The sequence below is a fragment of the Primorskyibacter flagellatus genome (genome assembly GCF_014638275.1).
Taxonomy (GTDB): domain Bacteria; phylum Pseudomonadota; class Alphaproteobacteria; order Rhodobacterales; family Rhodobacteraceae; genus Pseudooceanicola; species Pseudooceanicola flagellatus_A.
Map to the genome: position 1 here is coordinate 2,431,768 of NZ_BMFJ01000001.1, position 54,370 is coordinate 2,486,137.

A 54,370-nucleotide genomic window follows, 5' to 3' on the forward strand; every position below is an offset into this window, starting at 1 on the left:
AGCCGGATCTCCTGGTCGCCGATCTCCAGCACCACCGCCGGATGCCAGGGCGCGTCCAGCGTCACGTCGCGGGCGACGCGGACGTCGGCAAGCGCGGCGCGCCAGCTTTCCTCCGTCTTCAGCTTTGCCGGATCGATGGTCTTGCCGGTGCCGCGCCAGCGGCCCAGTCCGCGGTCATAGACCTCAAGCTGTTCCTGCAGGGCATGGGCCGCGCGGACCTGCATGTCCGGGTCGATGGTGGCGCGCACGGTGAACCCGCCCGAGAAGAATTCGTCGTCGCCGAAATCCCGGCTCAGCTGGCGACGGATCTCGTCGGTGAAATAGTCGCGCGGGGGGCGTTCGTCGCGGTAGCTCTCGAAATCGCCGTTCTGCACGGAGCGGAGCGGCTGCTGCACCTCCTGCTGATAGACCGCGCGGGTGATGTATCCGTTCTCCATCATCTCGCGCAGGACATAGTCGCGGCGCTGCGTGACCCGTTCCTTCGCGGTGACGGGGTGATAGCGGCCCGGCGCCTGAGGCATGGCCGCCAGCATCGCGGCCTCGTGCGGGGCCAGTTCGGACAGGGACTTGTTGAAATAGGTCTGGGCGGCGGCGGCTACGCCGTAGGAGTTCTGGCCGAGGAAAATCTCGTTCAGGTACAGCTCCAGGATCTTCTCCTTCGGCATCGATTCCTCGAGCCGCGCGGCAAGGATGATCTCCTTGATCTTGCGCTCGATCTGCCGGTCGCCGGACAGCAGGAAGTTCTTCATCACCTGCTGCGTGATGGTCGAGGCCCCGCGCACGGTCTTGCCCCGCGTCTGCACCGCCTCCACGATGGCGGCGGCGATGCCGCGGGTGTCATAGCCCTTGTGGGTATAGAAATTCTTGTCCTCCGCCGAGATGAAGGCCTCCTTGATGAGGTCCGGAATCTCGTCCGCCGGCGCGAACAGCCGCCGTTCCACCGCGAATTCGTCGATGATCCGCCCTTCGGAGGAATAGATCCGGCTGATCGTCTTGGGCTGGTAGGACGCGAGGCTCTCGTGACTCGGCAGGTCGCGGCCATAGACCCAGAAGACCGCGCCGATGGACAGCGCGACGACCATGGCCGACAGCGTCACGAAGCTGAAGATCGTGCCGAAGAAGGAAAGAATGAATCTGAGCATCGGGCCCCCTGCTGATGCCCGTCATATACGCCCGCCCGCCCGCGTGGTCAAAACACATCGGCGCCATGGCGCGGGCGCCCCTTTCAACTTGCCGCAAATATCCCGGGAGGTCCGGAGGGCAGCGCCCTCCGGTCCCGCAGTCGCCTACTGGCGGATCAGCGGGCGCAGCGCGGCATCCGCCCTGGTCCAGGCCAGCACGGCATCGCGGATCGCCTCCGCGACCTTGCCCGGAAAGGCGGGGTCGGCCAGGTTGCCGCGGTCGCGGTCCGAGGACAGGTATCCGACCTCGATCAGCACCGACGGAATGTCCGCCGCCTTGAGGACCGAGAAATTCGCCATGCGCTGCGGGCGGGAATTCAGCGGCACGCCCGACTCGCCGATCGCGGTCTGCAGCGCGTCGGAAAAGGCGCGGGTGCGCGGGGTCGTCTCCTGCCGGGCGAGGTCCAGAAGGACCCCGGCCACCACGTCATCCTTGCCGGTCAGGTCGACGCCCGAGAGCAGGTCGTCGCGGTCGTGACGCTCCGACAGCTTTTCCGAGGCCTCGTCGGAGGCGGTTTCGGACAGGGTGTAGATCGTCGCGCCATGAGCATTGCCGAAGGGCAGGATGTCGGCGTGCAGTGAGATGAACAGGTCCGCCCCGACCTCATGCGCGATGGAGACGCGCCGTTCCAGCGGCACGAAACTGTCGTCGTCGCGTGTCAGCACGACGCGGGTGTCACCCTCGCGCACCAGGGCCTCGCGCACGGCGCGGGCCAGCGCCAGCATGAGGGTCTTCTCCGTCATCCGGTCGTGGATCGCGCCGGGATCGATGCCGCCGTGGCCGGGGTCGATCACCACGGTCAGCGGCCGCTTTCCGCCAGGCTTGCGGGGCGGCAGGGCGGGTTTCGGCAGGTCCCAGGCGGGATCGGCGGGCGCGCCCGCGGCGGCGGCAAAGCCGACGGGATCGGGCGCGCCGAGCCGGGCGGTGACCGTGGCGCGGCCGGTGTCCGGGGCGATCCGCATCTGGGCGCGCCGGACCGGCATCGGGTCCGTCAGTGTCAGTACCAGCCGCGACCAGCCCGGACGGTAGCTGCCGAACCGCAGGTCGCTCACCCGGTCCGTGCCGATCAGCGCCGCGCCGTCCAGACCGGCCCAGTCGATTTCGCGGAAGTCGAAGACAAGGCGGGGCGGATCGGACAGGGTGAAGACCCGCCAGGGCACGCCCTGCGACAGGGACAGGCGCAGGGCGATGCCGTCGCCCTCTGCCTTCACCGCGCTGTCTGCGGCGTCGATCCGGGCAAGGCCGGTCAGCTCCTGCGCATGCGCGCGCGGCGCGCCCGTAAGCGAAGCCAGCGGGATCAGCGCCAGAAGCGCCGCGATTATCAGGTGTGCCGGTCTGCTCATCCCTGCCCCGGTCGTGGTTGGCGCCACTCTATGCGAGGCGGCGGGCATTGCAAATGCTCCCTGCCAGTCGACCGGTGAAGGATCGCCCGTGCAATCTGGTCCGCGCCGCCTGAGCCGGGTCTGACGGGCTGCCGGGAACGATCTCCTTCCATCTGCCCCGGCGCGTCTTTGGGAAATTGTTCGTGTCAGGTCAGTCCGAACCCAAAGGGAAGGGCCGCGCCCGACCCTGCGTGGGCGCATCGGAGCCTTTGGCCGACGTGTTCCCTCAGAAGCATGAAGGTCGTGCGGCATTTTCATGACCTCTCCACTGCGCCCTCCCGGGGGGAGGGTCGGGAACGGCGCGGGCTTGCAGCCCGCGCCATGGCTGGTGGTTTGCGTTAAGCGGAACGATGTCCCGAACACACCGACGGACTCGGCGTTTCTCGGCAGCCTGCTATAGCCCCGCCTCGAACCGGATCGGGGTTCCGTGCGGGGTGGCGCGGGCCGCGCGCTGCCATGTCTCGGCCAGATCGCGGATCAGCGCGGCCTCAGCCAGCCCCTTCGCGCGCAAAAGGTCCTCCAGCGCGGCGAGCCAGCTGAGGTAATAGTGCTCCGCATGGTCCCCGGGCGTGGCGCTGTCGGGCACGGGGGTTGCGGTGCCGATGCGCGCGCCCAGATGCTCTGCCCATTCGGTCCAGGCGAAATGCCCCGCCTCGCTCAGCGCCACGGTCAGGGCAAAGGCGCGGGCTTGCCAGGGGGCGAAGAAATGCGGCGTGGCATCCCGCGGGCCGGGAATGGCGGCGGCGGTCTCAGACGGCATCGAGATAGGGCTCCCAGAGGTCGACGGAGACGGTGTCGCCCTCCCCCGCCTGCTCTCCGAACAGGTCGCGCGCGGCGAAAGTGACGTTGTAGAGCCAGTGCGCGGTGTCGCGGTCCCCGGTCGCGCTGGTATCGGGAAAGACGTGATAGCCGTGCACGGCCGAAATCCAGCCGGTGCGCCCCCGGCAGTAGGACGGCATGCGGATATGGCCCGCGGGCTGCAGGTTGCGGGTCCGCACCATGGTGCCAAGCGCGTGGACGGGGCGAGAGTCACCGGGATCGCGGTCATAGGGCGTGCCCTTCGCCAGCACCTCCGGCACACGGTCGGCGGTCAGCGGCGCGATCCCGGCGGGCAACGGGGCAGAGACCTGACCGGAGGCCCGCTCTCCCGCGCTCACGAGCCCGCGTTCCTCCAGCAGCCGTTCCAGCCCCTTGATCCAGATCTCGAAATAGGTGGAGCCGTAATAATCCGCCGGTGTCCGGTTCTCCCGCGCAAAGCGGGATTCGTCGATGGTCCACTGCCCCAGCCCTCCGGCGGCGGTGACCAGCGCCAGGGCCCGGCGTTCCCAGGGTGCGTGAAAGACCGGGCCGTCGATGTCCGGCGCCACGGGTCCGAAGCCGTGCCGCCCGCCGACGTCCTGCGGCCCGTTCATGCCGGCACCCCGGCCAGCGCCGTGCCGATCATGGAGTCGCGGCTGACCAGCGGCTCCAGCTGCTCCGCCGTCCAGCCGTCGGTGCCCTCCGGGCGCTGCGGGATGACGATGTAGCGCATCTCGGCGGTGCTGTCCCAGACCCGCACGGCGGTGTCCTCCGGCAGGGTCAGACCGAATTCCGCAAGCACCGCCCGGGGTTCGCTGACCGCGCGGGCGCGGTAGGGCATCGACTTGTACCAGACCGGCGGCAGGCCCAGCACCGACCACGGGTAGCAGGAGCAGAGCGTGCAGACGACGAGGTTGTGCAGCCCCGGCTTGTTGAACACGGCGGTCAGGTGTTCGCCCTGCCGCCCGCCGAAGCCCATGGCGTGAATGGCGGTGGTGGCGTCGTGGGTCAGCGCCTCGGCAAAGGCGGGATCGGTCCAGGCGCGGGCGACCACCCGCGCGCCATTGCGCGGCCCGACCCTGGTTTCGTAGGTATCGAGAATGGCGTCCAGCGCAGCCGGATCGACCAGCCCCTTGTCCGTCATCAGCTTTTCCAGCGCCATGACGCGGGCGGTCATGTCGTCGAGTTGGCTGTGATCCTCGTGGTCGTGGTGATCGTGGGGCATGGCGTTCTCCTGCCTGCGGATAGGAGCACAGGCCGATGCGGGAGGCAACGGGCGGGGGCGCGCGGGCAAAGGCGGGGAACTGGCGATCCCTTGAGGACTCGAACCCCAAACCTGCTGATTAGAAGTCAGCTGCTCTATCCAGTTGAGCTAAGGGACCGCTGAGAGGGGTTTTCCGGCATCCCCGGCGGAAAGGCAAGCGTTCCGGGGATCGCAGGGCGGGACCGGGCGGCAGGGGGCCTTGCCCCCGCGCGTGCCGCGCTCCCCCAGGATACTTGGGGCAAGATGAAAGGGCGGGGCTAGTGGGTCCAGACCTGCTTGCGGTTGGTGGCGAAGTTGTCGCCGTAGCCGCCGGGGCGGACGTTGGGCTTGCGCAGGTGCGGTTCGATCACCACGGCGTCGATGCCGTTGTCCTTGGCGTAGTCCAGCGCGGCCTCTTTCGTGGCGAAACGGAGACGGACCTGGGCCTGGGTGTCCTCGTTGCTGGTCCAGCCCATGAGCGGGTCGACCTCGCGCGCGGTATCGGAGACGAATTCCAGCACCCAGTCGCGGGTCTTGGCCGTTCCGGACTGCATGGCGTTGCGGGCGGGGCGGTAGATGCGGGCGGTCATGGGCGTCTCCTTGCTCGGCCCGTTTATCCGGGATCCGGCGGGTCCGGGCAAGAGGGAAGCGACGGGAGCGTTGATGGGGTGCTTGAGGGGCGCGTGAGGGGCTCCTGCCAGTCTCCTGACACACCCTGTCAGGAGGCGGGGTTGAAAGGCCGGGCCGGGGGGCCAAAATCATGGGCAACCGGAGAATCGCCCACATGACAACATCCATGCCCGTCCTGCAGGACCAGATCCAGCCGCGCCCGAAGCTCGAGGGCGGCAAGCGTCTGGTGATGAAGACCGACTTCTCGCCCGCCGGGGACCAGCCGACCGCGATTGCCGAACTGTCGCGTGGGGTGCTGGACGGGGAACGCGACCAGGTGCTTCTGGGCGCCACCGGCACCGGCAAGACCTACACCATGGCGAAGATCATCGAGGAGACGCAGCGGCCGGCGATCATCCTTGCGCCCAACAAGACGCTGGCCGCGCAATTGTACGGTGAGTTCAAGGGCTTCTTCCCGGACAACGCGGTCGAATACTTCGTGTCCTTCTACGACTATTACCAGCCGGAGGCCTATGTCCCGCGCTCGGACACCTATATCGAGAAGGAATCCCAGATCAACGACCAGATCGACCGGATGCGCCACTCCGCCACCCGGGCGCTGCTTGAACGGGACGACGTGGTCATCGTCGCCTCGGTCTCGTGCATCTACGGCATCGGTTCGGTCGAGACCTACGGGGCGATGACCCAGGACCTGAAGGTCGGTGGCAGTTATGACCAACGGCAGGTCATGGCCGACCTCGTGGCGCAGCAGTACAAGCGCAACGATCAGGCGTTCCAGCGCGGGGCGTTCCGGGTGCGCGGCGACAGCCTCGAGATCTGGCCGGCGCACCTTGAGGACCGGGCCTGGAAATGTTCGTTCTTCGGGGAGGAGCTGGAGTCGATCACCGAATTCGATCCTCTGACCGGCCAGAAGACCGGCAGTTTCGAACAGATCCGCGTCTACGCGAATTCCCATTACGTGACGCCCAAGCCGACGATGCAGCAGGCGATCGTGAACATCCGGAAAGAACTGCGCGTGCGGCTCGACCAGCTCGTCTCCGAAGGCAAGCTGCTTGAGGCGCAGCGGCTGGAACAGCGCACCAACTTCGACCTTGAGATGCTGGAGGCCACCGGCGTCTGCAACGGGATCGAGAACTACTCGCGCTATCTCACGGGCCGCGCGCCGGGAGAGCCGCCGCCGACGCTGTTCGAATTCATCCCCGACAACGCCATTGTCTTCGCGGATGAATCCCACGTCTCCATCCCGCAGATCGGCGGCATGTACCGGGGCGACTACCGGCGCAAGTTCACGCTGGCCGAACACGGGTTCCGCCTGCCCTCCTGCATGGACAACCGCCCGCTGAAGTTCGAGGAATGGGACGCGATGCGCCCGCAATCGGTCTATGTCTCGGCCACCCCCGGGTCATGGGAAATGGAGCAGACCGGCGGCGTCTTCACCGAACAGGTGATCCGGCCCACGGGCCTGCTCGACCCGCAGGTGGAAATCCGGCCCGTGTCAATGCAGGTGGACGATCTTCTGGACGAGATCCGCAAGGTCTCCGCCAACGGGTTCCGCACGCTGGTGACGACGCTGACCAAGCGGATGGCGGAGGATCTGACGGAATATCTGCATGAACAGGGCATCAAGGTGCGCTACATGCATTCCGACATCGACACGCTGGAGCGCATTGAAATCCTGCGGGATCTGCGGCTTGGCGCGTTTGACGTGCTGATCGGGATCAACCTCCTGCGCGAGGGTCTGGATATCCCGGAATGCGGGCTGGTGGCGATCCTCGACGCGGACAAAGAGGGCTTCCTGCGGTCCGAGACCTCGCTCATCCAGACCATCGGCCGGGCGGCGCGGAACGCCGAGGGCCGGGTCATCATGTATGCGGACCGCATCACCGGCTCCATGGAGCGGGCGCTGGCCGAAACCGACCGGCGGCGGGAGAAGCAGGTCGCCTATAACGAGGAACACGGGATCACGCCGGCCACGGTGAAGAAGAACGTCGATGACATTCTCGCCGGGCTCTACAAGGGCGACACGGACATGTCGCGGGTCACGGCCAAGGTCGACAAGCCGATGCATGGCGGGAACCTGCAGGCGCATCTGGATGCGCTTCGGGCCGACATGCGCAAGGCGGCGGAAAACCTGGAGTTCGAGGAGGCCGCCCGTCTGCGCGACGAGGTCAAACGGCTGGAGGCGGTGGACCTTGCGGTCTCGGATGACCCGATGGCGCGGCAATATGCGGTCGAGGCGGCGTCGGAGGCGGCTGTCCGGGCCAAGGGGCGGTCAACGGCAGGGCGGCCGGGGCAGCACGGGGGGAATGTGAAGAGACGGGGGAGGGGGCGGTAGGTCAACTCGGCGAATTCGTTGTCAAACGCGGATTCAGATTGCAAAGCGCGCCGATACAATTCGCTTGCACAGAATCGCATCTCGCGCATTAACCTTTGTTAACACCCAATTTGCAACGAAGGCTAAAAATGAAAAATTCGCTTGTTACTGCCGCCATAGCACTCTGTATGGCAATGCCCGGCACCGTTATCGCGGCGGTGAATTTTTCCAAACACGTTCACACTTCAGAAGAACTCCAGCACGGTGGCGGATGCCGCAAGGACTCTCCGCAGGGACGGTGCTGCCACGCGGGGTCGCAACCTTATCACTGTCACTGACTAGGATTTCTGCCCGGAACAAGGCGCGCAGCGCCGCCGGGGTCGCCATTGGAGCGCCATTGGTCCGAGCGTCAATGGCGACGCCTGTCCGGACGGGGCTCCGCCCGTTCCGGGCTGAAACGGTCCACCGGACCGTTTCCAAGACGACCCTCACCCCCTCGGACAGGCGCTTCGTCACCACCAGCGCGACGATTGGACTGACGGCTGCCACGACACGATAAACCGCAGACCGCAATTGTCGCTGCTCCTACCCGGCGGACAGGCGCTGACCCTCTGTATTGCAAGCGCCTGTCTGTACGGGGCTCCGCCCGTTCGGGAGCCGCTTCCTGGACCCCCCTCCTCTCGCGCCTCGTCATCCTCGGGCTTGACCCGAGGATCTTCTGGCAACACGTTCGCACGCGACCGGAGATCCTCGGGTCAAGCCCGAGGATGACGCCCTGCGGCGAGGGCTCTTTGGCGTGGCCCGCGTGCGACGAGCCGGCAACGGGACTCTCTTGCGACAGGACCCCTCCAGCGCATCGCCCCCCTACACGTTACCGCCCGTAGGGTGCGCTTCCAGCCCACCACTCCCCCACCCCCACTCCACCCCGAAACCCGCCGACGCCCCTCCGCCCACACCCAGTTGATTTGCCCCCTCTCCGCGCCCGCGTTATCCCGGCGGCAGACCCAACCGGAGCCCATGTTGCGCCTTCTCCTCGCCCTCCTCCTCTGCCTGCCGCTGCCCGTCTTCGCCAAGAGCGACGGGCTCACCGCCTGCACCACCTCCGTCAACGGAGAGCCCATCACGCTGAACTACAATCCCGACGACGAGACGGTGAAGGACAACCAGTCCTTCCGGGAATGGCTGAGGGGAGAGCACAAGGGTCTCGACTGTCCCGCCTTCGTCACCCTGCGCTACCTGACGCCGGAGCTGGACGACACGCAGCGCGGGCCGTTCTGCCTGGCCTGGGACAAGGAGACCCGGACCTATTCCGGCTTTGCCGAGGGGGAGCGCGACCGTTACCTCGCCTGCGAAAAGCCGACCCGCAGCTTCTGCGAACGGGTCAGCGACACGGCGGATTCGGCGGCGCTGATCTCGGGGCTGCGCAAGCCGAAGGACGCGGAGGAGGAGGATTACCTCAAACATTCCTCCGGCGCGGTGATCCTGCGCGGCGGCGACACGATCGTTACCCGGTCGCTGTCGGATGCTCTTCGGGCCTCGCTGATAGCAGCGCTTGGTACGGCGGTCACGGCGGTCGGCGCTCCTGCTGCGGCGACGACGCTGGTGGCGGTCGGCGGGGCGGTCTACGTCTGCCGCGAGAAGTAGGGCGGCAAGGTCCGGTATTCCGGACTTCCGGCTGCTTCGTGACGCAGGGTAACGTCCTCACATTCTTCCCCGCTCCGCCCCTCTGGAGACGGGTCACGGGATATTTCGAGGATTTCAGAATGTTCAATACATTGACCGGGCTCGCCCTGACCCTGCTCACGTCGCTCATCATCATCCTGGCCGACTGGTCGATCAAGCTGGCGGCGGACGGGGACGCGACGCTCACCTCGCGACCGATGCTGGCGGGATACCTGCTGTACGGGCTGTCGGCGGTGCTGTGGTTCTTCACCATGCGCCATGTTCCGCTCGGGCAGGCGGCGGTGTGCTACTCCATGTTCTCGTTGATCGGGCTGTTCGTGACGGGGGTGGTGATATTCGGCGAAAGCGCGGACTGGCGGGATTACTCCGGGCTCGGACTGGCGCTCGGGGCGATGGTGCTCATGGTGCGCTGACAGGGCCGGCGTGCCGGCCGCGGCCCGGGGCGCGCGTTAACCAAGCCACCGGAAAATCGGGAAAATACTTCTTTCGGGGAGGTCACCCCGCGCCCTTCCTGCGGTATGCAGGGACCACCGGCGGCCCTGCCCGCCCGACTCTGAAAGCAAAGACAGACGGTGTGGGCCGGACGCCCCGCCGGGTCGCTCCTCCCTCCCCGTTACCCAAGAGGAGGACCCGATGCGCATTCTGATCACGGACACCACCTGGACCATGGCCGCCCTGGCCCATGATCTGCATGAGGCGGGGTTCCTCGTCACCCTGGCCGCCGACGGGGCGGAGCTTCTCGAATACCTGCGGACCGGCCAGCAGGATGCCGTGCTGATCGACCCGGACCTGCCGGACATGGCGGCGCGGGACCTGCTCCGCCAGGTGCGCGAGACCGATGCGCGCGTTCCGCTCTGCCTGGTGCAGGCGGGGGCGACCCCGCCGGACCGGCAGCAAGCGATGACAGAGGGCGCGGACGACGTGATCGACTGGCCCCGGCAGGCGGGCGGCGACCTGATGGCGCAGCTGAGGGCCTATGTCCGCCGCGCGCGCGGCTTCGCCCGGCCGGAGATCGGGCTTGGCGGGCTGACGCTGGACCTCGACCTGCGGCAGCTGCGGGCCGGAGGGACCCTGGTGCCCCTGACCCGGCTGGAATACGAGATCGTCGAAAGCCTCGCCCTGCGGCGGGGCGCGGTGATGACGCGGGAGGAGATCATGCTGCAGCTCTACGCCTGGCAGGATGAGCCGGACGCAAAGATCCTCGACGTCTACCTCTGCCGGATAAGGTCCAAGCTGGCGCTGGCGGGGGCGGCGGACAGCCTGATCGCGACAAGCTATTCGCATGGGTACCGGCTGGCTGCCTCCCCGGAGGGGCTGGCGCTGGCGGCCTGATGAGGGACGAGGTGTCTGTCGACTGGTGCGCGGCATGGGCCCCGCGTGTTGCAGCGGGCCGAATGTTCCCGCAGGGCAAGACATATGGTCTGTCTCTTTGACGACATCCGAACTCCGGTATTTTTCCCGATTATCTGCGTTGGTCGCAAGTGACCCGAAATGACCGGCGCCACCCTCCGACGACGCCCGCGGGTCTCTCTCCCCGCGGGCGTCAGCCTCTTGATCCTATTCCCGCATTGGCATCCCCGGACGGGCCGCTATCCTGCGCCGCATGACCAACCCGATCCGCCCGACCGATGACGACGCCCGCGCTCTCGCCCGCACCCTGCTGGACGAAGCCACCCATGCCGCGCTTGGCGTCATCGACCCCGGAACCGGCGCGCCCATGGTGTCGCGCATCGCGCTGGCCTGCGACGCGGAGGGGGTACCGGTGAGCCTGGTTTCCTCCCTCTCCGCGCATACCCGCGCGCTGGAAACCGGCCCGGCCTGTTCGCTACTGGTCGGGGAGCCGGGCGACCGGGGCGATCCGCTGACCCATCCCCGACTGACCGTGCAGGCCGTGGCGGGGCTGGTGGCGCGGGACGATCCGGGGCATGCGGCGTTGCGCGCGCATTACCTGACGCTCCGCCTGAAGGCGAAGCTCTACGTTGATTTCGGCGATTTCCGGTTTCTGCGGTTCACGGTCACGCGGGCCTTTCTGAACGGCGGGTTCGGCAAGGCCTTCGACCTCACGCCGCGCGATCTGGGCCTGCCGGGCTAGGCGCGCTCAGATCGGGTTGTCCATGCGCACCCGCATCAGCACCGTGCCCTTCACGTCGGCCCCCCATCTCAGGTCCACCTGATCCTTGTTCGGCCCCTGCTCTACCGTGACATAGGGCATGTCGAACCGCTTCACGTTGGACGCCGTGGTGATCGCATTTTTGGCAACCAGCGATTCCACGGTGCGGGCGCGGCCTCCGAAGGGCAGCTTGGGGGCGCAGTCGACGGTCCAGACGAGAGAGGGGCTGTTCTCCGAATGCTCCAGCACCAGGGGGTTGGAGGTGGTGACGGAGACCTGGTTGTAGCTGTTGTCGGCGAAGGTGATGTTCTTCATCCGGCCGTAGTCGAGATCGGCAAAGCTGGTGTCCACCGTCTCCACCCGGTCGGTGCTGCCATTGAGGATGCGGAACAGGTTGCCGGTCATCGCCATGCCGTTGATGAAATGCCCCGCGCCATGCGGACGCACCCGGAAGAAGGTGAACCAGGGCGCGACGTGGCTGGCGAGGAAGATGTTGTCCGAAATCGTCATGGCCGAAAAGCTGAGTTCGGATGCGAATTCCGGCGCGTGATCGTGTTCGTTGGCCCATTCGATATGGCAGTTGTCAACGTAGTTGCCGGTGAAGGTCATACGCGCAGAGGGCTCTGTGATCACAAGCCCGGCGGTGCGGATCGCATTGGATGTGTCGTCTCCCTGGAAGAAATGGTTGCCCATGAACATGGAGTTCGCCCCGCCGACGATCGCGAAATGGCGCAGGTGCATGGCGCGGTTGTCGCGGATCTTCAGGTCGTTGGCGTTGGAATTGAAACCGATCGACACGCGGTTCTGCCCCGGAATGGCGCTTTCGTCGGACAGGAACTGGCAGCGGTCGATCATCATCCCCTGGCAGCCGGTCCCGTGAGAGGAGATGCCGCGATCCCTGGGCCGGGTGATGAAGCAGTCGCGCATGTGGAACACGACCCCGGTCGGGGCCAGCAGGATACCGGAACATTCGCCCCAGCACTGGAATTCGATATCCGCCATCTCGAACTTGTCGAGCCGGGAGAAGCCGCTGAAATCAAGCAGATACTGGAACCGGCGAAAGGTGTAGGTCTGGGTCCCCGCCGCGTCGTAGAGCGGCTGGGACAGCGTGATCTCTCCGGCGCCGATGTTGCGATCGCGGACATAGACCTCGCGCCCGACACCGCTGGCGGTGATGTGCGAGCCGACGGCGATGTTGGCGACATTGGCGACATTGGTCAGCTTGAGCGGGTCGCCGGTCGAATAGGTCGCCTGGGAGGTCACGGTCACGGTGTCCCAGTTCGGGCCCGGAATACATTCCAGTTGGCCGTTGTGAACCAGCCGGCGGGTGGCATAGCTGCCCTTGTTCGGCACCGCCGCCTGCATGTCGATCGGCCCCGTCACACCGACGCGCCGCCCGCCGAGGTCAAGACTGGCGTGGTCCGCATTATTCAGAAGTGCCTGAAATGCCTTTCGGAAGGCGAGTTCCTCGTTGCCGAACGCCTCGATGTAGCTGGGCAGGTCGAAGTCCTTGGTGAGCGAGAGGATCCTGTCCACCGGCATGGTGACCGTGCCTTCGAACCGTACGCGGCTTTGCAGCGCAAGGCTGTCGGCGAGGTAGTAGACCCCCGCCGGAACCATCACCATCCGCCCGTTGGCCACCGCGTCGGCCGCCTGGAAGGCTGCGAGGTCGTTGGTCACCCCGTCGCCCTTCGCGCCATAGTCGCGCACGTCCACCCAGGCCATCATGTCGCGCAGGAAGACGCTGGTGATGTCCTCGATCACGATGTCGTCGATGCGCACGGTTCCGCCGTTCGGGCCCAGCAGATCAAGGCCGAAGTAGCCGTACTCGGGCTCCTGCCCCCAGACCATGTCGACGCCCGGACGATTGCCGGAACCGATGATCGCCATGACCTCGACCACCTCGCCATAGGCGGTGAGGCTGACCTGCGGCGCGGCCTCGACCAGACCGCCGACATGGGCGTCGTTGTTCCGGCCGGCCCATCCTGCGATGCGGACGGAAGGCAGCGCACCGCTCACCGCCTTGATGCGCGCGCGAACCCTCAGGTAGCAGCCCGGCAGGATCGGCGTACGGCCCATGTAGCGCAGTTTCTGTGTTGACGAGGATTTCAGAACCTCCAGACATCCACCGAAATCCTGATCCCCGGGAACGAAGGCTGCGTCCCCCGTATTGTCATAGGTATCCGATCCGGCGGTGCCGTCGCCGCTGGACCAGACATCCAGCCCCTCTTCGAAAGCCGTCGGCATGAACTGGATGCCTGCGGTGATCGCCTTGTTCATTTCGTTCCCCTTTTCCCTGGCTCACACGGGTTCAGGCAAAGGGGTACTAAGAAATGGTTAACCAGACCTTCGGGCACCGTGACGGTGCCCTGCGCGCGAAGCGGACGGCAGGGTCAGGCGGCCATGGGCGGCGATTCGATGAAGCGCACGCCGTTGATTTTCCAGCCGTTCTCCGTCTCGATCATCTCGTAGTCGAACAGGTGGATCATGCCCTTGCCGTCCGTCACCTCGACCCGCTGCAGGGTCTTTCCGCCCTCCTCCCGCAGGTCCAGCATGCGGACGGGGCCGGGATCGCGGACCATGGGATAGCCGCGTTCGACCATCAGGCCGAAATTCTGCGGCGTGCCGTACATGCCCCGGATCATCGGGCTGGCGAAGGAAAAGGCCCGGTCGAGGTCATCCGCGCGGAAGGCGTCGAACTGACGCGCGATGACATCCGCAGGGCCGCCGGTCTGTGCCTGGGCGGCGGGCGCGAGCATCAGGACAATCAGGGCGAGGGCATATCGCATGGCGTCTCCTTCCGGTGATCCTGTCACCAGATACGCAGGCATCCGCCCTCCGGTTTCATCTTGCCGGAAATATCCCCGCCGGAGGCCACGGCCCGCAAGGGCCGTCAGCCCAGGTCGCCTGCCAGCCCCGCGTCGATCAGCGCCACGGTGTTCTCCACCCCGTAGAGCGCAATGAACCCGCCGAAACGCGGACCCTGCGAGGCGCCGAGCAGCACCTCGTAGAGCGCCTTGAACCAGTCGCGCATCGGGTCGAACCGGTCGCGGCCCACGTCGAAGACCACCTGCTGCAGCGCGTCCCCGTCGACCGGCCCGTCATAGGCGGCCAGCGCGCCGCGCAGGGCCTCCAGCGCCTCCCGCTCCTTGTCGGTCGGGGCGCGGAAGACTTTCTCGGGCTTCACGAAGTCATTGTAGTAGCGCACGGCGAATCCGGCGGCGGCGTCGAGGTCTGCGTGGGTCTCCGGCGTCGCCTCGGGGGCGTAGCGGCGGATGAAGCCCCAGAGCGTCTCCTTGTCCTCGGCCCCGGCGACGGAGGCGAGGTTCAGCAGCATGGTGAAGGGGACGACCATCCGCGACTCGGGCACGTCGCCGCCGTGGATGTGCCAGACCGGGTTGTTCGCCTGCTGGTCGGGCGTCTGGTCGGGATAGGCGCGCAGCTGCTGGTGGTATTCGTCGACGGCCTTGGGGATCACGTCGAAATGCATCCGCTTGGCGGTCTTGGGCTTGCCGTACATGAAGTAGGCGAGGCTTTCGGTGCTGGCATAGGTCAGCCATTCGTCGATCGACAGGCCGTTGCCCTTTGACTTGGAGATCTTCTGACCTTCGGCGTCGAGGAAGAGTTCATAGGTGAAATGCTCGGGCTTGCGGCCGCCGAGGATCTCGCAGATGCGGTCGTAGATCGGCGTGTTGGTGGAGTGGTCCTTGCCATACATCTCGAAATCGACGTCGAGCGCGGCCCAACGGGCACCGAAGTCGGGCTTCCACTGGAGCTTCACGTTGCCGCCGGTGACCGGCAGGGTCATCTCCTGCCCGTCCTCGGTGTCGAAGGTGATGGTGCCCTCGGCGGCGTTGACCTCCTTGATCGGGACATAGAGCACCCGGCCGGTTTCGGGGTGGATCGGCAGGAAGCAGGAATAGGTCTGCTGGCGTTCCTCACGGAGGGATTTCAGCATGACCTCCATGATCCGGTCGTAACGTTCCGCGGCAAGGCGCAGGGTCGGGTCGAACTGGCCGGACCTGTAGAAGTCGGTCGCCGAGATGAACTCGTACTCGAACCCGAAGGTGTCGAGGAAGCGGCGCAGCATGGCGTTGTTGTGGTGGCCGAAGCTTTCGTACTGCCCGAAGGGATCGGGGACGGAGGTCAGCGGCTTCTGCAGGTGCTCGCGCAGCATGTCGGTGTTGGGGACGTTGTCCGGCACCTTGCGCATGCCGTCCATGTCGTCGGAGAAGCAGATCAGCCGCGTCGGGATGTCGGAGATCTCCTGGAAGGCGCGGCGGATCATCGTGGTGCGCGCAACCTCTCCGAAGGTTCCGATATGGGGCAGGCCGGAGGGGCCGTAGCCGGTTTCGAACAGGACGTAGCCCTTTTCGGGCGGCGCCTTTTCATACCGTTTGAGCAGCGCGCGCGCCTCTTCGAAAGGCCAGGCCTTCGACGTCATTCCGGCGTCACGCAGTGCGGTCATCGTCATCTCCATATCCACGCGCCGGGCTGGACCGGCGGAGGCCACCTCTGTATTGCCCCCTCACCAGAGCGTCAATATTCTGCGCTGCAACAGTGTCCGGAGCCAACATGACCGAAGCCGACTCTCCCCCGCTCAGCCCGCAGGACTGCCTGGTGCTGCTGATGATCGCCGTTTCGCTGTCGGACCAGACGGTGCGGACTTCGGAGCTCATCAAGATCGAGAACCAGGTGAACACCCTGCCGATCTTCGGCGATTTCGACATCGACCGGATCACGGTGCTGTCCAAGACGGTCTACGACCTGTTCGCCGAGGAGGACGGGCTGGACGCGCTGTTCGGGCTGGTGCGGGACAACATGCCCGAGAAGCTCAACGAGACGGCCTATGCGCTGGCCTGTGACGTGGCGGCGGCGGACGGGGCGATCCGGGACGGAGAGCTGCGGCTGCTGGAAGAAATCCGGGACGAGCTGAACATCGACCGCCTGCACGCGGGCGCGATCGAACGGGGCGCGCGGGCGCGGCATATGACGTTGTGAGGCGGTTCTTGGGGGTGCCGGGCTGAAGCCAGGCCTACGGATGCTGGCCGGGCTTCGGCCGGCACGGTCCGAGCATATCCCGTTCATTCCCGGCGGAAATGCGCCGCTCCGCACCCCCGGCGCGCGGATTTGCGCCACCCGTTCGCTGCTGACATCCGCGTGAATTGACCGTGCGCGACCTGCGCTGGCACGGTTCAACCAGAACAATCAAAAGCAGGTCAGGCCATGAAACATTCCGGCATTCTCATCATCGGGCTCGCGTTGCTCTGCGCGATGCCGATTCTCGGGACACTCATGGAATCGGAGCAGACCCAGACCGTGCGACTGTCCCAGCCTGCGCCGGTGACGGTGCGGCATTACTGAGGGTATGCTGTCCCCCTCACCCCGGCCCTCTCCCCCGCAGGGGAGAGGGAGGGTGCCCATAACGGACGCCTGCAAAATGTGATGCGTCATCCTCGGACTTGATCCGAGGATCCCCGCGTTCTGGCGTGGTGCTTTCGGTACGAGATCCTCGGGTCGAGCCCGAGGATGACGATGCCCTCTGACTGAGGGGTTCGGGACCGAACCGCCCCCTCCCCTGCGACTGAGGCGATACTTCCGAACGGAGCGCTTGCCCTCCCCCTGACAGGGGGAGGGGGTGGGAGGGGGTCATCTGCCGCCCCTACTCCGCGTGGATCACGGCCCACCTTTGCAACAGCGCCTGTTGCAGCAGCCTTGACCGGCGGGCCCAGGCGGAGCCGCCGGGCGGGTCCTCTCGCTGCACGCGGGTCAGGGCGTCGCGGCGGGGGATGTCTCCGGTCAGGATGGCGAAGGCCATGTCGGAGCCGTCGGGCAGCGCGGCGTAGCCCGCCAGCGTGCTGACGAAGTTCAGCGTGCCGGTCTTGGCGACGACCTTCAGCGGGTGGTTCGGGATGGTCTTGTAATTCCTGTCGCGCATCTCGATCGTCTTGAGCAGGGGGCGAAGCTGCGTGCGCGCCAGCGGCGAGGACAGGGCCCGCACCAGATCGCCGGTCGTCGTCTGCGAGCCGTCGCCGAGGCCGGAATGGTCGAGCATCGCCGTCGCCTTCAGATCCAGCTTTTCGCGCGCCCAGTCGGACATGGTCCTGGCAGAGTTCACCAGCGTCTCCCCCCGGCCAAGGCGGCGGGCGGTGGCGCTCATCCCCACCATCTCGGCGGTGAGGTTGGTGGAGTATTTCAGCATGTCCTTCAGCACCGTCGTCAGGGCGACGCTGGTGTGGCGTTCGATGACCTCGCCCTGGGGCAGGATGTCGGTTGTCTGCGGGGCCTTCAGGGTCACGCCCTGGGACCGCATCATGGCCTGGAAGACCTCACCGGCGTAGAGTTCGGGCTTCCTGACCGGCAGCCAGCGCGACCCGCCCTTGCCAAGCGCAGAGAGGGCGACGGTCCAGTTGTCGCGCCCCTCGGCGTCGGCATAGGTGAAGAGCGGGGTGGCGCGGTCGACGATACGCATGCGGGCCATCGCGACTTCGGGCCGGTAGCGGTCGGAACGGGCGTCCATCGTCACGCCCCACTGGCCGTTGGCGCGGCGCCATTCGAAATGCACCCGGTTGAAGTTGAGCGCGAGGCCCGAAATCGCCGGGTTGTAGCCGACATAGGCGGGCTGGAGCGTGTCGATCTGGTCGGCGTAGCTGAGTGCGCCGCCCCAGACCAGGAAGCGCCCCTCGACCGCAGTCAGCCCCGCCGCCTTCACCCGCGCCGCGAGGTCGGCGAGGTCATCGGTCTGAAGCGTAGGATCGCCGCCGCCGGCAAGGATCAGGTCGCCTTTCAGGATGCCGTTCTCGATCCGGCCCGCGGCGATGACACGGGTTTCGAACCGATGGTCGGCGCCAAGTACGTCAAGAGCGTAAAGCGCGGTCAGCGCCTTGGCGACGGAGGCGGGCGGCAGGCTCATCGTCGGATTGCGCGCCTCCAGCGGGCGGCCGGTGGTGAGGTCGAAGACGGTGAAGGCGGCCTCCCCGCTCAGCCCCGCGTCGGCGACCAGCTTTTCCGCGGTCACGGCGAGCGGCTTGGCCGATCCGGGACGCGACTGAGGGCGGAGCGACGTGGCGGGCGGGCTGGCCAGCAGGGCCGACGGCAGGGCCGTCCCTGCGAGCAGGGCGCCGAGGAATCCGCGCCGGTCGAAATGCTGTGTCATGGCGACAGGTTAATCAGGCCGGTGCGGCGGGCTCAAGGGGCTGGCGACGTCGGTTCACCGGTCCGTGTCCACGCGCCGTCCTTGCGGATTTGCGTGGAGGAGTGGGGCATCATCGGCATGTTCACAAAGCACCAGGCGGGCGCACCGGAGCGCCCCAGAAGGCGGGAGGCGTTGGCGGGCAGGCGGTAGCGGGCGTAGAGCCGCGCCGCCTTGGACGTACAGGCGGAGATCCGGTAGCCGGGACGGGCGAGCACGCCGACGGGAATGTTCTCCATGATCCAGTGCCAGTCCTGCCACTGGTCGAGCTGGGTCAGGTTGTCGGCCCCCATGAGCCAGACGAAACGGACCCCCGGGTAGAGCCGCGACAGGGCCGCCAGGGTTTCGGCGGTGTAGCGGGTGCCAAGCTGTTCCTCGATCCCCGTCACGGTCACGCGGGGATCGCGCATCTCGTCGCGGGCGCGGGCGATGCGGGCCTCCATCGTGGCGGGCTGGCGCGATTTCAGCGGATTGCCGGGAGAGACGAGCCACCAGACGTAGGTCAGTCCGAAGCGCTTGATCGCCTCGCGCGTCAGGTGGACATGCCCATCGTGGGCCGGGTCGAAGGAGCCGCCCAGCAATCCGATCACCTGGGAGGGCGTGGCCCTGGGCATGTCGTCGCGCATGGGACCGGTGGTAGCGGACGGGCGCTGGCTTTCCAAGGGGTTGTGCATGTTGCGGAGACGGAGGGGGCTGTCCGCCCCCACGGCTGCGCCGTTCCCCCGAGGATATTTAGCGCAAGGCGAAAGGGTCAGTCGGTTTCGACCGGGGGCGGGTCTTCGCCGCTCAGGAAGCGACCGATGAAGGCAAGGGCGGGGATGTGGTCGCAGAAGACCTTGAGCGTGACGAGGAAAGGCACCGCCATGAGCGCGCCGAAGATGCCCCAGAGCCAGGCCCAGAAGATCACCGCGATGAACACCGCCGCCGCGTTGAGGCTGAGGTGGCGGCCGACGAGAACCGGGGTCACCATCTGGCCTTCGACCGAGGTCAGGATGAAATAGGCGAGCGGCGGGAGAAGCGCCGCGCCGACGGTGTCGTAGGTAATGAGAGAGACCCCCGCCACCGCTGCGCAGCCGACCATCGCACCGAGATACGGCAGGTAGTTCAGCGCAAAGGCCGCCACGCCCCAGACATAGGCATAGGGCAGGCCGAGGGCGTGCATCGTCAGGCCGACGGCGAGTCCGAGCGCGGCGTTGATGACGGTGATTGCACCGAGGTAGCGGGACACCTGGCGTTCGATGTCGTGGCTGATCTTCAGCGCTGTTTTCTTGTCGCCGAAGCGATCGAAGCTCTGGATCAGCTTGCGCTGGAACATGTCCCCGGAAGCGAGGAGGAACATCGCGAGGATCATGGCGATGGCGAGCGCCGTGCCCGTCCCGGCGAGCGAGGCGATGGCCCCTTCGACGAGGCCCGGATCGTCGACGAGTATGGCTTCCTGATCGGATTCGGCCGCGCCCTTGGTGAGGTTCGTCATCTCCTGCTCCGCCTCCTGCATCTGGCGGATCTTGATCTGGAGGTCGTAGAGCTTGGTTTCGGCCGCCTGGCGGATGTCGGGCAGGGTTTCGACCAGGGCGGAGGCCGGGCCGGTAAGCATGTAGAGCCCGAAGGCGGAAGACAGGCCGAGGGTCAGGATCACGCCAACCGCCGCGATACCGGTCGGCAGACCGAGCCGGGCGAGAAAGCGGACGAGGGGCGACAGGGTCAGCGCAAAGAGGAAACCGAGCACGATCGGCAGGACGACGACCTTGGCGAGCGAGATCGACCAGAAGAAAAAGAGGATCAGCAGGCCGGCAAGCAGGTATTCGATGCGGCGGAGCACGGCGAGACGGTCCGCACCGGTCGTTACCGGCGGTTCGGGTGGAAAATGTTCACTGTCCGGCACGTTCTGTCCCCTCGCCCTCCGGCGGACAACGCGGGGGGCGGGGGCCGGTTCCATGGCTGTGTACATGCTGACAACCGGGTGCCGTGAGGGCGTGGTCCGCCCTCCGGATACCGCAGCGAACCGGATTGCCGCAGCGTCTTGCCTCAGCGCATTGTGCCCGCGCCCTGCCCCGCGTATCACTCCGCGCGAAACCGACGGAGGGATTCCATGGCCGCCTATCAGTATGTCTATCACATGTCCGGAGTGTCGAAGGCCTATCCGGGCGGCAAGAAGTGCTTCGAGAATATCAACCTGAACTTCCTTCCCGGCGTGAAGATCGGCGTCGTGGGCGTGAACGGGGCGGGTAAATCGACGCTGCTCAAGATCATGGCGGGCTGGGACAAGGACTTCCAGGGCGAGGCCTGGGCGGCGGAGGGCGCGAAGGTCGGCTACCTGCCGCAGGAGCCGGAGCTGGATCCGAAGCTGGACGTGCGCGGCAACGTGATGCTGGGCGTGGCGGGGAAGAAGGCGATCCTCGACAAGTACAACGAGCTTGCCATGAACTATTCGGAAGAGACCGCCGACGAGATGGCCAAGCTTCAGGACGAGATCGACGCGCAGAACCTCTGGGACCTGGATGCGCAGATCGACATCTCGCTCGAGGCGCTGCGCTGCCCGCCGGACGATGCGGACGTCACGACGCTGTCGGGCGGGGAGAAGCGGCGCGTGGCGCTGTGCAAGCTGCTGCTGGAACAGCCGGACATGCTGCTGCTGGACGAACCGACCAACCACCTGGACGCCGAGACGATCGCCTGGCTGCAGCAGCACCTGATCGATTACAAGGGCACGATCCTGATCGTCACCCACGACCGCTATTTCCTCGACGACATCACGGGGTGGATCCTCGAGCTCGACCGCGGGCGGGGCATTCCCTACGAGGGCAACTATTCGTCCTGGGTTGAGCAGAAGGCCAAGCGGCTGGAGCACGAGGCGAAGGAAGACAAGGCCAAGCAGAAGACGCTTCAGCGGGAGCTGGAGTGGATGCGGCAGGGGGCGAAGGCGCGCCAGGCGAAGTCGAAGGCGCGGATTCAGGCCTATGAGAAGATGGCCGATGAATCGATGCGCGAGAAGGTCGGCAAGGCTCAGATCATCATCCCGCCGGGGCCGCGCCTTGGCGGCAAGGTGATCGAGGTCGAGGGGCTGAAGAAGGCCATGGGGGACAAGCTGCTGATCGAGAACCTCAGCTTCTCCATCCCGCCCGGCGGCATCGTGGGCGTGATCGGGCCGAACGGCGCGGGCAAGTCGACGCTGTTCAAGATGCTGACGGGGCAGGAAAAGCCGGACGCGGGTACCGTCGAGATCGGGGATACGGTGCAGCTGTCCTACGTGGACCAGTCGCGCGACGACCTGAAGGCCGATGACAACGTGTGGGAGGCGATCTCGGGCGGGGCGGAGATCATCCAGCTTGGCGACGCACAGGTGAATTCCCGCGCCTATTGCGGGGCGTTCAACTTCAAGGGCGGGGACCAGCAGAAGAAGGTCTCCCTGCTGTCCGGGGGTGAGCGGAACCGGGTGCACATGGCGCGGCTGCTGAAGTCGGGCGGCAACGTGCTGCTGCTTGACGAACCGACCAACGACCTCGACGTGGAGACGCTGCGGGCGCTGGAGGATGCGTTGACCGACTTTGCCGGCTGCGCGGTGGTGATTTCGCACGACCGGTTCTTCCTGGACCGGATCTGCACGCATATCCTCGCCTTCGAGGGAGACTCGCATGTGGAGTTCTTCGAGGGCAACTTCGAGGATTACGAAGAGGATAAGAAGCGGCGGCTCGGACCCGATGCGGTGGAGCCTAAGCGGATGAAGCACAAGAAGTTCGTGCGGTGACGGTGTCGCTTGGGCGGGTGGGTTCGATCCCTATCGATCGCCGCGTGTGGCGGGGTGAAACCCCACCCTGCTCCCCGTAGGCGCCTTCGGGCATCGCCCCCGTCCATTCCGGGTCGACGAGGCCTTTGCTGATGTCGCGATGGATGGATGAATACGGCCAGTCCGCGGGATGACGCACGAGCCCGTGTTTTACCGGGTTGCCCCAGCAATACCGGACATGCGCCGCGAAATCCGGCTCGTCCCGGATGTGATGTTCGCAAAACCGGCGTTGCCATACCCCAGCCTCGCCTTTCCGGCGTTTCGAGGGCGTCGGTAGGGTGGGGTTCCACCCCACCTGGCGCAGGTTTCGTGTAAACCGCGCCTTGATCGCCGCGATGCGCACGGAATAGTCGCTGTCCCCCTCCGGCAGGGTCCAGACGAAATGCATGTGATCGGGCAGCACGATCCAGGCGTCCACCTGCAAGGGACGGGCGATCAGGGTGGCGACGACGGCCGAGCGAAGCAGGTCGACCTCGCGCACCAGCAGGTCGCCCCCCTTCTCCGCCAGGCAGAGCGTGGCGAAGATCCGGGCACCGGCGGCCCTGGGACGAAGATGGCACGACATGGCCGCAACACTCGCCCGTCAGTGGTTAACGATCCGTTCACGACGGCGGGAACCTTCGGTCGAGGCTGGCGTTCGATCCTCATCGCAGCCGCGGAAGGAGACGCGTCATGAAGGGAATACTCGCCTGGCTGATCGGCATTCCGATCCCGATCATCATCCTGCTCTACCTGTTCGACGTGTTCTGATGTCTGCTGTCCCGGCGCACGGAACCGGGGCGGCAGGCTTTCGCCCGCAGGAAAACGCACGCTTTTCAAACGGGCCGAAACCTGTCACACAGACGGTGCTTTACGACCTCTACCGACTCTGCTGTTTCTCGATATCGGCTACAGTCCTCGTTAGACCGGGATAGCCAGGCCGCCGCAGTCCCGCGGGCGGCAACGAAACAGGAGACCACGGATATGGCCACCGGCACCGTGAAATGGTTCAACACCACCAAAGGCTTCGGCTTCATCGCCCCGGAAGGCGGCTCCAAGGACGTTTTCGTCCATATCTCTGCCGTCGAGCGTTCGGGCCTGACCGGTCTGAAGGACGGCGCGAAGGTCAGCTTCGACCTGGAAGCCGGCCGTGACGGCCGCGAAAGCGCTGTGAACCTGTCGCTGCTCTGATCGCGCGACCGAGACATTCCGGAACGCCCGCGCAGGTCGCGGGCGTTTTGCTTTCCGGGGTCTTTCCGGGTGCCGTTGCTGCCCCGAACCGCCCCGCATCCGTGTCCGCCTTGCAACAGAGCCGGTGCGGAAATGGAACAGCCGGGGTCATCGGCGCGTTACGAATCAGCCTGTCCATGGCAAAATCGGCAACAATTTCCTGACCTGAAGGCTGCCCCCCATGTCCACACGTCGTTCGTTTCTGACCACTGCCGCCGCAACGGCCGCCGCTGCGGCCCTTCCGATGCCGGCGCTGGCCTACACCCCGCCCAAGAACCTGATGCCGACCAAGGTGCGCATCGCCGCCGCCTATGAGCCGGGGCAGATCGTGATCCTGCCGCGCGCCTACTACCTGTACCTCGTCACCGGCCCGAAAGAGGCGATCCGCTACGGGATTGCCGTTGCGAAAGAGGGGCTTGGCTACACCGGCACCGCGACCATCAAGCGCAAGGTGGAATGGCCGACCTGGCGTCCAACGGACGAGATGATCGAACGTGACCCGGCGCATTACGGCCGGTTCAAGGGCAACGAAGAGCGGATGAAGGGTGGCCCTGGCAACCCGCTTGGCGCGCGGGCGATGTACCTGTTCGAAGGGAACAAGGACACCTATGTCCGCATCCACGGCACGGTGGAGCCGCAGTCGATCGGCCGCATGGCCTCCTCCGGTTGTTTCCGGATGATCAACGATCACGTGATCGACCTCTATAATCGTGTCCCGATCGGAACCAAGGTCACCGTCCTGCAGACCTGATCCCCGTCAGGGGGGCACGGTTCGGCCGGACGGGCCGGCATGGCCTCAGACCTCGCCCGCCCATGTGACGATTGCGCTGGCCGGGATCGCGCCGGACTGGCGCTTGCGCTCCTTCCCGCCCGCGAAGGCGACCAGGGTGGGAATGCTCCTGATACCGTAGTCGGTACCGGCGCGCGGGTTTGCCTCCGTGTTCAGCTTGACGAGCCGCGCGCGGCCTTCCAGCGCCTGCGCGGCCCTGGAGAATTCGGGCGCCATCGTCCGGCAGGGGCCGCACCAGGGGGCCCAGAAATCCACAACCAGCGGCACCTCGTCCGTCCGGGCGGCGCGGGCCAGGGTGGCCGGGTCGATCTCCACCGCCTTCGCGGGCATCAGGTCCGCGCCGCATGTGCCACATTTCGGATGATTGCCAAGCCGGTCCGCGGGGACGCGGTTGACCTGGGCGCAGGACAGGCAGGTGAGTTTGCGGGCGCTCATGGGCGGGCCTCCGGGCGGGTCTCGGATATATTCGATCGGGTATATATGTAGGTTGCCCGCCCGGCGGTAGGGGGCGGGCCTTCCGGGCTGGCGAATCCTGTCGCGCGGCCTATGGTCGGGGACGTTGCCCGACCCCGGACCCTCATGCGCCGATTTCTGATCCTGCTCCTGCTGCCGCTTGCCCTTGCCGACTGTTCCTTCCTTCCGCCGCCGCAGAAGGTGGATGCGACCCCGCTGGTGCATGACGGCAGGGCCGAACCGGGGGTGGAGAAGGCCGTGGTCCTTATCCCCGGCGCCATGGCGTCGATCGAGCTGTTCGCGCCGGTGCTGGACTGGGACGTGCCGGACGGCACCATCATGGCCTACCGCTTCCCGGGCGTGGACGGGCTTGAGATGGATCACCGCATCGACATCGTCGATTCCGGCACGCTGATCGCGGACCAGCTGAACGCCCTTGGCGTGAAGGAAGTCTACCTGATCGGCTATTCCACCGGCGGACCGATCGCGCTGGAGGCCGCGCGGCGGATCGAGGCGGAGCGGGTCGACGTGGCCCTCCTGTCCACCGCCAGCGACATGCCTGCTACGATCATCGCCTCGGTCAAGGGGGCGGTGGATGTCATCAAGGCGATGCTGCGGGCGCATCTTGGCGGCGTGGATGAGGCCCTGCTCGAGAACTACCGCACGCTCCTCTACGGGCGACGGCATTTTTCCGAGGCCGAACTGGCAGAGCAGTCGCGGCGTCTGGCCGCCCTGCAGAGGGGGCACGTGACGCGGCCGCCCCGGGGCATGACCATGGCCCACACGGCCGACCTGCTGACCTGGCATTTCGAACGGCCGGAGGAGTTGGCGGATGCGCGCATCGGATTCTTCCACGGCGCGGAGGATTCGATCTTTTCGGAGGCGCGGACCTGGCGGTACGCCAAGCGGTTGCATGCGGAGACCTTCCACAGCTATCAGGGTCAGGGCCATCTGCTCTTTGTGACGGACCGGCACCTGTTCGACGACATCCGGAACTTTTTCGGGCTTTAGCCGGGGCACTGATGGACCAATTCGACGTGATCGTGATCGGCGCGGGGCCGGCCGGGGGCGCGGCCGCGCATGTTGCGGCACGGGCCGGGCTGCGGGTGGCGCTGATCGACCGGCACGGTTTTCCGCGCGACAAGCTGTGCGGCGGCGGATTCACCGGGCGGAGCTACCGGTATTACGAGGAGATTTTCGGTGCACCGATCCCGGAGGAGATCATCCTCACCAAGCATTCGGTCGAATTCCACGCACATGGAGAGGAACTGGCGCGCATCGACGGGATTCCCCCCATCCACATGACGATGCGGCGCGACATGGATCATTCCATCGTGCGGCACGCGCTGGCCTCGGGGGCGGAGGATTTCACCGGCTGCGCGGTCGAGGCGCTGGAGTTTGATACCCGCAACGTGGTGCTGAAGGACGGGCGGCGGCTTGGCTATCGCGTGCTGATCGGGGCGGATGGGGCGAATTCACTGGTGGCGCGGGCACTGTACGGGCGGGCCTTCGATCATGACCGCATCGGCTTCGGGCTGGAGATCGAGGGGCCGGTGCCGGCGAAGGACGCGCCGGTGCGCATCGACTTCGGAGCGGCGGAATGGGGCTACGGCTGGAATTTTCCCAAGGCCGGGTCGGCGACCATCGGGATCGGCGGGGTGCACGCGAAGAACCCCGAGATGAAGGCGGCGATGGCGCGGTATCTGGAGATTTTCGGGGTCGAGGGCGCGCGGGTAAAGGGCGCCTTCCTGCCGTTCGGTGACGTGCGCTGGTCACCGGGGCGGCGCGAGGTGCTTCTGGCGGGGGACGCGGCCGGGCTCGTCGATCCGATCACCGGGGAGGGGATCGCCTATGCTATGAAGTCCGGCGCGCTCGCCGCGGAAGCGGCGGTCGAGGCGATCCGGGAGAACCATCCGCCCCGGGCACTGACGCTTTACCGAATGGGGCTCAGGGAGATCCACTCGGCCATGTTCCACGCGCGCTGGATCCGGCAGATCATCTTCGGGCGGGCTTTCCGGGGGGCGTTTGTCCGGGCGTTCAAGGGGTCGGGGACGGTGCGGTATCAGTACCTGCGACTGATGGCGGGGGAGATCGAGTATCCCGCGCTGGCCTGGGCGACGGCGAAGAAATTGCCGGGGTTTGTCGTGCGCAGCGTGTCGGGTCGGTAGGCCGGTCGTTTGTCGGGCCGCGGGTGGTGGTGTGGAACCCCACCCTACGGGTTGTCGTGGTGCGGGGGCGGTGCCCGGCACTGACTCATGTCATCCTCGGGCTTGCCTCGAGAATCTCAGGTCGTTGACGCAGGTGGCGGGAGATCCTCGGGTCGAGCCCGAGGATGACGCGAGACTGCTGGCGCTGAGGGGTGCCCCCCCTCGGTCGCGCTGCGTTCACCCGCCGGTCTTCTCCACCCGCGCGATCAGCTCCTCCACCCTCGGGCCGATCTGCTCGACGATGCGGGCGACACCCTCGGCGGTCGGGTGGATGCCGTCGGGCTGCATGTACTGCAGGGCCGCCGCCGGGTCTCCGCCCTCTCCGATCAGGCCGGTGAAGAAGTTCGGCTCGTAGAGCGTGCCGTAGGTCGCGGCCAGTTCGGGATGCACCTTCTCGAAGTCCTGCTTGTATTCCGTCCCGAAGTTGCCGGAGGCGGTGAGGCCGATCACCAGCATCTCGACCCCCTTTGCCTGCCCGGCCTTCAGAATACCGTCGAGGTTCGCGCGCGTCTCTGCCGGGTCCAGTCCGCGCAGGATGTCGTTGCCGCCAAGCGTCACGATCATCGCGTCAATCTCGGGCGTCAGGGACCAGTCGACACGCGACAGGCCGCCGCGCGTGGTGTCGCCGGAAACGCCGCCGTTCACCACATGCACGTCATGGCCGCGTGCAAGCAGCCAGGCCTGAAGCTGGGGGACAAGCCCTTGCTCGGCGGGGAGGCCGTAGCCCTGGGTCAGGCTGTCGCCGAACGCGAGGATTTCGGTCGTGTCGGCGAGGGCGGGCGTGGCCAGTCCCATGGCGAGAATTGTCGCAAGAACCTTGCCCCCTGCCCCGTGGTGCCCATATTCCCCCGGACGCCGCAATGCAGAGAGCCAGCCCATGAGTGACCCCGCGAGTGATCCCGTCCTTTCCCTGACCGACGCGAAGCTGACGCTCGATGGCAATGCCGGGCCGGTGGAGATCCTGCGGGGGATCTCTCTGGATGTCAGCCGGGGGGAGACTCTGGGGCTGATCGGGCCGTCTGGGTCGGGCAAGTCGTCACTCCTCATGCTCATGGGCGGGCTGGAACGCGCCACCGGGGGGCGGATCGCCGCACTGGGCCAGGACCTGACCGCGATGGACGAGGACGCGCTGGCACGCTTCCGCAGGCAACATATGGGGGTGGTGTTCCAATCCTTCCACCTCATTCCGACGATGACGGCGCTGGAAAACGTCGCGACGCCCCTGGAACTCGCGGGGCATGCGGATGCGTTCGAGCGCGCGGCGGAGGAACTGGCGACGGTCGGGCTGGCGGCGCGGGCGGATCATTACCCCGCCCAGTTGTCGGGCGGGGAACAGCAGCGGGTGGCGCTGGCGCGCGCCTCGGCCCCGCGACCGGCGATATTGCTGGCGGATGAACCTACCGGAAACCTCGACGGGCCGAACGGGCAGGCGATCATGGACCTGCTCTTCGGTCTGCGCGACCGGCACGGCGCGACGCTGGTGCTGGTGACCCATGCGCCGGAACTGGCCGACCGCTGCGACCGGGTGATCCGGCTGCGCGACGGTGTGCTCGACATGGCCGGGGCCGCGGCGTGAGCCTGCGGAGCGACGCCCGCCTCGCCGCCCGCTTTGCCGCTCGCGAATTGCGCGGCGGGCTGTCGGGGTTCCGCATCCTGCTGGCCTGTCTGGCGCTTGGCGTGGCCGCCATCGCCGGGGTCGGGTCGGTGCGATCCGCCATCGAAGCGGGGCTGGCGGAGGAAGGCGCCGCGCTGCTTGGCGGGGATGCGGAGGTGTCCTTCACCTACCGTTTCGCCACCGAGGAGGAGCGCGCGTGGATGGACCGGACGGCGGTCGAGGTCTCTGAAATCGCCGATTTCCGCTCCATGGCCGTGGTGGACCGGGGCGGAGAAGCCGAGCGTGCGCTGGTGCAGATCAAGGCGGTGGACGATGCCTATCCGCTGGTCGGATCCGTGGGGCTTTCGGGCGGGCAGTCACTTGCTGAGGCGTTCGAGTGCGCGCCCGGCCCCTGTCTGGTGGCCGAGGGGCTGCTGGTCGACCGGCTCGGGCTGGCGGTCGGGGACCGGCTGAAGCTCGGATCGACGGAATTCACGCTTGCCGCCGTGCTTGAGCGGGAGCCGGACAGCGCAACCGCGGGCTTCGGCTTTGGCCCGCGGGTGATCGTCAGGCGCGCGGATCTGGCGACGTCGGGCCTGCTGGAGCCGGGGACGCTGTTCGACAGCCACTATCGCATGGTGCTGCCGGAGGGCCTGCTGCTTGACACCGCGAAGGGGGAGGCGCGGCAGCAGTTCGGCAATTCGGGCCTGCGCTGGCGGGATGCGCGGAACGGGGCGCCGGGGGTGCAGAGCTTTGTCGAGCGGCTGGCGTCGTTCCTCGTGCTGGTCGGGCTGTCGGGGCTGGCGGTCGGCGGTGTGGGCGTGTCGGCGGCGGTGCGGGCCTATCTGGCGCGCAAGACCTCCGTGATCGCAACTTTGCGGACCCTTGGCGCGACGCGGCGGGTGATCTTCCTGACCTATTTCCTCCAGATCGGGGCGCTGGCGGCGCTTGGCATCGTGATCGGGCTGGTGCTGGGCGCGGTGGTACCGCTGGCATTGGCGCCGGTGATCGCGGACCAGCTGCCGGTGCCCGCACGCTTCGGCATCTTTCCGGGCACGCTGGCGGAGGCGGCGCTCTACGGTGTGCTCAGCGCGCTGATCTTCACGCTCTGGCCGCTGGCGCGCACCAGCGAGATCCGCGCGGCGACGCTGTTCCGGGATGCGTTGTCGGCGGGACGGACGTTGCCGGGGTGGCGGTATCTGGGCGTGATCCTTGGGCTGGCCGTCGTGCTGGTCGCGGTGGCGGCGGCGTTTTCGGGGACATGGGTGCTGACGCTGTGGACGACCGGGGGCATTGTGTTTGCGCTTGCCCTGCTGACGCTGGCCGGGTTCGGGGTACAGCGGCTGGCACGGCGGGCGCATCACTGGGCGCGGGGCCGCGCGGCGCTGAGATGGGCGCTGGCCGCCATCGGCGGACCGAGAAGCGAGGCGCTGCCGGTCGTCCTGTCGCTTGGCCTCGGCCTGTCGGTGCTGGCGGCGGTCGGGCAGATCGACGGCAACCTGCGGTCGGCCATCGTGCGTGACCTGCCGGAGCGCGCGCCGTCGTATTTCTTCGTCGACATCCAGCAGGACCAGATCGACGGCTTCCTTGACCGGGTCGAAGGCGACGAGGCCGTCAGCCGGGTCGAGAACGCACCGATGCTGCGGGGGATCATCACGCAGATCAACGGCAAGCCCGCGCGCGAGGTCGCCGGGGATCACTGGGTGCTGCGCGGCGACCGGGGGCTGACCTATTCGGGCGCTCTGCCCGACACGACGCGGGTGACCGAGGGGACGTGGTGGGGTGAGGGGTACGACGGCGCGCCGCAGATCTCCTTCGCCGCCGAGGAGGCGGAGGAGATGGGCCTGACCATCGGCGACGAGATGACGGTGAACATCCTTGGCCGGGACATCACTGCGACGGTGACATCCTTCCGGGAAGTGGATTTCTCGACCGCCGGCATGGGATTCATCATGGCGATGAACCCCGCCGCGCTGGCCGGTGCGCCGCATTCCTTCATCGCGACGGTCTATGCGGAGCCCGAGGCGGAGGCGGCGATCCTGCGCGACGTCGGCAACGCCTATCCGAACGTCACCGCCATCCGCGTGCGCGACGCCATCGACCGGGTGTCGCTGCTGCTGGAGGGCATCGCCTCCGCCACCGCATGGGGTGCGGGGGCGACGCTGCTCACCGGGTTCCTGGTGCTGATTGGCGCGGCGCTGTCGGGTGAGCGGGAGCGGATATACGAGGCGGCGGTGCTGAAGACGCTTGGGGCGACACGGGGGAGGATCCTCGGGTCGCTGGCGCTGAGGTCGGCGCTGCTTGGCGCGGGGGCCGGGGTGGTGGCACTGGCGGCGGGGATCGCGGGGGGCTGGGCGGTCTGTTATTTCGTGATGGAGACCGGGTTTACGGTGATCTGGGGCAATGCGTTTGCCGTGGTGATCGGCGGTTTGCTGGCAAACCTCGCCGCGGGGCTGATCTTTGCCTGGCGGCCACTGGCGGCGCGTCCTGCGCGGGTTCTGAGGGCGGCGGACTGACCGAGCGCTGCGGCGGGCGGAGACCCCCTCCCTGGCCCTCCACTGACGAGAGGGGGAGCGCGTCTGGCAGGTGGCGGGACGACGGTTGGGGGTGGGTGGCTTCGCTGGCGGATGCCCCCTCACCCTGACCCTCTCCCCCGAGGGGAGAGGGAACCGCTTCCGGCCGGTGGCGGGACAAAGGTCGGCGTGGGGCGTCCGGGCTGGCGTGTGGGGCTTCATCCTGACCCTTTCCACAAGGGGAGAGGGGAGCGCGTCCGGCCGGTGGCAATCGCGGATGCCCGTCGTCTTTGCGACGGGTCCCCTCCCCCTGCCAGGGGGAGGGTCAGGGAGGGGGTTACGGTGAGGGTAAGGGAGGGGGTTACTCCGCCGCTTCCGCGTAGTCGCTCATCGGCGGGCAGGTGCAGGTCAGGTTGCGATCGCCCCAGACGTTGTCCACGCGATTGACCGGCGGCCAGTACTTGTCGACCCGGAACGCCCCCGGCGGGAAGCAGCCCTGTTCGCGGGAATAGGCGCGGTCCCAGTTGCCGACGAGGTCCTCCACCGTATGCGGGGCGTGGGCCAGCGGAGAGGCGTCGTGCGCGATCTTGCCGGATTCCACATCCGCGATCTCCTCCCGGATGGCGAGCATGGCGTCGCAGAAGCGGTCAAGCTCCGCCTTGGTTTCGGACTCCGTCGGTTCCACCATCAGCGTCCCCGCAATCGGCCAGCTCATCGTGGGGGCGTGGAAGCCGCAGTCGACCAGCCGCTTGGCGATGTCGTCGACGGTCACGCCGACCTCGGCGAAGGGGCGGGTGTCGAGGATGCATTCATGCGCCACGCGCCCCTGCGGGCCCTTGTAGAGGATCGGGAAGGCGTCCTTCAGGCGTGCCGCGATATAGTTGGCGTTCAGGATCGCGACCCGGGTGGCCTGGGTCAGCCCCTCGCCGCCCATCATAAGACAGTAGGCCCAGGAGATCGGCAGGATCGACGGCGACCCGTAGGGCGCAGCGGATACCGCATTCGTCCCGCCCTGCGTGATGTGTCCGGGCAGATGCGGCACCAGATGCGCCTTGACGCCGATCGGGCCCATGCCGGGACCGCCGCCGCCATGGGGGATACAGAAGGTCTTGTGCAGGTTGAGATGGCTGACGTCGCCGCCAAGGTCGCCGGGGCGGGACAAGCCGACCATGGCGTTCATGTTGGCGCCGTCGATATAGACCTGCCCGCCGTGGTCGTGGACGATCTTGCAGACCTCGGTCACCGTCTCCTCGAACACCCCGTGGGTGGAGGGATAGGTGATCATCGCCGCGGCCAGCCGGTCCTTGTACTCATGCGCCTTGGAGAGGAAGTCCTGCAGGTCCACGTCGCCGTTCGCCGCCGACTTGATCGGCACGACCTTCCAGCCGACCATCTGGGCCGAGGCCGGGTTGGTCCCATGCGCCGACATCGGGATCAGGCAGACGTCACGGTCCCCTTCCCCGTTGGCGACGTGGTAGTTGCGGATCGTCAGCAGCCCCGCGTATTCCCCCTGCGCGCCGGAATTGGGCTGCATGGAGAAGGCCGCATAGCCGGTGACGGCGCAGAGCCTTGCCGACAGGTCGGTGATGATCTCCGCATAGCCTTCGGCCTGGTCGGGAGGGCAGAAGGGATGCAGGGCGGCGATTTCGTCCCATGAGACCGGGATCATCTCGGCCGCCGCGTTCAGCTTCATGGTGCACGACCCGAGCGGGATCATCGCGCGGTCCAGCGCCAGATCGCGGTCGGCGAGACGGCGCATGTAGCGCATCATCTCCGTCTCCGCCCGGTTCATGTGAAAGATGTCATGCGTCAGGTAGGGGGTGTCGCGGACAAGCGAGTCGGGCAGGTCATAACGGGTGTCGTCGGGCACCGGCGTGGTGATGCCGAAGGCCTTCCAGACGGCGGCGATGGTCGCCTTGGTCGACACTTCGTCCAGAGCGATACCGATCTTGGTGTCGCCGACCTTCCGCAGGTTGATCCCCTCGTCCACGGCGGATTTCAGGATCGCACCCTGGAAGGGGCCGACCTCGACCGTGACGGTATCGAAGCATTTCTTCGGGAAGACGTCGAAGCCCGCCGCGCGAAGCCCTTCGGCCATGGTGACGGTCTTGGCATGGATCCCCTGCGCGATGGCCTTCAGCCCCGCCGGCCCGTGGAAGACCGCGTACATGGAGGCCATGACCGCCAGCAGCGCCTGCGCGGTGCAGACGTTGGAGGTCGCCTTTTCCCGCCGGATATGCTGTTCGCGCGTTTGCAGCGACAGGCGGTAGGCCCGATTGCCGCGCGCGTCGATGGAGACGCCGACGATCCGGCCCGGCATGTTGCGCTTCAACTCGTCCCGACAGGCCATGTAGGCGGCGTGCGGGCCACCGTAACCAAGCGGCACGCCGAAGCGCTGCGTCGATCCGACCGCGATGTCGGCGCCCATCTTCCCCGGCTCCTTCAGCAGGCAGAGCGCCATGGGATCGGCAATCACGATGCCAAGCGCCTTCGCCGCATGCAGCGCCTCCATCTGGGGCGTGAAGTCGCGCAGCACGCCGTTGGTACCGGGGTACTGGAAGATCGCGCCGAAGACCTCCTCTGCCACCAGATCCGACGGGCGGCCAAGCACGACCTCGATCCCGAGCGGTTCGGCGCGGGTGCGGATCACGTCGATGTTCTGGGGATGGCAGGCCTCGTCCACGAAGAACTTGCGCGCCTTGGACTTCGCACCGCGCTCCGCCATGGTCATCGCCTCTGCGGCGGCGGTGGATTCGTCGAGAAGGGAGGCGTTGGCGATGTCGAGCCCGGTCAGGTCGCAGATCATCGTCTGGTAGTTCAGCAGCGCCTCGAGCCGGCCCTGGCTGATCTCGGGCTGGTAGGGTGTGTAGGCGGTGTACCAGGCGGGGTTTTCGAAGATGTTCCGCTTGATCGCGGGCGGTGTGATCGTGTTGTGGTAGCCCTGCCCGATGAGCGAGGTCAGGACCTTGTTCTTCTTCGACACCTTGCGCATGTGGGCCAGCAGTTCGGACTCCGACAGCGGCGCGCCGAAATCCAGCGGCTCTGCCTGCCGGATCGCCTTCGGCACCGTCTGGTCGATCAGCGCGTCGAGCGAGGGCGCGCCGATCACCGCCAGCATCTCCTTCATCTCTGATGGAGAGGGGCCGATGTGGCGGCGGTTGGCAAAGTCGTAGGGCTGGTAGTCGGTCGGGGTGAAGGTCATCTCGGGCCTTTCAGGTCGGGCAATTTCAAGTCGGGCAAGTTCAGGTCAGGCAAACAGGTCCCGAAGCTGGGCCAGGGATCCGGCCAGCGCGGTTTCATGCACGGATTTTTCGATGCCGGGCGGCACGTGGTGGCAGGCAACGGAAACATGACTACCGCCGGGCACCGGGGCGAAGGTCCATTCCATCAGCATCGTGCCGCCGAATTCGGGCCGGTCGGAGGGGAAGTCGATGGCGAGCGTCAGCGCGCCGGGCGGATCGCAGTGGGAGAAGAGGCCGACGATGTCGTCCCGCCCCTCGCCGGTCTTGCCGGGTCCGGCGTCGAAATGCAGGGTCATGCGCAGCACGCCGCCGGGTCGTGGATCAAGCTGATGCACTTCGAGCCGTGCACCTTTCGGCGGCAGCCACCGCTTCAGAAGATCGGGGTCTGTCCAGGCCGCGTAAACCTTTTCGGGCGGGGCGGGAATCTGCGCGTCGGCGCGGTCGATGCGGGTCATGCGGCGGCCTCGTGGGTCAGGACATTGAGGAGGTGACCGGCGGGGTCGCGCAGGAAGAGGCGGCGTACGCCCCAGTCCTCGGTCACCGGGCCGTATTCGATCGGGATGTCGCGCAGTTTCGCGCGGGCGATGACGGGGTCCAGCGTGTCGACCTCGATCGAGATCGCGGGCAGCGGCGTACCGGCGCCCCCTTCGGAGGCGAGGGACAGCTGCGGGCTCTGCCAAGCCGCGCCCGGCTCCATCGTCACGATGAAGCCCATGTCCATCGCCACGTCGATATCGAAGAGATAGCGGTAGAATCCCGCTACCGCCTGCGGATCGTCGGCCAGGAGGTTGGGGGTGATGCGCAGGACGGTCATCGAGCGGCCCCTCCGAGCGATCCGTGGGCAGGCGCGCCGGTGCCCGCAGGCCGGCTGCCGTCCTCGGGTCTGACCCGAGGATCTCCGACCACCCCGCGCGACCCTGGGCCAGGGAACCTCGGGGCAAGCCCGAGGATGACGTGGGGCCAGGTGGGGCGCGCGGAGCTTATGACCGGGGAAAGGCTCAGGAAATCATGTCCTTATACTCAGCCTCTGTCATGTAGTCGTCCATCTGGGACGGCTCCGACGGCTTGATCTTGAAGAACCAGGCGTCGCCCATGGGGTCCTCGTTGATCTTGCCGGGGTCCTCCACCAGCATCTCGTTGACCTCGGTGATCTCTCCGTCCAGGGGCGCGAGGATATCCGACGCCGCCTTGACAGACTCAATCACCACGCATTCGTCGTCCTTGGACACTTCGGTCCCGACCTCGGGCAGTTCGACGAATACGATGTCGCCCAGCTGTTCGGCGGCGTGTTCGGTGATGCCGACGACGATCTCTCCGTCTTCCTCGCGCAGCCATTCGTGTTCTTCGGTAAACTTCATCGACGGGACTCCCTGGTCGTCAGCGTTTGAAATTGGCGGGGGTGAAGGGCAGCGGGGTGACCTCCACCGGGGCGCGTTTGCCGCGCAGCTCAGCCGAAATGATCGTGCCGGGCGCGGCCAAGTCAATGGGCAGGTAGCCCATGGAGACCGGCGTCTGCACCGTCGGCCCGAAAGCGCCAGAGGTGATGGCTCCGATCTGCGTCGTGTCGCCGTCGGAGGCGAAGAGCGGCACGCCCTCGCGCATCGGGGCGCGGCCCTGGGGGCGCAGGCCGACGCGGCCGCGCGCCGGGCCCTCGGCCAGTTCCTTCAGGATCCGGTCGGCGCCGGGAAAGCCGCCTGCACGGTCGCCGCCGGTGCGCCGGACCTTCTGGATGGCCCAGGCAAGGCCGGCTTCGACCGGGCTGGTGGTGGTGTCGATGTCATGGCCGTAGAGGCAGAGCCCGGCCTCGAGCCGCAGGCTGTCGCGCGCGCCGAGTCCGATCGGCAGGACATCGGGATGGGCGATCAGGGCGCGGGCGAGCTTTTCCGCATCCGCCTCCGCCACCGAGATCTCGAACCCGTCCTCGCCGGTATAGCCTGAGCGCGAGACCCAGCATTCCGCCCCCGCCAGCATCAGTGTGCGGACGTCCATGAAGCGCATCTGCACCACTTCGGGCGCAAGGGCGGAGAGCACCGATTCAGCCGCCGGCCCCTGCAGGGCGAGCAGGGCGCGGTCGGTGACCTCCTCGACCTGCACGGCGGGCATCATGGCGCGCATGTGGGCGATGTCGGCGGATTTGCAGGCGGCGTTGACGACGACGAACAGGTGGTCGCCACGGTTGGCGAACATCAGGTCGTCGAGGATCCCGCCTGTTTCGTCGGTAAGCAGGCCGTAGCGCTGGCGTCCCTCCGGCAGGCCCAGCACATCGACCGGCATCAGCGTTTCGAACGCCGCGGCGGCAGCGTCACCCCGCAGCAGGACCTGACCCATGTGCGAGACATCGAAAAGCCCGGCGCTCGCCCGCGTGGCGAGATGTTCCTTCATCACCCCGGCAGGATACTGAACCGGCATGGAATAGCCGGCGAAGGGCACCATCTTCGCACCCAGTTCCAGGTGCAGCGCCTCAAGCGGCAGGCTTTGCAGATCGTCCATCCGGTCGCTCTCCGGCCCGGAAAACGCCGGGCATCGCAGGGCGCGGTGATGCGCCACGATGCCCCCTCTGTCCCTTTCGCCTGAGATCGCTATCCCTTCGGCGGGCGCATTGCGCGCCACTCTCCAGAGTTGTCGTTACGGCAGGTCCTTGGGCCTGAGAGTTTCCGGGGCGGTTGCTCCTTCGGCACCGGCCTGCTCACTTGCGCGGGCGGCCGGTTCTCCCTGTCCGTGAACTCCGGTTAGCGCGGAAAACGACGCTTCGCAAGCGTCAAGCGACAGCGCCGCGCCGGTCGCAGGACAGCGGCATCGACAGCAGCGCAGAGAGCCCATCATTTTCGCAGATCAGCTCGTCCAGCGTGACCTTGTCCATGACCGCGTAGAAGGCTTCGGTCGCGCGGGCGATGACGCCGCGAAGCCGGCAGGCGTCGATCAGCGGGCAGGTGTTCTCTTCCGGATCAAAGCATTCGGTGATCGGTACGCTGGCCTCGGTCGCGCGAATTACCTCGCCCACGGTGATCTCCTCCATCGGGCGGGACAGGCGGAGACCGCCGTTGCGGCCGCGCTGCGTGCGCAGGTAGCCCAGCTGGCCGAGGCGATTGATGACCTGCGCGAGATGGTTCTCGGATGTGTTGCAGGCCTTGGCGATGTCCGACTTGGTGACGAGCTGCCCGTCATTCACCCCGCAGAACATGAGAATCCGCATGGCGATATTGGATCTTTTGGTCAGGCGCATGTATGTCTCCCTTCGTCGGCCCTTCGTCTCTCCTCCCGGGCTTTCGATTTTCGCAATTCCGCTTTTGTTTCATCATGTATACACGATGAGAGGGATAGCGAAAGGTGAATATGACCCAAATCAACTGCGGAGCATAAATGTCACAAGACCCGTTCTTCTTCGGCTACGGCAGCCTCGTGAACACGGCCACCCATATCTACGACCGCCACCACCGTGCGCGGCTTTCCGGCTGGCGCCGGGTCTGGCGACACACGCCGTTCCGCGACATGGCCTTCCTGACCGCAGAGCCCTGCGACGGCGTGGCTATCGACGGGCTGATCGCGGCGGTGCCGGGGGCGGACTGGGCGGCGCTGGATTTGCGCGAAACGGGGTATGACCGGATGCCGCTGACCGTCGGGCTGAGCCATGAGGCCACGGACGCCGGGGAGATCGCGGTCTACCACATCCCGGTGGACAAGCACGGGCCGGCGGACGGCGTGCGTCCGATCCTGCTGAGCTATCTCGACGTGGTGGTGCAGGGGTATCTGCAGGTCTTCGGGGCGGAGGGCGGCCGCCATTTCTTTGACACGACGGCGGGCTGGGACGGGCCCATCCTGAACGACCGCGCCGCCCCGCGCTACCCGCGCGCGCAACTGCTGACAGAGGCGGAGACGGCCGTGGTGGATGCGGAACTCGGCAAGCTCGGGGTCGAGGTGGTCGAGGGCTGAGGGCGCATCCGGCGGGGTGTTCTTTTCGTGGGTGGTGCGAGCCCCCTCCCTGACCCTCCCCCTGCAGGGGGAGGGAATTGCATTGGTCATGCGGGTCGCGGGTGCAGTCTCCGCAACGGACGGCCGGTTCGCCGTTCGGGTCGGAGTCGAGTAGGGCGGACGGTTTCTTGCTGACTGCCAGGGAAGCGCGAGACGGCGGTCGCCGTCAGTAGGTCCGCGCCCGGATCACCTGCAACAGGGGCAGCAGCGCGGCCATTTCCGGCCCCCTCTCCTGCCCGGTCACGGCCTTGCGCAGCGGCATGAACAGGCCCTTGCCCTTGCGGCCCGTCGCCTCTTTCACCGCCGTTGTCCATTCGCCCCAGGTGTCGGGGGTGACGGTTTCCGGCAGCAGCGGCATGGCCTGGCGGATGAAGTCGGCGTCTTCCGGATCGACCAGCGGATCGGCCCCGTCGCGCATCAGGGTCCACCATGCATCGACGTCATCGAGCACGGTGATGTTGTCGCGGACGACAGACCAGAAGGCCTCTGCCTTGTCGTCGGGCACACCGGCGGCGGCGATGCGGTCGCGCACCCTATCCAGCGGCGTGGACTGGAGCACGTGGGCGGTCAGCGGGAAGAGATCCTGTTCATCGAACTTGGTCGGGGCGGTGCCGAAGGTGGCGAGGTCGAAGCCTTCGATCAGTTCGTCGACGGAGCTGCGCAGTTCCACGGGCTGCGACGAGCCGAGCCGCGCCATCAGAGAGAGCAGCGCCATCGGGGCGATCCCCTGCGCACGCAGGTCGCGGATGGACAGCACGCCAAGCCGCTTGGACAGCGCCTCGCCCTGCGGGCCGGTCAGGAGGGAGTGGTGCGCGAAGGCGGGCGCGGTGCCGCCAAGCGCCTCGATCATCTGGATCTGGGTGGCGGTGTTGGTCACGTGGTCCGAGCCGCGCACGACATGGGTTACGCCCATGTCGGTGTCGTCCACGACCGAAGCCAGCGTATAAAGCACCTGCCCGTCCGCTCGGATCAGCACCGGGTCGGAGACGGAGGCCGCGTCGATGGAAATGTCCCCGAGGATGCCATCGGTCCATTCGATGCGCTGCTGATCCAGCTTGAAGCGCCAGACGCCTTCGCCCCGTTCGGCGCGGAGTTTCGCCTTCTCGTCTTCGGACAGGGCCAGCGCGGCGCGGTCATAGACCGGCGGCTTGCCCATGTTCAGCTGCTTCTTGCGCTTGAGGTCCAGTTCGGTCGGCGTCTCGAACGCCTCGTAGAAACGGCCCATTTCGCGGTACCGGTCCGCCGCCTCGGCGTAGCGGTCGAGCCGTTCGGACTGACGCTCCACCCGGTCCCAGTGCAGGCCGAGCCAGTCGAGGTCCTGCTTGATCGCGTCAACGTATTCCTGCTTCGACCGTTCGGGATCGGTGTCGTCGATGCGCAGGATGAAGGTGCCGCCCTGCTTGCGGGCGATCAGGAAGTTGAACAGCGCGGTGCGCAGGTTGCCGACATGGATGTAGCCGGTCGGCGAAGGGGCGAAACGGGTGGTGGTCATGGGCGGTGCTCCTGATGCCCCGGCGCTTTGTCACACCGGGGGGGAAATGTCCATCAGGGGGCGGCCCGGAGCGGTCAGTCGGGCTGCACCGGCCAGAGCTTTGCCAGGTCCGCCAGCCCGGCGCGGATCAGGTCCGACAGCGCATCCTGATCCACCGCGTCGAGCCGGGTAATGTAGAGGCAGGACTTCCCCAGCCTGTGCGGGCCCAGCCGGGCGAGGATCGGGGAATAGTCCTGATAGCCCGGCATGATGTAGATCGTCAGCGCCGCCTTGCGCGGGGAGAACCCGGTGGCGAACCAGCTGCCGGAATGGCCGCTGGCGTAGGTGTAGTCGTAGCGGCCGAAGCCGATGATCGCAGGACCCCACATCCGTGCTGTCCAGCCGGTGACCCGACCGAACAGGTCCAGAAGCGCGTGCCCCTCCGCAGCGCGGCGGGGCGGGGCGACCGAGGCGAGGTAGCTGACTGGCGATTGCCCGGTCGGTTCTGTCTTCTGGCTGGACATGGGGCCCTCCGACCCCCGGCATAGCAGAAAACGGACCGTGTGGCAGCACGGTCCGCTTCCTGCCGGGGTCCCTCAGTAGAGGCTGGCGAAGATGTCGGCCTCGGCCTCCACCTCGATCTCTCCTCCATGATCCGGGGTCTCGTCGGCGACCGGACCGCCGAAGAGCAGATGTGCGATGGCGCCGCTGAAATCGTCGTCGGAGGGGTCGTTGTCGCCGGTAAGAATGTGATCCACCGTGCCGCCGTCCCCGGCGAGTTCGTCCAGCGTGCCGCCTTCGTCCGCGAGGTGGTTGAGAAACCCGTCGGTCGCGGTCCCGTCCGGATCGTCGTCGCCGGTCAGCACCTCGTCGAGAATTCCGCCGTCGCCGGCGAGTTCGTCGACGATCCCGCCCTCTGCGAAGAGGTCGCTGCCAAGGTTTCCGGTTTCGGTGCCGTCGCCTTCGGTATCTCCGGTGAGCAGGCCATCGATGACGCCGCCGTCCCCTGCGATGTCGTCGATCAGGCCACCTTCGTCGGTGAGGCCGGGATGGGTGCCGTTGCCACCGCCAAGGCCGATCTTCACGCTGGCCTCCGCATGGATGGACAGGCCGAAGCCGCCGTCGCAGGCATCGGCGTCGCCCGTGTCATCGCCGTCGCCGGGGGTCTGTTCGGGGTTGTCGCGACCCGGCGGGGGACCGGAATTGCCGGGGTTGCCGGCGTCGTCCGTGTCATCGTCGGCGCAGTCCGCCGGGTCCCCGGCCAGCACGTCCCCGACCGTGCCAAGCAGTTCGTCGACGGTCCCGCCATCCCCGAGCAGGTCGTCGATGACGCCATTGGTCTCGCTGTCGTCGGGCGTGTCATCGCCGGTCAGCAGGTGATCCAGCGTGCCGCCGTCGCCCAGGATTTCGTCCAGCAGGCCGCCTTCGTCGGTCAGGTCGCCGACAAGGCCTTCGGTTTCGCTGTCGTCCGAGGTGTCGTCGCCGGTCAGCAGGTGGTCGAGCGTGCCCCCGTCGCCCAGAATTTCGTCGAGAAGACCGCCCTCGGCCGCCACGTCGCCAACCACACCGGAGGTTTCGGTGTCGTCGGGCGTGTCGTCGCCGGTCAGCACGTGGTCAACCGTGCCGCCCTTGCCTAGCAGCCCGTCGAGCAGGCCCTTGTCGGATGTGAGAGAGGTGAGATGCGGGGTGTCCTCAGCCCCGCGGAGGCCGATCGCTTTCGCCATCGGCTCGAACAGTTTTGCTTTGAACCCAAACACGGGAATACCCTTTCCGTTTCACTCGTACCGTTACGCCGGCCAACGGGCCGGTCCGGACATGGTCTCAGGCTGCCGGGCGGTCTGACGAGCTTTTCCGGCGCGACAGATCATTTCCGAGCCGGAAACGGAAAGCAGGTGGAGCCTGCCGTATGGAGCCCAAGGCGCTGCTAACGTTAACAAATGGCGATGCGCGCTGCAGGCCAGCGCTAGGGCGTTTTTCGGATCGGAAACAGAAACAATCGCCGTAGTTTCCGGGACTGTCCCAGCCCGCGCGACAATCGGCGCGAATCGCCGGGCGTCAGCGGCGGCGGAAGGTGAGGTAGTGAGGCGTCCGCCCTTCCCGCAGCGCCTTCTGTTCGTAGCGGGTGGACAGCCAGTCGTCCCAAGGCTCACGCCAGTCCTGGGGCCGCTCCGCCAGCCAGTCGAACCCGTGGCGCGGCACCTGCTCCAGCGTCTGCCGCACATAGTCCGGGATGTCCGTCGCCACGCGGAAAATCGCGCCGGGTTTCAGAACGCGGGCCAATGGAACCAGGTGTTCCGGGGTCACGAAGCGTCGGCGGTGGTGGCGCTTCTTCGGCCAGGGATCGGGATAGAGCAGGAAGGCGCGGGCGACGGAAGCCTCGGGCAGGACGTCGAACAGGTCGCGGGCGTCGCCGGGATGCACCCGCAGGTTGGACACGCAGGACCGGCGGATCTTGCCCAGGAGCATGGCGACCCCGTTGATGAACGGTTCCGCCCCGATGATGCCGACGTCGGGATTGCGTTCGGCCTGGTGCACGAGGTGTTCACCGCCGCCGAAACCGATTTCGAGCCACAGGTCGCGGTGTCCGAACAGCGCGGCGAGGTCGAGGTTGGTGCGATCCGGGTTCTCCTCCCACCCCACGGGGCCGGGAGAGAGTTCGGCGAGGTCCTCCTCAAGGTAGGTTTCCTGCGACGGGCGCAGGGTCTTGCCCTTGAAACGGCCGTAGAAGTTGCGCCAGGGGGCGCCGGAGGGGTGCTTGTCGCTCATCGCCGCTGCCATAGCGCCGGGGCGGGCGGGGATCAACCGGCTGCAGCCTAGTGGTTGTGGGTCCCGATCCGTTCGTGGACCGCTACCATGCCGCGTTCGACAAGGTCCGTCACCTCGTCCGCGTGTCTGTGCAGCGCCTGCACGACCTCCGGGTCAGCGGAGGTCTGGGTCACGGCGACGCCGCCCGCCACCGGTTCGACAACGCTGTCGATGCCGGACCCGCGCAGGAAGAGAATGTCGAGTGTCGGGCTCTGGATCGGGATCTTCGGATCCTCCCCGGTTGTCACGCGGCCGACCATTCCGGCGACATGGCTGACAAGGGCCGCCTCGACCTCCGGGTCTGTCGTCAGGGTTACCGTGCGGATGCCATCGGGTAGACGTTCGACGACCCGCGACAAGGTTTCGAAGCGGCGGAACATGATCTCGATCTCGGCGCTTTCGTCCTCGGTCGCCTGTTCGCTTACGAGGCCCGGCATGGTGACTGTGACATCGCCTCCGTGGGCGACCGGCGTCTGGGCCTGCGTGGAGAGCGGGATCAGAAGGGCGATCACGGAGAGACAGGCTTGCAGATTCATGGGAACGTCCGGCTGGGGTACTGGGCGCATGCTACTGCCGGTTGGCCGGCGGGTCGGATCACCTTTGCGCGACCCATTCCGCTGCGCGTCTGCGCACACATTCTGTCGGAATTCACCGAATAGCGCACCGGGCGCAGACCCGTCATCTTCGCCGTCATGCCCCGGAGCGGGGTTCCATGATAAAGGACGACACCAATGACCAACCTTCTTTCCTATGCCGCGCCCGTGGGCCGCGTGCTGCTTTCACTGATGTTCATCACCTCCGGCCTGCAGAAGATCACCGGCTACGCCGGCACGCAGGGCTACATGGAGATGATGGGCGTGCCGGGCGCCCTCCTTCCCCTCGTCATCCTGGTCGAGGTCGTGGGCGGCATCGCACTGCTCGCCGGTTGGCAGGCGCGCACCGCCGCCTTCCTGCTGGCGGGCTTCTCACTGGTGTCCGGCGTGCTGTTCCACCTTGTGCCGTCCTTCGGGATGGAGGGGATGGAGGCACAGGGCCAGATGATCTCCTTCATGAAGAATGTCACGATCGCGGGCGGCATGCTGATGGTCGTGGCCTTCGGTCCGGGCGCGGTTTCGGTCGCGCAGGGCAAGGCCGTTCCGGCGGAGTGACCTGCTGACGCGGCGGGCCGGGCTGCACCGGCCTGCCGTCATCCCCGCCTCTGCCGGGGCTGGCCGATTGGTCAGGCGTCGGCGGGGGCGTCGGGCGTTGCAGCGATGGCGGCGAGGGTTCGCTGTATGTCGGCTTCCGTCGTCGCCCAGGAGGAGACGGAGAAGCGCACCGCCTCCCTCCCCCGCCAGGTGGTCGGGCCGAACCAGGCCTCTCCGCTGCGTTGGACGGCCCCGGCAAGTGCCGCAGCCCAGCCCCGTGGCGCGGGGCGGGAGGCAACGACCTGGTTCAGCACGACATCGTTCAGGATCTCGAACCCCTGTGCGCGCAGCCCCTCGGCCAGCGTGCGGGCGTGGCGGCAGGTGGTGTCGATCAGGTCGCGCAGGCCTTCGCGACCGAGGGAATGCAGAGCCGCCCAGATCTCCACCCCACGGGCAGAACGTGAGAATTCGGGAACCATGTCCTTGGGCGCGGCGTCACCTCCGACCTTGAGGTAGGGCGCCTGCGTGGCCATGGCCGCGTGGATGGCTGCGGGGTGGCGGCAGATTGCCAGCCCGCAGTCGTAAGGGGTATTCAGCCATTTATGGCCGTCCGTGACCCAGCTGTCGGCGCCGTCGTAACCTGCCAGCTGGGACCGGGTGGCGGGGCTTGCCGCGGCCCAGAGCCCGAAGGCGCCGTCCACATGCACCCAAGCCCCGTTGGCCCGCGCAACGATGTCGGCAATCGGATCGCTGGCGCCCGAATTGACATTGCCGGCCTGGGCCAGAATGAGGGTTGCCGCATCCGCCTCCGGCATCCGACCGACATCGATCCGGCCCTGCGGGTCGCAGGGCACATATTCAATCACATCCGTGCCGATGCCGAGCATGGACAGCGCCTTGCGTACGGTCACATGCGCCTGCTCTCCGGCAATCACGCGCAGGCGGGGGGCGCCCCAAAGCCCCTTGGCCTGGACGTCCCAGCCCTGTCTCTCAAGCAGCGCATGCCGGGCTGCGGCGAGGCAGGTGAAATTTGCCATGGTCGCGCCGGTCACGTAGCCGACCGAGCAGTGCGCGGGCAGTCCGAGCAGGTCGAGCAGCCATCCTGTTGCAACCTGTTCGAGTTTGACACCGACCGGGCTGGTGGCATCGCTGAACACGACCTGATCCCAGGCGGAGGCCAGAACCCTTGCGCCGAGCGCCGCCGGAAGGGTGCCGCCGACGACCAGACCGAAGAACCGCCCCCCGGCCGTGGCGGTGGTGGCCGGAGAACCGAGTTGGTCGAGCAGGGCAAGCGTGTCGGCCGGATCGTTCGGTGCGGTTGGCATGGGCATGTCGAAGCCGCCCAGTCCTGCCAGCGCGTCGGGAGCGGCGGCGACGGAACGGTCGTGGACCGTAGCGAGGTACTTCGCCGCCCTGTCTGCGGCAATGGCAAGCGCGGTCGTGGATTGTGTGAGCGGATCGGGCACGGTAAACTCCATAGACAGGTAACTATATAGACGACTATCAATATGGATGATGCGCCGTCAACCGTCGACGTGCTCAGGGCGCTTGGGAACGAGAACCGGATGCAGATCCTCCGGTGGCTGCTCAGCCCGACCGATCACTTCCCGCCGCAGCGCGATGGCGATCTGGTGGAGGACGGAGTCTGCGTCGGGTTCATCACGGATAAGATCGGGCTGAGCCAGCCGACCGTGACCTCGCACATGAAGGTGCTGGCGGGGGCCGGGCTGGTGACCGGGCGGCAGATCAAGAACTGGGTGTTCTACAAACCGGACAGGGTCCGCATCGCCGACACGCTGGCGCGGCTGAAGGATGACCTGAAGGTCTGAGCGCTTTTCATCGCCGTCCGAACCTTCGGAAAGGTCTTCAAAAGCAGAAAGGCCGGGGTCTCCCCCGGCCTTCGATGGCGTCGCGACAGGCGGCGTCAGACCGCCTTTTTCAGCGCCTCGACCAGGTCGGTCTTTTCCCAGGAAAAACCGCCGTCCTCGTCCGGCTTCCGGCCGAAGTGACCGTAGGCGGCGGTGCGCTGGTAGATGGGCTTGTTCAGCTGCAGGTGCTCGCGGATGCCGCGCGGGGTCAGGTTCATGACCTGCGCGACGGCCTTCTCGATCTCGGCCTCGTGGACCTGGCCGGTGCCGTAGGTGTCGGCGTAGATCGACAGCGGCTTGGCAATGCCGATGGCGTAGGAGAGCTGGATCGTGCACTTTTCGGCCATGCCCGCGGCAACCACGTTCTTCGCGAGGTAGCGCGCGGCATATGCGGCAGAGCGGTCGACCTTGGTCGGATCCTTGCCCGAGAAGGCGCCGCCGCCATGCGGGGCCGCACCGCCATAGGTGTCCACGATGATCTTCCGGCCCGTGAGGCCCGCGTCGCCGTCCGGCCCGCCGATCACGAACTTGCCGGTCGGGTTGATCCACCATTCGGTGTTCGCGGTCAGCCATTCGCCGGGGATGACCTCGCGGATATAGGGTTCGACGATGGCGCGGATGTCGGCGGAGGTCTGGGTTTCGTCGTGGTGCTGTGTCGACAGGACAAGCTGCGTGACCTCGACCGGCTTGCCGTCCTCATAGCGCAGGGAGACCTGGGATTTCGCGTCGGGGCCGAGCGTCGGCTCGGTACCGTCCTTGCGGACCTCGGCCAGGCGGCGCAGGATCTTGTGTGCGAACTGAATCGGCGCCGGCATCAGGTCGTCGGTTTCCGTCGTGGCGTAGCCGAACATGATGCCCTGGTCGCCCGCGCCCTCGTCCTTGTCGCCGCTGGCGTTCACGCCCTGCGCGATATGGGCGGACTGTTCGTGCAGGAGGTTGGTGACCTCGCAGGTGGCGTGGTGGAACTTGTCCTGTTCGTAGCCGATGTCCTTGATGCAGGCGCGGGCGATATCCTCGATCCGGCCCATGTAGTCCTTCAGCTTGTCCTGATCGGACAGGCCGACCTCGCCGCCGATGACGACGCGGTTGGTGGTGGCAAAGGTTTCGCAGGCGACACGGGCCTGGGGCTCCTCAGTCAGGAAGGCGTCGAGGACGGCATCGGAAATGCGGTCGCAGACCTTATCCGGGTGACCCTCGGAAACGGATTCCGAGGTGAAGATGTAGTTCTTGCGGGACATGAGAAGCGCTCCATTCAGATAATTCCGCCCCGTCAGGAAGCCGTTGGGGCGGCGTGCGGTCTGGCCTAGACGCGCCCGGAGGGGGCGTCAACGCCTAAAACGCCTGCCGGTGCGTCGCGTGAGGAGAATAAGCGCCCCCTGTGCCGCCAGCAGCAGCAGGGTCAGCGGCGTGTCCCCGATCCGGGCATAGGGCGTCGCGGATCTGGCTGGCGGCAAAGGGACGTCCCGCACGCCGGTTTCGCCCAGGTCGATCCGCTCTATCAGCCGCCCCGAGGCGTCGATCATTGCGGAGACGCCGGTATTGGCGACGCGTACCATGGGCAGCCCCTGCTCCACCGCGCGCAGCCGGGCCTGGGCAAGATGCTGATAGGGGCCGGAGACGGTGCCGAACCACGCATCGTTGGTGATGAGCAGCAGCAGAGCGGGGCGGCCGGGTGCGGCGGCGATGTCGCGCGGGAAGACGCCTTCGTAGCAGATCAGCGGCAGGGCGGGGCCGAGACCGGGGAGGTCGATCAGCCGCGCGCCCGGACCGGGGGAAAAGCCGTGGCCGTCGCGCTGCGCGAGGCCCTGAATGCCGATGCGGCCAAGCAGGTCGCCCGCCGGGGTGTATTCGCCGAAGGGGACGAGATGGTGCTTGTCGTAGACCTCGGTGATCTCTCCGCCCCGGCCAAGCAGGACGAGGGAGTTGTAGATCCGCCCGCCTCCGGACCGGTTGATGCCGAAGACCAGCGGCGTGTCGCGGGCGGCTTCGGAGAGGTCCGGGGTGAGGTAAGTCACATCCTCAAGCCAGGCGGGCAGCGCGGTTTCGGGCCAGACGATCAGGTCGGGCTCTCCGGGCGTGGCGGTGAGGTCGAGCAGGCGCTGGTAGTGGAGCGGCGCGAGCGCCGGGTTCCACTTGTCGCGCTGCGGCACGTTCGGCTGGACAAGACGGACGACGGGGCGACCCGTGGTGTCGGCAGGCGACGGTGTCAGCAGGTGACCGACGGCGAAGGGCACGGCGGCGGCGATGAGCCATAGCGGCAGGCGGCGCGGGCGGCTCAGGGCCAGCGTGAGGGTGGTTGCGAGGCCGATGACGATCAGGCCGAGGCCGATCGCCCCGCCCCCCTGCGCCAGTTGCATCGCCGGTGTTCCGATCAGGACGTGAGCGGGCAGCGCCCAGGGAAAGCCGGTGAAGATCACCCCACGGAGCACGCCCGCCAGCACCAGCATCAGCGTGACCGAGGCGGCGAAGTCCAGCCCCCCTCCCCCGGTCAATCGGCGCGCGAGACCGCCCGCAAGGCCCCAGAACAGCGCCATGCCGGTGGCCATGAGGACCATGGCAAAGGGCGCCATCCAGCCGTCGCGGGCGATGTCGACGAGGAAGGGTTCGACGATCCAGCTGAGTGCGAGGGCGAAATACCCGGTCCCGGCGGCCCACCAGATCGCGGCGGTACGGGCCGGTCTGGGTTCGGCGAGGGTCAGGGAATGCACGGCGGCGAGTGCGAGGATCGTGAGCGGCCAGAGCCCCCAGGGTGCCTGCCCCGTCGCGCCGATGACGCCCGCCAGCAGGGCAAGCCCCATGCGGGCGCGCAGGGTCAGGCGGGCAAGGAAGGCCGGGTTCGCGCCGGGCGGCGCGCCGTCACCCGGCTGCGGCAGAGTCATTGTGCCGCGAGGTTCGCGGGATTCCCTGCCGGTTCGGGCTCCGGCTCCGGCACGGGGCCGCCGGGACGCATCCGCACCCGCAGGCGCTTGATCCGGCGGGGATCGGCATCCACCACCTCGAACTCGTGACCGGCGGGATGCGGCACGACCTCACCCCGCGCCGGGATCCGGCCCGAGAGCATGAAGACCAGGCCGCCGAGGGTGTCGATCTCTTCCTCGTCGACGCTGTCGTGTTCGGTCAGGTCGATGCCCGTCTCGCCGGCGAAATCCTCAAGCGGGGTGCGGGCGACGGCGAGATAGGTGTTGTCAGCTTCCTTGATCCAGAACTTGTCCTCGTCGACGTCGTGTTCGTCTTCGATCTGGCCGATGACCTGTTCGATCAGGTCCTCGATCGTGACGAGCCCGTCGACACCGCCGTATTCGTCGATCACCAGCGCCATGTGCCGGCGTTCCTGCTGCATCTTCTGCAGCAGCACACCGATCGGCATGGAGGGCGGCACGTAGAGCAGCGGGCGCAGCATGGTCTTCAGCGTGAAGCGCGTGGTCTTGCCGTTGAAGCCGTGCTTGAGCGCGAAGTCCTTCAGGTGGATCAGACCGACCGGCGTGTCCAGCGTATCCTGATAGACCGGCAGGCGGGTCATGCCGCTGTCGCGGAAGACCTTGACCAGTTCGTCCCGTGTCACGGTCTGCGGCACGGCGACGATTTCCGCCTTCGGCACGGCGACGTCCTCGACACGCATGCGGCGCAGGTTGATCATGCCATGGGCCTGACGCGGCGCGGCGGGGGCCTGCGCGGGTCCGGATTGTGCGGGGGTGGTGGCGTCACCGCCGAAAATGCGGGACCAGAACCCGCGCGTTCGCGGCCGGTCCGCTTCCGTGGTGGTCGGCCGGCCTTCGGGCAGCGCGCCATGCGCTGCGGTAGAAGGCCCGTCGTTGTTGTCGCCCATCAGTCCTTACCAAAACGCGCCGCCCGAATCGGCGGCAATCGGGGGCTTTCAGCCCTGCTAGGTCTCATATGGGTCGGGTAGACCCAGTTTGCCAAGTATTTCGACCTCTTTTCGTTCCATCAAAGTGGCATCAAGGTCACTTTCGTGATCATAGCCCAGAAGATGCAGGACCGCATGAACGATCAGGTGGGTCACGTGGTCCGTGAGCGGTTTTCCCGCATCTTCCGCCTCTCGCACACATGTTTCCCAGGCAATAGCGATGTCGCCCAGTTCCGTATCGCCGTCAGGTTCGGGGAGGTCGGGGGTGCCACCATCCTCTTCCGCCGCGCGTTCCTCGGACGGCCAGGACAGCACGTTGGTCGGCGTCGGCTTGCCACGGAAATCGGCGTTGAGCGCGGCGATACGGGTGTCGCCGCAGGCCAGCAGGGCAATGTCCCATGCCTCCGGGTCGAGACCGAGGTGCGCCAGCGCCGCGTCAGAGGCACGGGTGGCCAGGCGTTCCAGCTCCAGCCCGGTCCAGCGGTCGTCTTCTGTCATCACGTCGATTGTCATGGTGAAGGGCTAACCCCGCCGCGCGGAACCGGCAAGATGGCGGATTTCAGTTAGGAAATAACCTAACTTTCTGCTTGCGCGACTCGGCGCCGCCGGAATAGTTAGGGATATGGCTAAACATCAAACCGATCTCGATCACGTCTTTCTCGCCCTCGGGGATCCGACCCGAAGGGCGATCCTGGAGCGGCTGGCCGCAGGCCCCCTCTCCGTCACCGAACTTGCCCGGCCCTTCGCGATGGCCCTGCCCTCCTTCATGGAGCATCTGAAGAAGCTGGAGAACGCAGGCATGATCTCCTCCGACAAGGACGGGCGTGTCAGGACCTGCGCGCTTGTGCCCGGTGCCTTCGCCCCGGCGCGCGACTGGCTGGCGGCGCAGAAACACCTGTGGGAGGCGCGGCTGGACCGGTTCGACGCCTTTGTCACGCAACTTGCCAAGGACCCGAACGAATGATTTCGACGCTGACCCCGAACCCGGAAACCGACCTCTCCTTTACCCGAACGCTGGCCGCCCCGCGTGATCTGGTCTGGGCCTGCTGGACCGATCCGGCGCTGCTGAAACAATGGTTCATGCCCGCGCCCCACAGGGTCGAAGAGGCCGAGATCGACCTGCGGCCCGGCGGCAGCTTCCGGACGAAGATGAACGTAGACGGGGTGGTTTCGGATTTCCCCGGCGTGGTGCTTGAGGTGCAGCAGACGCGGAGACTGGTGTTTTCGGACAGCTACGCGCCGGGGTGGATCATGAACCCGGCGCCCTTCATGACCGCAATCCTTACCTTTTCGGACGCGCCGGATGGCGGCACGACGTATGAAGTGCTGGTGCGCCACATCAACCCCGAGACGCGCGAGAAGCACGACACCATGGGCTTCTTCGAGGGCTGGGGGATCGCGACCGACCAGCTTGGCGCCTCGGCCACGGCGTTGGCCGGTCCGAAGCCCGAACACGAAATCCTGCTGACGCGGCAGATCGACGTGCCCGTCGCCGTCGCCTGGCGGGCCTGGACCGACCCGGTGCTGTTGCCCAAGTGGTTCGGGCCTGACGGCTATCACTGCGAGACGCAGAGCATCGACATCTGCCCCGGCGGGCACTGGCGCTTTACCATGGTCGGCGAGGGGCAGCGGTTCCCCAACCTGCACGAATTCGGTGAAATGGAGCCGGAGAAGCGCCTGACCTACCGGCTGAGCGGTTTTGACGACATGCGCCACCATGCGGATGTCGTGGTTGGTTTCGCGCCGGTAGCGGGCGGCACGCGGATCACCATGCGGATGACCTTTACCGACATGCCCGCCGCGGCGGCGATGCAGTTCGGGGCGCTGGAGAAGGGTTACGAAACACTGGCGAAACTGGAGGCCACAGCGCGCACGATCTGAGCCTTTCAGTCGTGCTGGTCGGGATCGCTGCGCAGGGACGTATCATCCAGTATACCGAAATCGGACGAAGGTGAGCCGCTTTCCGCCTGCGTGTAGTACCCCTCTGCCGCCAGTCCGCGGCGGAGGAGTTCACGCACGGCAGCGGACCGGCTAGGCATGCGCAACTTGAACCTCCAGTCATCAAGCGCACGGAGTTCGTCGTCTGTCAGCATAATCTGCAGACGTTCCAGACGCTTGGACGATCCTTCGGGCATGCAGCTCTCTCCTGCCTCAACGCCATCCTATGAGTAAAATAAGCGCATTGCGATGATTTGTCATGCTGCTCAATAGTAGTGGTTTATCAAAACGATTATTCGGCTAACTGCCCCCATAATACTCATTCAAGTGCATGATTCTAAATTGTATTTCCCCACCCGGCCCCGATATTGATGGAAAGGGGAACACATCAATGGATCAGAGACTCACAGCCGGCAGATGGCCGGCGGGCACGCATATCCTGATCATCAGCGATGATCAGGTCTTCTCCATGGACCTGGAGATGTCCCTGAACTTCAACGGGTTTAGGGCGGTCGTTATGCGCAGCCCCCCGGCAGATACCGGACATATTGCACCGGCCGCGGCGATCATCGATGTCGCGCGGCTGGATTTCGACACGCTCGATGCGCTCAACCTGCTGGCGGCGCAGAGCTTCCCGACCATTGCCGTCTCTGCGCTGGACGCGGAGGAGATGGCCGGACTTCCCGCGAACCTTACCTGGTTTTCCAAGCCGGTGGCGGTCGACGACCTGCTGCATGCGGCGGGGCTGGGCGAGACTTTGGGACAGGCGGCGACCCGGACCATGCCGCCCACGTCCAGATACCGGCGCTAGAGGCCGGTACCGCCGGGGCGGCCCGGCCTTTCCATCACTTCGACTCGTCTGCCTCGTAGGCCTCGATGATCCGCGCCACCAGCGGGTGACGCACGACGTCCTTGGAGGTGAAGTAGTTGAAGCTGATCTTGTCGATCCCGCCGAGCAGACGTTCCGCATCCGCAAGACCCGAGGGCATGCCGCGCGGCAGGTCGACCTGGCTGCGGTCGCCGGTGATGACCATGCGCGACCCCTCGCCCAGGCGGGTGAGGAACATCTTCATCTGCATGGTCGTGGCGTTCTGCGCCTCGTCCAGCACCACGAAGGCGTGGGACAGGGTGCGGCCGCGCATGAAGGCGAGCGGGGCGATCTCGATCACCTTCTCCTCCATCATCTTGGCCAGTTGCTTGCCGGGCAGGAAGTCGTTGAGCGCGTCGTAGAGCGGCTGCATGTAGGGATCGACCTTGTCCTTCATGTCTCCGGGCAGGTAGCCGAGCTTTTCGCCCGCCTCGACCGCCGGACGGGAGAGGATGATCTTGTCGACCAGCCCGTCGATGAACATGGACACTCCAACAGCCACGGCGAGATAGGTTTTGCCGGTCCCGGCGGGGCCGATGCCAAAGGCAAGTTCATGTTGGAACAGGTTGGCGACATAGGCCTTCTGCGCCTCTGTGCGCGGTTCGACGACCTTCTTGCGCGTCTTGATTTCGACCTGTCCGCCCCGGAACATCTCCATCTGCGACCCGTCGCGGCTGGCGCGTTCGGGTTCGGCGCCGGGCATGCGCAGTTCGCGGTCGATATCGGCGCTGCCGACGGGGCGGCCTGCCTCGAGCCGGGCGTAGAGCTTGCGCAGGACCTGGATCGCCTCGTCCGCGGCGGGCTTTTCGCCCATGGCGACAAGGTGGTTGCCGCGGCGCAGGATCTGGACAGACAGCTTCTGTTCGATTTCGGCGAGATTGCGGTCGAACTCTCCACACAGTTCGATCAGCAGGAAGTTGTCCGGGAATTCAACGGCGACCTCGGCGAGCGGCGGGGTCGTGTCGCGGGGGGGCAGCAGTGTGGCGGCCAATAAAGACTCCTACGGTTGGTACTGGCAGTCTAGGGAAGCGCCGACGGCGCGGGAAACGAAAAATGCCGCAGGTGTAAACCTGCGGCATGGATTTGCTGGATATGCGCGACCGGCTGGCACGTCAGCCCTGCGGCCTCGTTCCGGTCCGGGGATCGAAAAGATCGCCGCCGCGTTTGAAGCCGCCCGTGGCGGTGTTCGGCGGCGCCGTGCCGGAGCAGACCGGCTTGCCATAGGGATCGAGCCGGGACGAGAGATAGCCCTCGGCGCCGTCATCGATGATCCAGTGGTCGCAGCCGTTCGGGTCGATCCAGATCCCGGCCTGAAGCTGGGACAGATGCTTGGCACCGATACCGCGGTCGACGCCCTTGTAGTCCGGGGTCGGGCTGGGGTGGCCGCAGGCGGCGACCCCGGCGATCATTGCACATCCGAGGAAGAGCTTGGTGATGGTCATGGCTGGTCCCCCGCTCACTGGATGCAGATGATTTCGACGCGGCGGTTCTGCGCCATGCCCGCGTGCGTGTTGTTCGAGGCGACAGGCATCCGTTCGCCATAGCCGCGCACGTCCACCACGTTCGCGCCGGTTGCGGCGGCGACCTTGGCGACGGCGGTGGCGCGGTTGTAAGACAGGCGGATGTTGTATTCATCCGAGGCGCGACTGTCGGTGTGGCCGGCGATTATGAAGGCGGTGGCGGTGGAGCTCTGGAAGAACTGCGCCAGACGCTGCTGGTTCGCCGGGGAGATGTAATACTTGTCGGTGGCGAAAAACTGGTCGGTGTTCATCACGCCGCAGACGTTGCGGCGGTGGCAGACCGGCAGACCCTGACGCGTCAGGTGGTTGTCCATGTAGCCTTCGAGGCCGTCGTCCATTACCCAGTGTTCGCACCCGTCCGGATCAACCCAGATCGTCGGCACGTACTTTTCGTTCCAGCCCCTGCCCGTCTGCTGAGCAAGCGCGGGACCCGACACCGAAACCATGCACAGGGCAGCGGCAGCAATCCCCTTGAGCATCTTTCCGGCGGCTTCGAAATCCATCTTCACCACTATGTTCCCTTTGCTTCCCCCCGGGGGTCCGCACCTTTCGGCGGCAAATCGGACCCAGGCGTTGTTTTGTAATGTCACCTTAACCGTTTGAGTCGAGTTGT

Annotated in this window: 55 protein-coding genes, 1 tRNA gene and 3 riboswitches (1 of these 59 cut by a window edge); of the genes, 20 read left to right on the forward strand and 36 right to left on the reverse strand. The window is 66.7% G+C overall.

All coding sequences use genetic code 11. The features are described from left to right. From IEV87_RS12010 to IEV87_RS12040, 7 genes are all read right to left on the reverse strand, one after another. On the reverse strand, positions 1 to 1,142 hold the 5' portion of the coding sequence (locus IEV87_RS12010; protein ID WP_188477910.1) for a penicillin-binding protein 1A. 1,375 nt of this gene lie to the left of the window's left edge; only the first 1,142 of its 2,517 coding nucleotides appear in the window; it begins with the start codon at positions 1,140 to 1,142; its stop codon lies beyond the left edge, outside the window. A 144-nt stretch (positions 1,143 to 1,286) separates the two neighbouring features. Further along, the gene (locus tag IEV87_RS12015; RefSeq protein ID WP_188477911.1) at positions 1,287 to 2,525 is read right to left on the reverse strand and encodes an N-acetylmuramoyl-L-alanine amidase; all 1,239 of its coding nucleotides are present in this window, start codon (positions 2,523 to 2,525) and stop codon (positions 1,287 to 1,289) included. A 433-nt stretch (positions 2,526 to 2,958) separates the two neighbouring features. Next, complete coding sequence (locus IEV87_RS12020) at positions 2,959 to 3,324, reverse strand: nitrile hydratase accessory protein (protein ID WP_188477912.1); 366 nt, start codon at positions 3,322 to 3,324, stop codon at positions 2,959 to 2,961. Next, complete coding sequence (nthB, locus tag IEV87_RS12025; RefSeq protein WP_188477913.1) at positions 3,314 to 3,976, reverse strand: nitrile hydratase subunit beta; 663 nt, start codon at positions 3,974 to 3,976, stop codon at positions 3,314 to 3,316. Before nthB ends, IEV87_RS12020 begins: the two co-directional genes overlap by 11 nt. Continuing rightward, positions 3,973 to 4,587: a nitrile hydratase subunit alpha gene (gene nthA / locus IEV87_RS12030; protein WP_188477914.1), complete on the reverse strand. Its 615-nt coding sequence runs from the start codon at positions 4,585 to 4,587 to the stop codon at positions 3,973 to 3,975. Before nthA ends, nthB begins: the two co-directional genes overlap by 4 nt. Positions 4,588 to 4,667: 80 nt before the next feature. Continuing rightward, positions 4,668 to 4,744, reverse strand: a tRNA-Arg gene (locus tag IEV87_RS12035). 139 nt (positions 4,745 to 4,883) lie between these two features. Then, the gene (locus IEV87_RS12040) at positions 4,884 to 5,195 is read right to left on the reverse strand and encodes an ETC complex I subunit (protein ID WP_188477915.1); all 312 of its coding nucleotides are present in this window, start codon (positions 5,193 to 5,195) and stop codon (positions 4,884 to 4,886) included. Positions 5,196 to 5,389: 194 nt separating this feature from the next. Here IEV87_RS12040 and uvrB point away from each other — a divergent pair, with 194 nt between their 5' ends. From uvrB to IEV87_RS12065, 5 genes are all read left to right on the forward strand, one after another. Beyond that, positions 5,390 to 7,570 carry an excinuclease ABC subunit UvrB gene (uvrB, locus tag IEV87_RS12045; RefSeq protein ID WP_269902644.1) on the forward strand — a complete coding sequence of 727 codons (2,181 nt, stop codon included), beginning with the start codon at positions 5,390 to 5,392 and terminating at the stop codon, positions 7,568 to 7,570. Positions 7,571 to 8,566: 996 nt separating this feature from the next. Then, on the forward strand, positions 8,567 to 9,193 hold the full coding sequence (locus tag IEV87_RS12050) for a hypothetical protein (protein WP_188477916.1): 627 nt from the start codon (positions 8,567 to 8,569) through the stop codon (positions 9,191 to 9,193). Positions 9,194 to 9,312: 119 nt separating this feature from the next. Beyond that, positions 9,313 to 9,645, forward strand: a complete 333-nt coding sequence (locus IEV87_RS12055) for a hypothetical protein (protein ID WP_188477917.1) — start codon at positions 9,313 to 9,315, stop codon at positions 9,643 to 9,645. A gap of 220 nt (positions 9,646 to 9,865) precedes the next feature. Beyond that, positions 9,866 to 10,564 carry a response regulator transcription factor gene (locus IEV87_RS12060; RefSeq protein WP_188477918.1) on the forward strand — a complete coding sequence of 233 codons (699 nt, stop codon included), beginning with the start codon at positions 9,866 to 9,868 and terminating at the stop codon, positions 10,562 to 10,564. Between the two features lie 271 nt (positions 10,565 to 10,835). Beyond that, on the forward strand, positions 10,836 to 11,324 hold the full coding sequence (locus IEV87_RS12065) for a HugZ family pyridoxamine 5'-phosphate oxidase (protein WP_188477919.1): 489 nt from the start codon (positions 10,836 to 10,838) through the stop codon (positions 11,322 to 11,324). Positions 11,325 to 11,330: 6 nt separating this feature from the next. On the opposite strand, the gene IEV87_RS12070 is transcribed toward IEV87_RS12065, so the two are convergent. The 3 genes from IEV87_RS12070 to IEV87_RS12080 all read right to left on the reverse strand — a co-directional run bounded on the left by IEV87_RS12070 (position 11,331) and on the right by IEV87_RS12080 (position 15,810). Then, the gene (locus tag IEV87_RS12070; RefSeq protein WP_188477920.1) at positions 11,331 to 13,622 is read right to left on the reverse strand and encodes a glycosyl hydrolase family 28-related protein; all 2,292 of its coding nucleotides are present in this window, start codon (positions 13,620 to 13,622) and stop codon (positions 11,331 to 11,333) included. Positions 13,623 to 13,735: 113 nt separating this feature from the next. Then, positions 13,736 to 14,131 (reverse strand): DUF4864 domain-containing protein, encoded by a 396-nt coding sequence (locus IEV87_RS12075; protein ID WP_188477921.1) that lies wholly within the window; start codon positions 14,129 to 14,131, stop codon positions 13,736 to 13,738. Between the two features lie 104 nt (positions 14,132 to 14,235). After that, positions 14,236 to 15,810: a lysine--tRNA ligase gene (locus IEV87_RS12080; protein WP_188477922.1), complete on the reverse strand. Its 1,575-nt coding sequence runs from the start codon at positions 15,808 to 15,810 to the stop codon at positions 14,236 to 14,238. Positions 15,811 to 15,917: 107 nt separating this feature from the next. On the opposite strand from IEV87_RS12080, the gene IEV87_RS12085 reads away from it, so the two are divergent. Together IEV87_RS12085 and IEV87_RS12090 are read left to right on the forward strand one after the other, a co-directional pair. Beyond that, positions 15,918 to 16,343 carry a tellurite resistance TerB family protein gene (locus tag IEV87_RS12085; protein ID WP_188477923.1) on the forward strand — a complete coding sequence of 142 codons (426 nt, stop codon included), beginning with the start codon at positions 15,918 to 15,920 and terminating at the stop codon, positions 16,341 to 16,343. A gap of 225 nt (positions 16,344 to 16,568) precedes the next feature. Further along, the gene (locus IEV87_RS12090; RefSeq protein WP_188477924.1) at positions 16,569 to 16,706 is read left to right on the forward strand and encodes a hypothetical protein; all 138 of its coding nucleotides are present in this window, start codon (positions 16,569 to 16,571) and stop codon (positions 16,704 to 16,706) included. A 298-nt stretch (positions 16,707 to 17,004) separates the two neighbouring features. On the opposite strand, the gene dacB is transcribed toward IEV87_RS12090, so the two are convergent. From dacB to IEV87_RS12105, 3 genes are all read right to left on the reverse strand, one after another. Further along, complete coding sequence (gene dacB / locus IEV87_RS12095) at positions 17,005 to 18,498, reverse strand: D-alanyl-D-alanine carboxypeptidase/D-alanyl-D-alanine endopeptidase (protein WP_188477925.1); 1,494 nt, start codon at positions 18,496 to 18,498, stop codon at positions 17,005 to 17,007. A gap of 32 nt (positions 18,499 to 18,530) precedes the next feature. Beyond that, entirely contained in the window at positions 18,531 to 19,160 is a 630-nt protein-coding gene (locus IEV87_RS12100) for a nicotinate-nucleotide adenylyltransferase (RefSeq protein WP_188477926.1), read from the reverse strand. A 125-nt stretch (positions 19,161 to 19,285) separates the two neighbouring features. Beyond that, positions 19,286 to 20,416, reverse strand: a complete 1,131-nt coding sequence (locus IEV87_RS12105) for an AI-2E family transporter (protein WP_229737547.1) — start codon at positions 20,414 to 20,416, stop codon at positions 19,286 to 19,288. Positions 20,417 to 20,623: 207 nt separating this feature from the next. Here IEV87_RS12105 and ettA point away from each other — a divergent pair, with 207 nt between their 5' ends. Continuing rightward, complete coding sequence (gene ettA, locus IEV87_RS12110) at positions 20,624 to 22,279, forward strand: energy-dependent translational throttle protein EttA (protein ID WP_188477927.1); 1,656 nt, start codon at positions 20,624 to 20,626, stop codon at positions 22,277 to 22,279. On the opposite strand, the gene IEV87_RS12115 is transcribed toward ettA, so the two are convergent. Next, positions 22,245 to 22,883, reverse strand: coding sequence for an REP-associated tyrosine transposase (locus IEV87_RS12115; RefSeq protein ID WP_444544311.1), 639 nt, complete (start codon positions 22,881 to 22,883; stop codon positions 22,245 to 22,247). The genes ettA and IEV87_RS12115 overlap by 35 nt on opposite strands. A 398-nt stretch (positions 22,884 to 23,281) precedes the next feature. Between IEV87_RS12115 and IEV87_RS12120 the strand changes: the two genes are divergently transcribed. Continuing rightward, entirely contained in the window at positions 23,282 to 23,488 is a 207-nt protein-coding gene (locus tag IEV87_RS12120; protein WP_188477928.1) for a cold-shock protein, read from the forward strand. A gap of 220 nt (positions 23,489 to 23,708) precedes the next feature. After that, on the forward strand, positions 23,709 to 24,278 hold the full coding sequence (locus tag IEV87_RS12125) for a L,D-transpeptidase (RefSeq protein WP_188477929.1): 570 nt from the start codon (positions 23,709 to 23,711) through the stop codon (positions 24,276 to 24,278). Positions 24,279 to 24,323: 45 nt separating this feature from the next. On the opposite strand, the gene trxC is transcribed toward IEV87_RS12125, so the two are convergent. Continuing rightward, positions 24,324 to 24,752, reverse strand: a complete 429-nt coding sequence (gene trxC / locus IEV87_RS12130; RefSeq protein WP_188477930.1) for a thioredoxin TrxC — start codon at positions 24,750 to 24,752, stop codon at positions 24,324 to 24,326. Between the two features lie 144 nt (positions 24,753 to 24,896). Between trxC and IEV87_RS12135 the strand changes: the two genes are divergently transcribed. Both IEV87_RS12135 and IEV87_RS12140 read left to right on the forward strand, forming a co-directional pair. Further along, on the forward strand, positions 24,897 to 25,781 hold the full coding sequence (locus IEV87_RS12135) for an alpha/beta fold hydrolase (RefSeq protein WP_188477931.1): 885 nt from the start codon (positions 24,897 to 24,899) through the stop codon (positions 25,779 to 25,781). Between the two features lie 11 nt (positions 25,782 to 25,792). Next, entirely contained in the window at positions 25,793 to 26,938 is a 1,146-nt protein-coding gene (locus IEV87_RS12140; protein ID WP_188477932.1) for a geranylgeranyl reductase family protein, read from the forward strand. Positions 26,939 to 27,154: 216 nt separating this feature from the next. On the opposite strand, the gene IEV87_RS12145 is transcribed toward IEV87_RS12140, so the two are convergent. Then, a complete protein-coding gene (locus tag IEV87_RS12145; RefSeq protein WP_188477933.1) occupies positions 27,155 to 27,856 on the reverse strand; it encodes an arylesterase in 702 nt (233 codons plus the stop codon). On the opposite strand from IEV87_RS12145, the gene IEV87_RS12150 reads away from it, so the two are divergent. Beyond that, positions 27,855 to 28,553, forward strand: a complete 699-nt coding sequence (locus IEV87_RS12150; protein WP_188477934.1) for an ABC transporter ATP-binding protein — start codon at positions 27,855 to 27,857, stop codon at positions 28,551 to 28,553. The two genes, IEV87_RS12145 and IEV87_RS12150, sit on opposite strands and share 2 nt — an antisense overlap. Next, positions 28,550 to 31,087: an ABC transporter permease gene (locus tag IEV87_RS12155; RefSeq protein ID WP_188477935.1), complete on the forward strand. Its 2,538-nt coding sequence runs from the start codon at positions 28,550 to 28,552 to the stop codon at positions 31,085 to 31,087. The genes IEV87_RS12150 and IEV87_RS12155 overlap by 4 nt, the downstream gene beginning before the upstream one ends. 358 nt (positions 31,088 to 31,445) lie before the next feature. Here IEV87_RS12155 and gcvP read toward each other — a convergent pair whose 3' ends face one another. The 6 genes from gcvP to IEV87_RS12185 form a co-directional block, all read right to left on the reverse strand. Beyond that, on the reverse strand, positions 31,446 to 34,286 hold the full coding sequence (gene gcvP / locus IEV87_RS12160) for an aminomethyl-transferring glycine dehydrogenase (RefSeq protein WP_188477936.1): 2,841 nt from the start codon (positions 34,284 to 34,286) through the stop codon (positions 31,446 to 31,448). Positions 34,287 to 34,331: 45 nt separating this feature from the next. Continuing rightward, positions 34,332 to 34,781, reverse strand: coding sequence for an SRPBCC domain-containing protein (locus IEV87_RS12165; protein WP_188477937.1), 450 nt, complete (start codon positions 34,779 to 34,781; stop codon positions 34,332 to 34,334). Further along, entirely contained in the window at positions 34,778 to 35,140 is a 363-nt protein-coding gene (locus IEV87_RS12170) for a VOC family protein (RefSeq protein WP_188477938.1), read from the reverse strand. The genes IEV87_RS12165 and IEV87_RS12170 overlap by 4 nt, the downstream gene beginning before the upstream one ends. Before the next feature lie 184 nt (positions 35,141 to 35,324). Next, entirely contained in the window at positions 35,325 to 35,684 is a 360-nt protein-coding gene (gene gcvH, locus IEV87_RS12175) for a glycine cleavage system protein GcvH (RefSeq protein WP_188477939.1), read from the reverse strand. A gap of 19 nt (positions 35,685 to 35,703) precedes the next feature. After that, positions 35,704 to 36,816: a glycine cleavage system aminomethyltransferase GcvT gene (gene gcvT / locus IEV87_RS12180; protein WP_188477940.1), complete on the reverse strand. Its 1,113-nt coding sequence runs from the start codon at positions 36,814 to 36,816 to the stop codon at positions 35,704 to 35,706. 59 nt (positions 36,817 to 36,875) lie between these two features. Continuing rightward, positions 36,876 to 36,948, reverse strand: a riboswitch (glycine riboswitch). Between the two features lies 1 nt (position 36,949). Next, positions 36,950 to 37,050, reverse strand: a riboswitch (glycine riboswitch). 34 nt (positions 37,051 to 37,084) lie between these two features. Beyond that, a complete protein-coding gene (locus IEV87_RS12185) occupies positions 37,085 to 37,549 on the reverse strand; it encodes an RrF2 family transcriptional regulator (protein ID WP_188477941.1) in 465 nt (154 codons plus the stop codon). A 137-nt stretch (positions 37,550 to 37,686) separates the two neighbouring features. Between IEV87_RS12185 and IEV87_RS12190 the strand changes: the two genes are divergently transcribed. Next, entirely contained in the window at positions 37,687 to 38,256 is a 570-nt protein-coding gene (locus IEV87_RS12190; RefSeq protein ID WP_188477942.1) for a gamma-glutamylcyclotransferase family protein, read from the forward strand. A 205-nt stretch (positions 38,257 to 38,461) separates the two neighbouring features. On the opposite strand, the gene gltX is transcribed toward IEV87_RS12190, so the two are convergent. The 5 genes from gltX to IEV87_RS12215 all read right to left on the reverse strand — a co-directional run bounded on the left by gltX (position 38,462) and on the right by IEV87_RS12215 (position 43,107). Next, complete coding sequence (gltX, locus tag IEV87_RS12195) at positions 38,462 to 39,787, reverse strand: glutamate--tRNA ligase (protein ID WP_188477943.1); 1,326 nt, start codon at positions 39,785 to 39,787, stop codon at positions 38,462 to 38,464. Positions 39,788 to 39,861: 74 nt separating this feature from the next. Next, entirely contained in the window at positions 39,862 to 40,290 is a 429-nt protein-coding gene (locus IEV87_RS12200; RefSeq protein ID WP_188477944.1) for a DUF1801 domain-containing protein, read from the reverse strand. A 72-nt stretch (positions 40,291 to 40,362) separates the two neighbouring features. Then, entirely contained in the window at positions 40,363 to 41,523 is a 1,161-nt protein-coding gene (locus tag IEV87_RS12205) for a hypothetical protein (RefSeq protein ID WP_188477945.1), read from the reverse strand. A 298-nt stretch (positions 41,524 to 41,821) separates the two neighbouring features. Next, on the reverse strand, positions 41,822 to 42,532 hold the full coding sequence (gene trmB / locus IEV87_RS12210; protein WP_188477946.1) for a tRNA (guanine(46)-N(7))-methyltransferase TrmB: 711 nt from the start codon (positions 42,530 to 42,532) through the stop codon (positions 41,822 to 41,824). 47 nt (positions 42,533 to 42,579) lie between these two features. Next, positions 42,580 to 43,107: a hypothetical protein gene (locus IEV87_RS12215; RefSeq protein ID WP_229737549.1), complete on the reverse strand. Its 528-nt coding sequence runs from the start codon at positions 43,105 to 43,107 to the stop codon at positions 42,580 to 42,582. A gap of 195 nt (positions 43,108 to 43,302) precedes the next feature. Between IEV87_RS12215 and IEV87_RS12220 the strand changes: the two genes are divergently transcribed. Then, positions 43,303 to 43,719: a DoxX family protein gene (locus IEV87_RS12220; RefSeq protein ID WP_188477947.1), complete on the forward strand. Its 417-nt coding sequence runs from the start codon at positions 43,303 to 43,305 to the stop codon at positions 43,717 to 43,719. Between the two features lie 71 nt (positions 43,720 to 43,790). On the opposite strand, the gene IEV87_RS12225 is transcribed toward IEV87_RS12220, so the two are convergent. Beyond that, positions 43,791 to 45,164: a pyridoxal phosphate-dependent decarboxylase family protein gene (locus tag IEV87_RS12225; protein WP_229737551.1), complete on the reverse strand. Its 1,374-nt coding sequence runs from the start codon at positions 45,162 to 45,164 to the stop codon at positions 43,791 to 43,793. Positions 45,165 to 45,206: 42 nt separating this feature from the next. Between IEV87_RS12225 and IEV87_RS12230 the strand changes: the two genes are divergently transcribed. Beyond that, entirely contained in the window at positions 45,207 to 45,527 is a 321-nt protein-coding gene (locus tag IEV87_RS12230) for an ArsR/SmtB family transcription factor (RefSeq protein ID WP_188477949.1), read from the forward strand. Positions 45,528 to 45,622: 95 nt separating this feature from the next. Here the strand turns inward: IEV87_RS12230 and metK are convergent, their stop codons facing one another. From metK to ybeY, 4 genes are all read right to left on the reverse strand, one after another. Next, positions 45,623 to 46,804, reverse strand: a complete 1,182-nt coding sequence (gene metK / locus IEV87_RS12235) for a methionine adenosyltransferase (RefSeq protein ID WP_188477950.1) — start codon at positions 46,802 to 46,804, stop codon at positions 45,623 to 45,625. 6 nt (positions 46,805 to 46,810) lie between these two features. Next, positions 46,811 to 46,859: riboswitch (SAM-SAH riboswitch) on the reverse strand. Positions 46,860 to 46,891: 32 nt separating this feature from the next. Further along, complete coding sequence (gene lnt, locus IEV87_RS12240) at positions 46,892 to 48,445, reverse strand: apolipoprotein N-acyltransferase (protein ID WP_188477951.1); 1,554 nt, start codon at positions 48,443 to 48,445, stop codon at positions 46,892 to 46,894. Continuing rightward, positions 48,442 to 49,392 carry a hemolysin family protein gene (locus tag IEV87_RS12245; protein ID WP_188477952.1) on the reverse strand — a complete coding sequence of 317 codons (951 nt, stop codon included), beginning with the start codon at positions 49,390 to 49,392 and terminating at the stop codon, positions 48,442 to 48,444. The genes lnt and IEV87_RS12245 overlap by 4 nt, the downstream gene beginning before the upstream one ends. 57 nt (positions 49,393 to 49,449) lie before the next feature. Continuing rightward, positions 49,450 to 49,944 (reverse strand): rRNA maturation RNase YbeY, encoded by a 495-nt coding sequence (gene ybeY / locus IEV87_RS12250; RefSeq protein WP_188477953.1) that lies wholly within the window; start codon positions 49,942 to 49,944, stop codon positions 49,450 to 49,452. 109 nt (positions 49,945 to 50,053) lie between these two features. Between ybeY and IEV87_RS12255 the strand changes: the two genes are divergently transcribed. Together IEV87_RS12255 and IEV87_RS23040 are read left to right on the forward strand one after the other, a co-directional pair. Next, entirely contained in the window at positions 50,054 to 50,395 is a 342-nt protein-coding gene (locus IEV87_RS12255; protein ID WP_188477954.1) for an ArsR/SmtB family transcription factor, read from the forward strand. Then, positions 50,392 to 51,312, forward strand: a complete 921-nt coding sequence (locus IEV87_RS23040) for an SRPBCC domain-containing protein (protein WP_188477955.1) — start codon at positions 50,392 to 50,394, stop codon at positions 51,310 to 51,312. Before IEV87_RS12255 ends, IEV87_RS23040 begins: the two co-directional genes overlap by 4 nt. Before the next feature lie 5 nt (positions 51,313 to 51,317). On the opposite strand, the gene IEV87_RS12265 is transcribed toward IEV87_RS23040, so the two are convergent. Further along, positions 51,318 to 51,566, reverse strand: a complete 249-nt coding sequence (locus IEV87_RS12265; protein ID WP_188477956.1) for a hypothetical protein — start codon at positions 51,564 to 51,566, stop codon at positions 51,318 to 51,320. Positions 51,567 to 51,760: 194 nt separating this feature from the next. Between IEV87_RS12265 and IEV87_RS12270 the strand changes: the two genes are divergently transcribed. Continuing rightward, the gene (locus IEV87_RS12270; protein WP_188477957.1) at positions 51,761 to 52,180 is read left to right on the forward strand and encodes a response regulator transcription factor; all 420 of its coding nucleotides are present in this window, start codon (positions 51,761 to 51,763) and stop codon (positions 52,178 to 52,180) included. Between the two features lie 34 nt (positions 52,181 to 52,214). Here the strand turns inward: IEV87_RS12270 and IEV87_RS12275 are convergent, their stop codons facing one another. The 3 genes from IEV87_RS12275 to IEV87_RS12285 all read right to left on the reverse strand — a co-directional run bounded on the left by IEV87_RS12275 (position 52,215) and on the right by IEV87_RS12285 (position 54,260). After that, on the reverse strand, positions 52,215 to 53,228 hold the full coding sequence (locus IEV87_RS12275) for a PhoH family protein (RefSeq protein ID WP_188477958.1): 1,014 nt from the start codon (positions 53,226 to 53,228) through the stop codon (positions 52,215 to 52,217). A 121-nt stretch (positions 53,229 to 53,349) separates the two neighbouring features. Continuing rightward, complete coding sequence (locus IEV87_RS12280; protein WP_188477959.1) at positions 53,350 to 53,679, reverse strand: hypothetical protein; 330 nt, start codon at positions 53,677 to 53,679, stop codon at positions 53,350 to 53,352. Between the two features lie 14 nt (positions 53,680 to 53,693). Continuing rightward, positions 53,694 to 54,260, reverse strand: coding sequence for an OmpA family protein (locus IEV87_RS12285; protein ID WP_188478429.1), 567 nt, complete (start codon positions 54,258 to 54,260; stop codon positions 53,694 to 53,696). Between the last annotated feature and the right edge of the window lie 110 nt (positions 54,261 to 54,370).

Excerpts from the sequence above, each read along its gene's own strand:
- IEV87_RS12120 (WP_188477928.1), top strand. The coding sequence starts at position 23,282 with ATGGCCACCGGCACCGTGAAATGGTTCAACACCACCAAAGGCTTCGGC.
- IEV87_RS12125 (WP_188477929.1), top strand. The coding sequence starts at position 23,709 with ATGTCCACACGTCGTTCGTTTCTGACCACTGCCGCCGCAACGGCCGCC.
- IEV87_RS12265 (WP_188477956.1), bottom strand. The coding sequence starts at position 51,566 with ATGCCCGAAGGATCGTCCAAGCGTCTGGAACGTCTGCAGATTATGCTG.
- IEV87_RS12080 (WP_188477922.1), bottom strand. The coding sequence starts at position 15,810 with ATGACCGCACTGCGTGACGCCGGAATGACGTCGAAGGCCTGGCCTTTC.
- IEV87_RS12040 (WP_188477915.1), bottom strand. The coding sequence starts at position 5,195 with ATGACCGCCCGCATCTACCGCCCCGCCCGCAACGCCATGCAGTCCGGA.
- IEV87_RS12050 (WP_188477916.1), top strand. The coding sequence starts at position 8,567 with ATGTTGCGCCTTCTCCTCGCCCTCCTCCTCTGCCTGCCGCTGCCCGTC.
- ettA (WP_188477927.1), top strand. The coding sequence starts at position 20,624 with ATGGCCGCCTATCAGTATGTCTATCACATGTCCGGAGTGTCGAAGGCC.
- gcvP (WP_188477936.1), bottom strand. The coding sequence starts at position 34,286 with ATGACCTTCACCCCGACCGACTACCAGCCCTACGACTTTGCCAACCGC.
- dacB (WP_188477925.1), bottom strand. The coding sequence starts at position 18,498 with ATGACACAGCATTTCGACCGGCGCGGATTCCTCGGCGCCCTGCTCGCA.
- IEV87_RS12185 (WP_188477941.1), bottom strand. The coding sequence starts at position 37,549 with ATGCGCCTGACCAAAAGATCCAATATCGCCATGCGGATTCTCATGTTC.
- IEV87_RS12135 (WP_188477931.1), top strand. The coding sequence starts at position 24,897 with ATGCGCCGATTTCTGATCCTGCTCCTGCTGCCGCTTGCCCTTGCCGAC.
- IEV87_RS12230 (WP_188477949.1), top strand. The coding sequence starts at position 45,207 with ATGGATGATGCGCCGTCAACCGTCGACGTGCTCAGGGCGCTTGGGAAC.
- uvrB (WP_269902644.1), top strand. The coding sequence starts at position 5,390 with ATGACAACATCCATGCCCGTCCTGCAGGACCAGATCCAGCCGCGCCCG.
- metK (WP_188477950.1), bottom strand. The coding sequence starts at position 46,804 with ATGTCCCGCAAGAACTACATCTTCACCTCGGAATCCGTTTCCGAGGGT.
- IEV87_RS12055 (WP_188477917.1), top strand. The coding sequence starts at position 9,313 with ATGTTCAATACATTGACCGGGCTCGCCCTGACCCTGCTCACGTCGCTC.
- IEV87_RS12015 (WP_188477911.1), bottom strand. The coding sequence starts at position 2,525 with ATGAGCAGACCGGCACACCTGATAATCGCGGCGCTTCTGGCGCTGATC.
- nthB (WP_188477913.1), bottom strand. The coding sequence starts at position 3,976 with ATGAACGGGCCGCAGGACGTCGGCGGGCGGCACGGCTTCGGACCCGTG.
- nthA (WP_188477914.1), bottom strand. The coding sequence starts at position 4,587 with ATGCCCCACGATCACCACGACCACGAGGATCACAGCCAACTCGACGAC.
- IEV87_RS12100 (WP_188477926.1), bottom strand. The coding sequence starts at position 19,160 with ATGCGCGACGACATGCCCAGGGCCACGCCCTCCCAGGTGATCGGATTG.
- IEV87_RS12165 (WP_188477937.1), bottom strand. The coding sequence starts at position 34,781 with ATGACCCGCATCGACCGCGCCGACGCGCAGATTCCCGCCCCGCCCGAA.
- IEV87_RS12065 (WP_188477919.1), top strand. The coding sequence starts at position 10,836 with ATGACCAACCCGATCCGCCCGACCGATGACGACGCCCGCGCTCTCGCC.
- trxC (WP_188477930.1), bottom strand. The coding sequence starts at position 24,752 with ATGAGCGCCCGCAAACTCACCTGCCTGTCCTGCGCCCAGGTCAACCGC.
- ybeY (WP_188477953.1), bottom strand. The coding sequence starts at position 49,944 with ATGACAATCGACGTGATGACAGAAGACGACCGCTGGACCGGGCTGGAG.
- IEV87_RS12215 (WP_229737549.1), bottom strand. The coding sequence starts at position 43,107 with ATGAATCTGCAAGCCTGTCTCTCCGTGATCGCCCTTCTGATCCCGCTC.
- IEV87_RS12075 (WP_188477921.1), bottom strand. The coding sequence starts at position 14,131 with ATGCGATATGCCCTCGCCCTGATTGTCCTGATGCTCGCGCCCGCCGCC.
- IEV87_RS12245 (WP_188477952.1), bottom strand. The coding sequence starts at position 49,392 with ATGGGCGACAACAACGACGGGCCTTCTACCGCAGCGCATGGCGCGCTG.
- IEV87_RS12085 (WP_188477923.1), top strand. The coding sequence starts at position 15,918 with ATGACCGAAGCCGACTCTCCCCCGCTCAGCCCGCAGGACTGCCTGGTG.
- IEV87_RS12170 (WP_188477938.1), bottom strand. The coding sequence starts at position 35,140 with ATGACCGTCCTGCGCATCACCCCCAACCTCCTGGCCGACGATCCGCAG.
- IEV87_RS12145 (WP_188477933.1), bottom strand. The coding sequence starts at position 27,856 with ATGGGCTGGCTCTCTGCATTGCGGCGTCCGGGGGAATATGGGCACCAC.
- IEV87_RS12140 (WP_188477932.1), top strand. The coding sequence starts at position 25,793 with ATGGACCAATTCGACGTGATCGTGATCGGCGCGGGGCCGGCCGGGGGC.
- IEV87_RS23040 (WP_188477955.1), top strand. The coding sequence starts at position 50,392 with ATGATTTCGACGCTGACCCCGAACCCGGAAACCGACCTCTCCTTTACC.
- gltX (WP_188477943.1), bottom strand. The coding sequence starts at position 39,787 with ATGACCACCACCCGTTTCGCCCCTTCGCCGACCGGCTACATCCATGTC.
- IEV87_RS12115 (WP_444544311.1), bottom strand. The coding sequence starts at position 22,883 with ATGTCGTGCCATCTTCGTCCCAGGGCCGCCGGTGCCCGGATCTTCGCC.
- IEV87_RS12200 (WP_188477944.1), bottom strand. The coding sequence starts at position 40,290 with ATGTCCAGCCAGAAGACAGAACCGACCGGGCAATCGCCAGTCAGCTAC.
- lnt (WP_188477951.1), bottom strand. The coding sequence starts at position 48,445 with ATGACTCTGCCGCAGCCGGGTGACGGCGCGCCGCCCGGCGCGAACCCG.
- IEV87_RS12220 (WP_188477947.1), top strand. The coding sequence starts at position 43,303 with ATGACCAACCTTCTTTCCTATGCCGCGCCCGTGGGCCGCGTGCTGCTT.
- trmB (WP_188477946.1), bottom strand. The coding sequence starts at position 42,532 with ATGAGCGACAAGCACCCCTCCGGCGCCCCCTGGCGCAACTTCTACGGC.
- IEV87_RS12090 (WP_188477924.1), top strand. The coding sequence starts at position 16,569 with ATGAAACATTCCGGCATTCTCATCATCGGGCTCGCGTTGCTCTGCGCG.
- IEV87_RS12280 (WP_188477959.1), bottom strand. The coding sequence starts at position 53,679 with ATGACCATCACCAAGCTCTTCCTCGGATGTGCAATGATCGCCGGGGTC.
- IEV87_RS12255 (WP_188477954.1), top strand. The coding sequence starts at position 50,054 with ATGGCTAAACATCAAACCGATCTCGATCACGTCTTTCTCGCCCTCGGG.
- IEV87_RS12070 (WP_188477920.1), bottom strand. The coding sequence starts at position 13,622 with ATGAACAAGGCGATCACCGCAGGCATCCAGTTCATGCCGACGGCTTTC.
- IEV87_RS12190 (WP_188477942.1), top strand. The coding sequence starts at position 37,687 with ATGTCACAAGACCCGTTCTTCTTCGGCTACGGCAGCCTCGTGAACACG.
- IEV87_RS12060 (WP_188477918.1), top strand. The coding sequence starts at position 9,866 with ATGCGCATTCTGATCACGGACACCACCTGGACCATGGCCGCCCTGGCC.
- gcvH (WP_188477939.1), bottom strand. The coding sequence starts at position 35,684 with ATGAAGTTTACCGAAGAACACGAATGGCTGCGCGAGGAAGACGGAGAG.
- IEV87_RS12285 (WP_188478429.1), bottom strand. The coding sequence starts at position 54,260 with ATGGATTTCGAAGCCGCCGGAAAGATGCTCAAGGGGATTGCTGCCGCT.
- IEV87_RS12150 (WP_188477934.1), top strand. The coding sequence starts at position 27,855 with ATGAGTGACCCCGCGAGTGATCCCGTCCTTTCCCTGACCGACGCGAAG.
- IEV87_RS12270 (WP_188477957.1), top strand. The coding sequence starts at position 51,761 with ATGGATCAGAGACTCACAGCCGGCAGATGGCCGGCGGGCACGCATATC.
- IEV87_RS12020 (WP_188477912.1), bottom strand. The coding sequence starts at position 3,324 with ATGCCGTCTGAGACCGCCGCCGCCATTCCCGGCCCGCGGGATGCCACG.
- gcvT (WP_188477940.1), bottom strand. The coding sequence starts at position 36,816 with ATGGACGATCTGCAAAGCCTGCCGCTTGAGGCGCTGCACCTGGAACTG.